General features: G+C 70.3%; 51 protein-coding genes (2 of these 51 cut by a window edge). 25 read left to right on the plus strand and 26 right to left on the minus strand.

From position 1 onward, the window contains the following. The 13 genes from AC07YS_RS02175 to AC07YS_RS02235 form a co-directional block, all read right to left on the minus strand. Positions 1 to 1,723, minus strand: the 5' portion of a protein-coding gene (locus AC07YS_RS02175) for an autotransporter domain-containing protein (protein WP_495267024.1). It extends 2,117 nt beyond the left edge of the window; 1,723 of the gene's 3,840 nt are visible here — the first part of the coding sequence; its start codon is at positions 1,721 to 1,723; its stop codon lies off the left edge, out of view. 203 nt (positions 1,724 to 1,926) lie between these two features. Beyond that, complete coding sequence (locus tag AC07YS_RS02180; RefSeq protein WP_095746851.1) at positions 1,927 to 2,820, minus strand: SDR family oxidoreductase; 894 nt, start codon at positions 2,818 to 2,820, stop codon at positions 1,927 to 1,929. Between the two features lie 41 nt (positions 2,821 to 2,861). Continuing rightward, complete coding sequence (locus tag AC07YS_RS02185; protein ID WP_495267105.1) at positions 2,862 to 3,653, minus strand: enoyl-CoA hydratase/isomerase family protein; 792 nt, start codon at positions 3,651 to 3,653, stop codon at positions 2,862 to 2,864. 5 nt (positions 3,654 to 3,658) lie between these two features. Beyond that, positions 3,659 to 4,810, minus strand: a complete 1,152-nt coding sequence (locus AC07YS_RS02190; RefSeq protein WP_095947975.1) for an acyl-CoA dehydrogenase family protein — start codon at positions 4,808 to 4,810, stop codon at positions 3,659 to 3,661. Positions 4,811 to 4,848: 38 nt separating this feature from the next. Next, entirely contained in the window at positions 4,849 to 6,408 is a 1,560-nt protein-coding gene (locus AC07YS_RS02195) for a long-chain-fatty-acid--CoA ligase (RefSeq protein ID WP_495267023.1), read from the minus strand. A 28-nt stretch (positions 6,409 to 6,436) separates the two neighbouring features. Then, on the minus strand, positions 6,437 to 8,014 hold the full coding sequence (locus AC07YS_RS02200; RefSeq protein WP_495267022.1) for an acyl-CoA synthetase: 1,578 nt from the start codon (positions 8,012 to 8,014) through the stop codon (positions 6,437 to 6,439). Between the two features lie 73 nt (positions 8,015 to 8,087). After that, positions 8,088 to 9,191 carry a CaiB/BaiF CoA transferase family protein gene (locus AC07YS_RS02205; protein ID WP_062478197.1) on the minus strand — a complete coding sequence of 368 codons (1,104 nt, stop codon included), beginning with the start codon at positions 9,189 to 9,191 and terminating at the stop codon, positions 8,088 to 8,090. A 106-nt stretch (positions 9,192 to 9,297) separates the two neighbouring features. Beyond that, positions 9,298 to 10,128, minus strand: a complete 831-nt coding sequence (locus AC07YS_RS02210) for an enoyl-CoA hydratase/isomerase family protein (RefSeq protein WP_492686467.1) — start codon at positions 10,126 to 10,128, stop codon at positions 9,298 to 9,300. 17 nt (positions 10,129 to 10,145) lie between these two features. Next, the gene (locus AC07YS_RS02215; RefSeq protein ID WP_354344716.1) at positions 10,146 to 10,925 is read right to left on the minus strand and encodes an enoyl-CoA hydratase-related protein; all 780 of its coding nucleotides are present in this window, start codon (positions 10,923 to 10,925) and stop codon (positions 10,146 to 10,148) included. Beyond that, on the minus strand, positions 10,922 to 12,436 hold the full coding sequence (locus AC07YS_RS02220) for an acetyl-CoA acetyltransferase (RefSeq protein ID WP_495267021.1): 1,515 nt from the start codon (positions 12,434 to 12,436) through the stop codon (positions 10,922 to 10,924). The genes AC07YS_RS02215 and AC07YS_RS02220 overlap by 4 nt, the downstream gene beginning before the upstream one ends. A 4-nt stretch (positions 12,437 to 12,440) precedes the next feature. Then, positions 12,441 to 13,592, minus strand: a complete 1,152-nt coding sequence (locus AC07YS_RS02225) for an acyl-CoA dehydrogenase family protein (RefSeq protein ID WP_495267020.1) — start codon at positions 13,590 to 13,592, stop codon at positions 12,441 to 12,443. Between the two features lie 12 nt (positions 13,593 to 13,604). After that, complete coding sequence (locus AC07YS_RS02230; protein WP_307696413.1) at positions 13,605 to 14,807, minus strand: acyl-CoA dehydrogenase family protein; 1,203 nt, start codon at positions 14,805 to 14,807, stop codon at positions 13,605 to 13,607. A gap of 141 nt (positions 14,808 to 14,948) precedes the next feature. Beyond that, positions 14,949 to 15,818, minus strand: coding sequence for a UDP-2,3-diacylglucosamine diphosphatase (locus AC07YS_RS02235; RefSeq protein ID WP_062482079.1), 870 nt, complete (start codon positions 15,816 to 15,818; stop codon positions 14,949 to 14,951). A 94-nt stretch (positions 15,819 to 15,912) separates the two neighbouring features. Between AC07YS_RS02235 and AC07YS_RS02240 the strand changes: the two genes are divergently transcribed. Continuing rightward, on the plus strand, positions 15,913 to 17,661 hold the full coding sequence (locus AC07YS_RS02240) for a lysoplasmalogenase family protein (RefSeq protein WP_495267019.1): 1,749 nt from the start codon (positions 15,913 to 15,915) through the stop codon (positions 17,659 to 17,661). A gap of 40 nt (positions 17,662 to 17,701) precedes the next feature. Here the strand turns inward: AC07YS_RS02240 and dmeF are convergent, their stop codons facing one another. Further along, positions 17,702 to 18,658: a CDF family Co(II)/Ni(II) efflux transporter DmeF gene (dmeF, locus tag AC07YS_RS02245; protein WP_495267018.1), complete on the minus strand. Its 957-nt coding sequence runs from the start codon at positions 18,656 to 18,658 to the stop codon at positions 17,702 to 17,704. A 10-nt stretch (positions 18,659 to 18,668) separates the two neighbouring features. After that, the gene (gene ruvB / locus AC07YS_RS02250) at positions 18,669 to 19,733 is read right to left on the minus strand and encodes a Holliday junction branch migration DNA helicase RuvB (RefSeq protein ID WP_062482092.1); all 1,065 of its coding nucleotides are present in this window, start codon (positions 19,731 to 19,733) and stop codon (positions 18,669 to 18,671) included. Positions 19,734 to 19,820: 87 nt separating this feature from the next. Between ruvB and AC07YS_RS02255 the strand changes: the two genes are divergently transcribed. From AC07YS_RS02255 to AC07YS_RS02285, 7 genes are all read left to right on the plus strand, one after another. Continuing rightward, positions 19,821 to 20,435 carry a CDP-alcohol phosphatidyltransferase family protein gene (locus AC07YS_RS02255; RefSeq protein WP_095947964.1) on the plus strand — a complete coding sequence of 205 codons (615 nt, stop codon included), beginning with the start codon at positions 19,821 to 19,823 and terminating at the stop codon, positions 20,433 to 20,435. Positions 20,436 to 20,473: 38 nt separating this feature from the next. Continuing rightward, a complete protein-coding gene (locus tag AC07YS_RS02260; protein WP_495267017.1) occupies positions 20,474 to 22,240 on the plus strand; it encodes a bifunctional alpha/beta hydrolase/class I SAM-dependent methyltransferase in 1,767 nt (588 codons plus the stop codon). Next, on the plus strand, positions 22,237 to 23,577 hold the full coding sequence (locus AC07YS_RS02265; protein ID WP_495267016.1) for a phosphatase PAP2/dual specificity phosphatase family protein: 1,341 nt from the start codon (positions 22,237 to 22,239) through the stop codon (positions 23,575 to 23,577). Before AC07YS_RS02260 ends, AC07YS_RS02265 begins: the two co-directional genes overlap by 4 nt. After that, entirely contained in the window at positions 23,570 to 24,010 is a 441-nt protein-coding gene (locus AC07YS_RS02270) for a hypothetical protein (protein ID WP_062482724.1), read from the plus strand. Before AC07YS_RS02265 ends, AC07YS_RS02270 begins: the two co-directional genes overlap by 8 nt. A gap of 62 nt (positions 24,011 to 24,072) precedes the next feature. After that, complete coding sequence (locus tag AC07YS_RS02275) at positions 24,073 to 24,738, plus strand: lysophospholipid acyltransferase family protein (RefSeq protein WP_139704435.1); 666 nt, start codon at positions 24,073 to 24,075, stop codon at positions 24,736 to 24,738. Positions 24,739 to 24,743: 5 nt separating this feature from the next. Then, positions 24,744 to 25,691 carry a phosphatidate cytidylyltransferase gene (locus AC07YS_RS02280; protein WP_172438312.1) on the plus strand — a complete coding sequence of 316 codons (948 nt, stop codon included), beginning with the start codon at positions 24,744 to 24,746 and terminating at the stop codon, positions 25,689 to 25,691. Then, the gene (locus AC07YS_RS02285) at positions 25,679 to 26,302 is read left to right on the plus strand and encodes a YdeI/OmpD-associated family protein (protein ID WP_495267015.1); all 624 of its coding nucleotides are present in this window, start codon (positions 25,679 to 25,681) and stop codon (positions 26,300 to 26,302) included. Before AC07YS_RS02280 ends, AC07YS_RS02285 begins: the two co-directional genes overlap by 13 nt. 25 nt (positions 26,303 to 26,327) lie before the next feature. Here the strand turns inward: AC07YS_RS02285 and AC07YS_RS02290 are convergent, their stop codons facing one another. Then, entirely contained in the window at positions 26,328 to 26,951 is a 624-nt protein-coding gene (locus tag AC07YS_RS02290) for a Crp/Fnr family transcriptional regulator (protein WP_223301435.1), read from the minus strand. 262 nt (positions 26,952 to 27,213) lie between these two features. On the opposite strand from AC07YS_RS02290, the gene AC07YS_RS02295 reads away from it, so the two are divergent. The 10 genes from AC07YS_RS02295 (at position 27,214) to AC07YS_RS02340 (ending at position 41,122) form a co-directional block, all read left to right on the plus strand. Continuing rightward, entirely contained in the window at positions 27,214 to 28,275 is a 1,062-nt protein-coding gene (locus AC07YS_RS02295; protein WP_495267014.1) for a porin, read from the plus strand. 23 nt (positions 28,276 to 28,298) lie between these two features. Continuing rightward, positions 28,299 to 30,410, plus strand: a complete 2,112-nt coding sequence (locus AC07YS_RS02300) for an acetate--CoA ligase family protein (RefSeq protein WP_495267013.1) — start codon at positions 28,299 to 28,301, stop codon at positions 30,408 to 30,410. Between the two features lie 29 nt (positions 30,411 to 30,439). Continuing rightward, positions 30,440 to 31,438, plus strand: a complete 999-nt coding sequence (locus tag AC07YS_RS02305; RefSeq protein ID WP_495267012.1) for a Bug family tripartite tricarboxylate transporter substrate binding protein — start codon at positions 30,440 to 30,442, stop codon at positions 31,436 to 31,438. Between the two features lie 44 nt (positions 31,439 to 31,482). Next, entirely contained in the window at positions 31,483 to 32,871 is a 1,389-nt protein-coding gene (locus tag AC07YS_RS02310) for a DUF1254 domain-containing protein (protein WP_495267011.1), read from the plus strand. A 5-nt stretch (positions 32,872 to 32,876) separates the two neighbouring features. Continuing rightward, positions 32,877 to 34,211 (plus strand): DUF1254 domain-containing protein, encoded by a 1,335-nt coding sequence (locus tag AC07YS_RS02315; protein WP_495267010.1) that lies wholly within the window; start codon positions 32,877 to 32,879, stop codon positions 34,209 to 34,211. Next, entirely contained in the window at positions 34,208 to 35,482 is a 1,275-nt protein-coding gene (locus tag AC07YS_RS02320; protein ID WP_495267009.1) for an alkyl sulfatase dimerization domain-containing protein, read from the plus strand. Before AC07YS_RS02315 ends, AC07YS_RS02320 begins: the two co-directional genes overlap by 4 nt. Before the next feature lie 25 nt (positions 35,483 to 35,507). Further along, positions 35,508 to 36,506 (plus strand): Bug family tripartite tricarboxylate transporter substrate binding protein, encoded by a 999-nt coding sequence (locus tag AC07YS_RS02325; RefSeq protein WP_495267008.1) that lies wholly within the window; start codon positions 35,508 to 35,510, stop codon positions 36,504 to 36,506. Positions 36,507 to 36,632: 126 nt separating this feature from the next. Further along, positions 36,633 to 37,595: a helix-turn-helix domain-containing protein gene (locus AC07YS_RS02330; protein WP_495267007.1), complete on the plus strand. Its 963-nt coding sequence runs from the start codon at positions 36,633 to 36,635 to the stop codon at positions 37,593 to 37,595. 69 nt (positions 37,596 to 37,664) lie between these two features. Next, entirely contained in the window at positions 37,665 to 39,971 is a 2,307-nt protein-coding gene (gene tynA, locus AC07YS_RS02335) for a primary-amine oxidase (RefSeq protein WP_495267006.1), read from the plus strand. Then, positions 39,968 to 41,122 carry a serine hydrolase domain-containing protein gene (locus AC07YS_RS02340; protein ID WP_495267005.1) on the plus strand — a complete coding sequence of 385 codons (1,155 nt, stop codon included), beginning with the start codon at positions 39,968 to 39,970 and terminating at the stop codon, positions 41,120 to 41,122. Before tynA ends, AC07YS_RS02340 begins: the two co-directional genes overlap by 4 nt. Positions 41,123 to 41,156: 34 nt before the next feature. On the opposite strand, the gene AC07YS_RS02345 is transcribed toward AC07YS_RS02340, so the two are convergent. From AC07YS_RS02345 to ruvA, 4 genes are all read right to left on the minus strand, one after another. After that, positions 41,157 to 42,563, minus strand: coding sequence for an aldehyde dehydrogenase family protein (locus AC07YS_RS02345; protein WP_495267004.1), 1,407 nt, complete (start codon positions 42,561 to 42,563; stop codon positions 41,157 to 41,159). A 120-nt stretch (positions 42,564 to 42,683) separates the two neighbouring features. Further along, positions 42,684 to 43,676: a helix-turn-helix domain-containing protein gene (locus AC07YS_RS02350; RefSeq protein WP_495267003.1), complete on the minus strand. Its 993-nt coding sequence runs from the start codon at positions 43,674 to 43,676 to the stop codon at positions 42,684 to 42,686. Positions 43,677 to 43,711: 35 nt separating this feature from the next. After that, on the minus strand, positions 43,712 to 44,608 hold the full coding sequence (locus AC07YS_RS02355; protein ID WP_495267002.1) for a hypothetical protein: 897 nt from the start codon (positions 44,606 to 44,608) through the stop codon (positions 43,712 to 43,714). Further along, a complete protein-coding gene (gene ruvA, locus AC07YS_RS02360; RefSeq protein WP_056577514.1) occupies positions 44,605 to 45,177 on the minus strand; it encodes a Holliday junction branch migration protein RuvA in 573 nt (190 codons plus the stop codon). The genes AC07YS_RS02355 and ruvA overlap by 4 nt, the downstream gene beginning before the upstream one ends. A gap of 20 nt (positions 45,178 to 45,197) precedes the next feature. Between ruvA and AC07YS_RS02365 the strand changes: the two genes are divergently transcribed. Genes AC07YS_RS02365 through AC07YS_RS02375 form a run of 3 tightly spaced genes read left to right on the plus strand, consistent with a single transcriptional unit; the run spans position 45,198 to position 47,256 of the window. Then, on the plus strand, positions 45,198 to 46,148 hold the full coding sequence (locus AC07YS_RS02365; protein WP_495267001.1) for a PhoH family protein: 951 nt from the start codon (positions 45,198 to 45,200) through the stop codon (positions 46,146 to 46,148). A gap of 1 nt (position 46,149) precedes the next feature. Further along, positions 46,150 to 46,617: an rRNA maturation RNase YbeY gene (gene ybeY / locus AC07YS_RS02370; protein ID WP_062479245.1), complete on the plus strand. Its 468-nt coding sequence runs from the start codon at positions 46,150 to 46,152 to the stop codon at positions 46,615 to 46,617. A 15-nt stretch (positions 46,618 to 46,632) separates the two neighbouring features. Further along, positions 46,633 to 47,256, plus strand: coding sequence for a class I SAM-dependent methyltransferase (locus AC07YS_RS02375; RefSeq protein WP_495267000.1), 624 nt, complete (start codon positions 46,633 to 46,635; stop codon positions 47,254 to 47,256). On the opposite strand, the gene dtd is transcribed toward AC07YS_RS02375, so the two are convergent. Both dtd and AC07YS_RS02385 read right to left on the minus strand, forming a co-directional pair. Further along, complete coding sequence (dtd, locus tag AC07YS_RS02380; protein WP_495266999.1) at positions 47,228 to 47,671, minus strand: D-aminoacyl-tRNA deacylase; 444 nt, start codon at positions 47,669 to 47,671, stop codon at positions 47,228 to 47,230. The genes AC07YS_RS02375 and dtd overlap by 29 nt on opposite strands. Continuing rightward, a complete protein-coding gene (locus AC07YS_RS02385) occupies positions 47,668 to 48,582 on the minus strand; it encodes a cation diffusion facilitator family transporter (RefSeq protein ID WP_095746881.1) in 915 nt (304 codons plus the stop codon). Before AC07YS_RS02385 ends, dtd begins: the two co-directional genes overlap by 4 nt. A gap of 151 nt (positions 48,583 to 48,733) precedes the next feature. On the opposite strand from AC07YS_RS02385, the gene AC07YS_RS02390 reads away from it, so the two are divergent. Together AC07YS_RS02390 and AC07YS_RS02395 are read left to right on the plus strand one after the other, a co-directional pair. Beyond that, positions 48,734 to 49,222, plus strand: a complete 489-nt coding sequence (locus AC07YS_RS02390) for a FecR family protein (protein WP_495266998.1) — start codon at positions 48,734 to 48,736, stop codon at positions 49,220 to 49,222. A gap of 4 nt (positions 49,223 to 49,226) precedes the next feature. After that, positions 49,227 to 49,844, plus strand: a complete 618-nt coding sequence (locus AC07YS_RS02395; protein ID WP_062479230.1) for an OmpA family protein — start codon at positions 49,227 to 49,229, stop codon at positions 49,842 to 49,844. 52 nt (positions 49,845 to 49,896) lie between these two features. Here AC07YS_RS02395 and tyrS read toward each other — a convergent pair whose 3' ends face one another. Beyond that, positions 49,897 to 51,129, minus strand: a complete 1,233-nt coding sequence (gene tyrS / locus AC07YS_RS02400) for a tyrosine--tRNA ligase (RefSeq protein WP_495266997.1) — start codon at positions 51,127 to 51,129, stop codon at positions 49,897 to 49,899. A gap of 161 nt (positions 51,130 to 51,290) precedes the next feature. On the opposite strand from tyrS, the gene AC07YS_RS02405 reads away from it, so the two are divergent. Both AC07YS_RS02405 and AC07YS_RS02410 read left to right on the plus strand, forming a co-directional pair. Continuing rightward, the gene (locus AC07YS_RS02405; RefSeq protein WP_062479224.1) at positions 51,291 to 52,637 is read left to right on the plus strand and encodes a M23 family metallopeptidase; all 1,347 of its coding nucleotides are present in this window, start codon (positions 51,291 to 51,293) and stop codon (positions 52,635 to 52,637) included. Between the two features lie 17 nt (positions 52,638 to 52,654). Beyond that, positions 52,655 to 53,803 carry an anhydro-N-acetylmuramic acid kinase gene (locus tag AC07YS_RS02410; RefSeq protein ID WP_495266996.1) on the plus strand — a complete coding sequence of 383 codons (1,149 nt, stop codon included), beginning with the start codon at positions 52,655 to 52,657 and terminating at the stop codon, positions 53,801 to 53,803. Positions 53,804 to 53,809: 6 nt separating this feature from the next. Here AC07YS_RS02410 and mdtD read toward each other — a convergent pair whose 3' ends face one another. The 3 genes from mdtD to rpsI form a co-directional block, all read right to left on the minus strand. After that, positions 53,810 to 55,252, minus strand: a complete 1,443-nt coding sequence (gene mdtD / locus AC07YS_RS02415; protein ID WP_495266995.1) for a multidrug transporter subunit MdtD — start codon at positions 55,250 to 55,252, stop codon at positions 53,810 to 53,812. A gap of 90 nt (positions 55,253 to 55,342) precedes the next feature. Then, a complete protein-coding gene (erpA, locus tag AC07YS_RS02420; RefSeq protein ID WP_056577477.1) occupies positions 55,343 to 55,708 on the minus strand; it encodes an iron-sulfur cluster insertion protein ErpA in 366 nt (121 codons plus the stop codon). A 197-nt stretch (positions 55,709 to 55,905) separates the two neighbouring features. After that, a protein-coding gene (gene rpsI / locus AC07YS_RS02425; protein WP_062479216.1) for a 30S ribosomal protein S9 crosses the window boundary here: on the minus strand, positions 55,906 to 56,195 show its 3' portion. Its footprint extends 103 nt past the window's final position; only the last 290 of its 393 coding nucleotides appear in the window; its start codon lies beyond the right edge, outside the window; the stop codon is at positions 55,906 to 55,908.

Genomic DNA, 56,195 nt, shown 5'->3' on the forward strand with positions numbered 1-56,195 from the left:
TGGTGCCCGTGAGCACCAGCCGCCCGGCGCCGGCCTTCACGAGGCTGCCGCGGTAGTCCTCGTCGGTCTTGCTGCGCAGGTGGGTCAGGCGCTCCCAGTCGACGTTGATCGCCATCGCCCGGTCCTCGACCGCCGTCATGATGTCGTCTACGGGAACCACCAGGTACGCCGATATCTCGGCCCATTGGGGATCTCCCGGGCCGGCAAGCCGGCGAAAGATTTCAAACCGCCCGGCGGTGCCCTTCGCCAGGGGATTTGCCTTTGCGGCGGCCAGCGCCTGGGCGTAGTCACCACCCGACAGCATGGCCGTGCGCAGGGCCTGGAGCAACGCGACGGCCTCCTCGCCCTCGGGCCTGAAGGTATCCAGGGCCACCGGTCCCTTCATGAGCGCGCCCAGGCGTGCGATCTCGGCGGCCTCTTCCTGCTTGCGCTGGACCAGCCCCGTTTCCGAGATGTCGTGGCGCCACGTATCGGCCATCCCGCCAGGCATGTCGATGACCGTGCGCTTGAGCAGCTGGCCCGGCCCCTTCATGGCGTTCTCGAGGTTGACGAGGCCCCAGCCGATCACCTCGTCGGGCGCCGTCTGGCGCGTGCCGTCGAGCTTCGTGGCCGTGGTGAGCAGCACCTGCAGCGCCTGCTCGTTGGTCATGTACGGAAAGCGCTCCATGATGACGCCCAGGGCCCCCGTGGCATGCGGCGCCGCCATCGAGGTTCCGGTGTAGGTCCCGTAGGCCCCGTCGAACACCGTGCTCGTGATGCCGGACCCGGGGGTGGCCACGCACCAGTACTTGGCGATGCCGCACTTGTTGAGGGAGCCGTTCTGCTGGTAGCCCTTCTTGTCCCACCTTTCCATGGCGCCCGTCACCGTCAGCCAGTGCCCCTCCACGTCGGGCCTGAAATACGGCAGCGCCCCGCGCGCCGCCGGGTTGGCCTGCCCCTGGTTGTCGGCGGCGAACACCTGGATGACCCCTTCCTTGCCATCGGCCTGGGGCTTCGTGGCGTCGATCGCGGCGTCGACCCAGGACGGCCCGCGCAGGTACTGCAGGTAGTCGGCGGTGACCGCATTCTGTGTGCTGAAATTCCGATTGCTCGGATTGCCCCAGCTGTTGTTGATGACCCGCACGCCCGCGTCGCGCATGCCCTGGTAGAGGTTGCGGAAGTTCTCGGTCGTGGCGAGGGGGTAGCTGTCCGGACTCAACCCGGCACTCGAACTCAGCGCGTCGGGCGCATTGGTGTTGCCCACGACCACGTGGGCATTGAACGCTACGCCGTGCATGTTGTTCTTGACGTCCTGCCCGTCCCGGCTGGCGCCCACGGTGCCGGACACGTGGGTGCCGTGGAAACCGTAGCCCACGTCTTTGCCGTTGAGCACGGACCCATCCGCCGCGAACTCGCTGTACGCCCCGTTGGACGTCGCCGTCACCAGCGCCGTGAAGCGCGTGAGCGGCAATTCGCGCGTGTGGCGCACGTCGAAGCCCGAGTCGATCACGCCCAGCTTCACGCCCTTGCCGGTGAAGCCCGCCGCGTAGGCGTACTCGGTCTTCATCGCCCCGAGCCCCCAGTCGGCCAGGAACTCCTTCGTGCGCCAGCTGGCCGGGTCGCCGATCATGCCGGGGTCTCCCGGATAGGCCTGTGCGCCGGCCGCGGTGGCCAGCATCGAACCCCACACGCACACGGCGGCGCGGGCCACGGCCCTGCGCTTGAACTTCGGTGATCTCGTCATGACGGAACGAACCCTCTCTGTCTTGGAATGGAATGAAAAGACCGTCGCCCTGCCGGTGAAGCCACGTCGTGAAGACGTCGCGCACGGGCCGGTTAACGGTCGTTAAATTCTGGAAAGAGGGGTCGTTCTTTGTGATCTCGTCGGGGCTTGTTCCGATACTTTGAAATCCTGACGCTGGAGTTTTTCCCTAGGTTCCGGCGCTTTCAGGCCGCCAGCCGCTGCCGCTTGTCCTGCGCGTCGCGCCCCGCAATGTGCTCGCGCGCGCGCTTCCAGTCCTCGTCCTGCCATTGCGACATGCGCGAGAAATTCCCGCCCGTGGCCTGGAACTGCGCGCCGTCGATGGCGATGGTCTGGCCGTTGACGTACTCCGAGCCCGGGCCGAGCAGGTAGGCTGCGAGGTTGGCCAGCTCGGGCATGCGGCCGTTGCGCTCCATGGGGTTGCGCTCGGCCTTGTGCTCGCCGCCGCCGGGGTTCAGCCGCGCGCTCATGCCTTCGGTGGGGAACAGGCCCGGCGCGATGGCGTTGAAGCGGATGCCGCGCCCGGCCCACTCGACGGCGAGCGACTGCGTCATGGCGTGCAGCCCGGCCTTCGACATGGCCGAGGGCACGGTGAAGGGCGAGCCGTTCCACACCCAGGTGGTGAGGATCGACAGCACCGACGCGGCCTTGCCTTCGGCCAGCCAGCGCTTGCCGCATTCGAGCGTCATGCAGAAGCTGCCGCGAAAGACGATGCTCGAAATGGCGTCGAAGGCGCGCGGCGACAGGTCTTCGGTGCGGCTCACGAAATTGCCCGCGGCGTTGTTGACGAGGCCGTCGAGCGCGCCGCCGTCGGCCCAGATTTCATCGAGCATCTCGGTGATCTGCGTGTCGTGGCGGATGTCGCAGGTCTTGGGCGTCACGCGCCCGCCGTGCAGGTGCATCAGCTCGGCCGCCGTTTCTTCGAGCACGGGCGCGCGGCGCCCGCAGATGTAGACGTGGGCACCGAGCAGCAGCAGCGCCTCGCTCATCACGCGGCCCAGGCCGCTGCCGCCACCGGTCACGAGGTAGCGACGGCCGGCCAGCAGGCCGGGCTTGAACATCAGGTCGTCGAGGGTCATGAAAATCCTTGTGTGCGGTCCGTTGAAATTCGGAATGAAGCTCAGCGCCCCGTGTAGACGGGCGCGCGCTTCTCGAGGAAAGCGTTCATGCCTTCGCGGAAATCGCGGGTCTGGGTGCACAGCACCTGGTTGCGGTCTTCCATGGCAATCACCGCTTCCATGCTGCCGGCGTCCACGGCGATGCCGAGCGCCTCCTTGGTCAGGCGCAGCGCCACGGGCGTCGCATGGAGCATGTCGTCGGCCAGCGCCTGCGCCTCGGCCTGCAACGCGGGCAGCGCATCGACGCGGCTCACGAGGCCCAGCGCGTAGGCGCGCTGCGCGTCCATGAAGCGGCCGGTGAGCATGTACTCGGCCGCCACCGAGCTGCCGACCATGCGTGGCAAAAAGTAGCTCACGCCCACGTCGCAGGCCGACAGGCCGATGCGGATGAAGGCGGCGTTCATGCGCGCGTCGGGCGTGGCCAGGCGCACGTCGGAGGCCAGCGCGAGCGCAAAGCCGCCGCCGCTGGCCGCGCCCTGCACCACGCTGACGATGGGCTGCGGGCAGCGCCGCATGGCCAGCATGATGTCGCGGATGCCCTTCTGCTGTTCGAGCATGTCGGCCACGCCGAGGTCTTCGCCGCCCACCTGTTCCTTCAGGTCGAGCCCGGCGCAGAAGGCGCGGCCCGCGCCCTGCAGCACGACCACGCGCTCGGGGCTGCGTGCGCTCAGGCCTTCGAAGTACTCGCGCAGCGCGCGCACCAGCACCGGGTCGAGCGCGTTGAGGCGCTCGGGGCGGTTCAGCGTGAGCCAGGCGACCTCGCCGCGCCGCTCGACCTGCAGCACCTCGTTCATGGCCGTCACAGCGCGCGCGAGATCACTTCTTTCATGATCTCGTTGGTGCCGCCGTAGATGCGCTGCACGCGCCCGTCGGCGTACATGCGCGCGACCATGTACTCGGTCATGAAGCCGTAGCCGCCGAACAGCTGCAGGCATTCGTCGACCACGCGGCCCTGCGTCTCGGAGGCCCAGAGCTTGGCCATGGAGGCGGTGGCGGTGTCGAGTCGGCCGGCCACGAGGTCTTCCACGCAGCGGTCGATGAAGGCGCGGCCCACCTTGATCTGCGTGGCGATCTCGGCCAGCTTGAACTTGGTGTTCTGGAACTCGGCGATCGGCTTGCCGAAGGCCTTGCGGTCGCGCACGTAGTCGAGCGTGGCCTGGTAGGCGCCTTCCATGGTGGCCAGCGCGTTCACGCCGATGATGGTGCGCTCGTACGGCAGGTCGCTCATGAGCTGGAAGAAGCCCTGCCCTTCCTGGCCGCCGAGCAGCGCGTCGGCCGGCACGTGCACGTCGTCGAAGAAGAGCTCGGAGGTGTCCTGCGCCTTCATGCCGATCTTGTCGAGCACGCGGCCCACGCGGTAGCCCTCGCAGCCCTCGGTCTCGACGATGAGGATGGAGGTGCCCTTGGCGCCCTGCGTCGGGTCGGTCTTGGCCACGACCAGCACCACGCCCGCGAGAAAGCCGTTGGTGATGAAGGTCTTGGAGCCGCGGATGCGGTAGCTGCCGTCGGGCTGCTTCTCGGCGCGCGTGCGCACGCCCTGCAGGTCGGAGCCGGCGCCGGGCTCGGTCATGGCGATGGCGCCGACCAGCTCGCCGCGCGCCATGCGCGGCAGGTAGCGTTGCTTCTGTTCCTCGGTGCCGTGGTTCAGGAAGTAGTGCGCCACGATGGTGTGCACCGAGCTGGCCATGCCGCTGAGCGCGCGGCGCGCCTTCTCTTCGTAGAACACGGCCTCGTGGCGGAAGTCGCCGCCCGCGCCGCCGTAGGCCTCGGGAATGTCGGAGCACAGCAGGCCGAGCGCGCCGGCCTTGCGCCACACCTCGTGGCCGACGTGGCCGCGCTTGCGCGCCTCTTCGTCGTGGGGCACGACTTCGGTCTCGACGAAACGCACGACGTTGTCGCGGTACAGCTCCAGTTCTTCGTCGCTCCACGAGCGGCGGAAATCGATGGGCATGGGGTGTCCTTCAGTGTCTTGGAATGAGGGGAATGGGGTCAGCCGACGCGGCGTTCCTTACCGGCCCAGAAAGGCTCGCGCAGCTGGAACTTCTGCAGCTTGCCGGCCGCCGACAGCGGCAGCGCATCGCGGAACTCCACGCTGCGCGGGCACTTGTAGTTGGCGATCTGGTCGCGGCAATGCGCGATGACGTCTTCGGCCGTGAGCGGCATGCCCTCGCGCAGCACGATCACGGCATGCACGCGCTCGCCCCACTTGTCGTCGGGCACGCCGATGACGGCGGACATCAGCACCTGCGGCATCTGGGCGATGGCGTTCTCGACCTCGGCCGAGTACACGTTCTCGCCGCCGCTCACGATCATGTCCTTCATGCGGTCGACCACGAACAGCAGGCCGTGCTCGTCCATGTAGCCGCCGTCGCCGGTGTGCATCCAGCCGCCGCGCAGCGCGGCCTCGGTTTCTGCCGGCTTGTTCCAGTAGCCCTTCATGACCATCGGGCCGCGCGCGACGATCTCGCCGACCTGGCCGGGGGGCAGCTCGTTGTCCTCGCCGTCGACGATGCGGATCTCGGCCACGGGCACCGGCGTGCCGGCCGCGCGCAGCAGGCGGTTGCGGTCGGGGCTCGGCAGGTGGAAGTGCGGCATCAGCACGGCCACGGTGGGCGACAGCTCGGTCATGCCGTAAGCCTGCGAGAAACTGGTGGCGGGCAGCGCCGCCATGGCCTGCTCGAGCAGCGCGACGTCGATGGGCGCGGCGCCGTACAGCAGCATCTGCAGGCTCGACAGGTCGAACTCGGCAAAGCGCGGGTGCTCGATCACGCGCTTGATCATGGTGGGCACCAGGAACATCTCGGTGGCGCGCGCGGCCTGGATGGCCTGCAGGATCGCCACCTCGTCGAACATCGGCACCACGTGCTGCGGCACCAGCCGCAGGATGCTCTGCAGCGACAGCCCGCAGCCGGCCACGTGGAACATGGGCACGGCGATGACCACGGCGGCGTTGCGCGTCTCGCGCGGCACCGCGGCCACCGAGCTCAGCGCGTTGATGTAGAGGCTGCCGTGCGTGAGCATCACGCCCTTGGGCCGGCCGGTGGTGCCGCCGGTGTACATGATGGCGGCCAGCTCGTCGGCGCTGTGCGGCGCGTCGTCGATGGGCTGCGCCTCGGCCAGCAACGCCTCGTAGCCGACCATGCCCTCGGGCACGGGACCGTCGCCGCAGTACGCCACGGTGCGCAGCGAGTTCGAAAGCTTGCGCAGCTCGCCGGCCATGGGCGCGAACAGGTCGTCGACCAGCAGGATGCGCGTGTCGCAGTCGTCCAGCGAGTAGGCGACCTCCTTCGGGTTCCAGCGGATGTTCACCGGGTTGATGACGCCGCCGCCCCACCAGGTGCCGAAGAAGAACTCGACGAAACGGTGCGAGTTGAGGCTCATCATGCCGACGCGGTCGCCGCGCGCCATGCCGAGCTGCTGCAGCACGGCGCCCAGGCGCGCCACGCGGTCGGTGAGGGTCGCGAAGTCCAGGCGGTGGTTGCCGCAGACCACGGCGGTCTCGCGGGCCTTCTCGCGGCGGCCCTTGTGCAGGGGCTGGGTGAGGAACATGGTGTCGTCTCCTTGGTGGTTTTTTTCGTCAGGCAACCCGGCGTGCGTGGCCGGCCCAGTGCGGCTCGCGCAGGCGGTACTTCATGACCTTGCCGGCGCCCGAGATCGGCAGCGCCTCGACGAACGCCACGCTGCGCGGGCACTTGTAGCCGGCGATCAATTCACGGCAATGGGCGATGAGCGCATCGGCATCGGCATCGCTGCCGGGCTTGCGCACCACCACCGCATGCACGGCCTCGCCCCAGCGCTCGTCGGGCACGCCGATGACGGCGGCGGCGGCCACGGCGGGGTGGCGCGCGAGCGCACCCTCGACCTCGGCGCAGTAGATGTTCTCGCCGCCGCTCACGATCATGTCCTTGTAGCGGTCGACGATGAAGACGAAGCCGTCGTCGTCCATGCGGGCGGCGTCGCCGGTGTGCATCCAGCCATCGCGCAGCGCGGCGGCCGTCTGTTCGGGCAGGTTCCAGTAGCCCTGCATCACGCACGGGCTGCGCACGGTGAGTTCACCGACGGTGCCGCGCGGCACCTCGCGGCCGTCGCTGTCGCACACGCGCAGGTCGATGCCCGAGAGCGCCTGCCCGGCCGAGGCCAGCTTGCCGAGCTTGCGGCCTTCGGGCGAGTGGTAGTGGCGCGTGAGGTAGCTCACGCCGGCCGACAGCTCGGTCATGCCGTAGCCCTGCGCGAACTCGGCCTGCGGAAAGGTCGCGAAGGCGCGCTCCAGCAGCGCCTCGGTGATGGGCGAGGCACCGTAGCCGACGAAGCGCACGCTCGACAGATCGGCCTGCGCGGTGCGCGGGTCGTCCACCAGCATCTGCAGCATGGCGGGCACGGCCATGAGGTTGGTGGCGCGGTCGCGCTCGATGGCGGCGAGCATGCCGTCCACCGAGAAGCCCGGCAGGATGATCTGCGCGCAGCCCATGAGCACGCCGCGCAGCAGGAACGACAGCCCCGCCAGGTGAAAGAGCGGCGCCACCTGCAAGAGCCGCGCGCTGTCGTCGAAGAAGGCGCCGAGCATCGACACCTGCGCGTTGATCACCAGCGCCGCGTGGCTGAGCATCACGCCCTTGGGCCGGCCGGTGGTGCCGCCTGTGTAGAACACGCCGGCCAGGTCGTCGCCGCCACGCAGCGCGTCGGGCACGGGCTCGCTCTCGCGGACCAGCGCCTCGTAATCGGTCATGCCCGTGGGCGCCTGGCGCTCGCCCATGTAGACCCAGGTGGTGACGGCGCGCGCGGCGGCGCGCAGCGCGTCCGCCGTCGCCAGGAACTGGTCGTCCACGAACAGGATGTGCGTCGCGCAGTCGTCGAGCGAGTGCGCCATCTCCGCCACGCTCCAGCGTGTGTTGACCGGGTTGACCACGCCGCCGGCCCACCACACGGCCAGGTAGTACTCCAGCGTGCGGTCGGCGTTGAGCGCGAGCACGCCCACGCGGTCGCCGGGCTGCACGCCCAGGCGGCGCAGCCCGCTCGCCAGGCGCGCGACGCGCTCGCCGAGTTCGCCGTACGTGCGCGTGCGGCCCTGGAACACGGTGGCGACGGCGCGCGGGCTGCACTGCATGGCGCGGTGCAGGGCCTGCGTGAGGTACAGCGGCGGTGGCGTGGTGGGCATGGACAAGGCTCCTGTCGGTGCGGTGCGGAAATGCCATGCATGCGCGAACGCGCATGCCCGGAAAACGAGGACGTCAGCGGGCTTCGGCCACGGGCGCTGCCGCGCCCCAGCGCTTGAGCAGCGCGGGCCCGTCGTCGGGCGACACGGCCGGCGGCACGACCGGCGCGGTGCGGCTGAAGCGCGGCGCGGGCGCGGGCTGCACCACGCCGCCCACGGTGGCGAAGGTGCCGCGCGCCACGTTGTGCGGGTGCTGCGGCGCTTCGTCCCAATCGAGCACGGGCGCGAAGCAGGCGTCGCTGCCTTCGAGCAGCACGCACCATTCGTCGCGCGTGCGGGTGCGGAACACGTCGGCCAGGCGCAGCTTGAGCAGCGGCCAGCGGTCGGCGTCCATCTGGGCGTCGAAGGCGGGGTCGTCGACCAGGCCGCAGCGTTCGCGCAGCAATGCGTAGAACTGCGGCTCGATGGAACCGATGGCCACGTACTTGCCGTCGGCGCAGGCGTAGGTGTCGTAGAAGTGGGCGCCGCCGTCGAGCAGGTTCTCGCCGCGCTGGTTGCTCCACTGGCCGGCCGACTTGAAGCCGTACATCATGGCCGACAGCAGGGCGGCGCCGTCGGTCATGGCGGCGTCGACCACCTGGCCCTGGCCCGAGGCCTTGACCTCGTGCAGCGCGGCCAGCAGGCCGAAGGCCAGCAGCATGGCGCCGCCGCCGAAGTCGCCCACGTAGTTCAGCGGCGGCACGGGCGCCTCGCCCGAACGGCCGATGGCGTGCAGCGCGCCGCTGATGGCGATGTAGTTGATGTCGTGGCCGGCCGCGTGCGCCAGCGGGCCGTGCTGGCCCCAGCCGGTCATGCGGCCGTAGACCAGGCGCGGGTTGCGCGCAAGGCATTCGGCCGGGCCCAGGCCCAGGCGTTCCATCACGCCGGGGCGGAAGCCCTCGATGAGGATGTCGGCGCGCGCGATGGCGTCGAGCACCGGCGCGGCGGCGTCGGGGGCGCGCAGGTCGACCTCCCAGGTGCTGCGCCCGCGCGCCAGGATGTCGTGGGGGTCGCGCCGCGTGCCGGGGCGCGCGATGCGCAGCACCTCCGCGCCCATGTCGGCGAACAGCATCGCGCAAAAGGGGCCGGGGCCGATGCCGGCCATCTCGACGACCCGAAGTCCTTTCAGGGGTCCTGCCATGTGTGTCTCCTCTGGCGCGCACCCGGCGGCCTGTTGTGTGAAGGCATCTTGGCGCGCGGGCGCCGGCGTCGCATCGTCGGAAGCGACGAAAGCGCGGAAAGACGTTTCAACGCCCCGTGAAGACGGGTGCGCGCTTGGCCGCGAAGGCGGCGGCGGCCTCGCGGAAATCCTCGGTTTTCAGCGCCAGCACCTGGGCGCGGTTCTCGACCTCGAGCGCGGCGTCCAGGCTCGGTGCCTCGAGGTTGGCCCACATGAGCTGCTTGGTGTGGCGCGTGGCGTAGGGGCTGTTGCGCAGCACGTCGGCGGCCAGGGCGAGCGCGCGCGGCAGCAGGGCCTCGTCGTCGACCAGCGCGGCGACCAGGCCGATGCGCTCGGCCTCGTCGGCAGGCACGGGGCGACCCGTGAGCATGAGCTCGAAGGCGCGCGAGGCGCCCACCAGGCGCGGCAGGTGGTAGCTGATGCCGCACTCGCCGGCCGTGAGGCCGATGCGCACCGCGCCCACATGGAACGACGCCGAGCGCGCGGCCACGCGGATGTCGGCGCCCAGCGTGAGCGCAAAGCCCGCGCCCACGGCCACGCCGTTGACGGCGGCGATCACCACCTTGTCGAGCGCGCGCAGCCGCCGCACCATGCCGGCGAACAGTTCCTGTCCCGCCATCAGGTCGGCCACCGAGGGCTCGCCGTCGAGCGGCTGGTCGTCGCGGCGCGTGAGCGGCGTCGTGAGATCCCAGCCGGCGCAGAAGCCGCGCCCGGCGCCTGTGAGCACCAGCACGCGCACGCTGCCGTCCTGCGCCAGTGCGTCGAGCGCGGCACACAGGCGCCGCACGGTGGGCTGGCTCAGTGCGTTGAGGCGCGCGGGGCGGTTCAGCGTGAGCAGCGCGATGCCTGCGCGGCTGCGGTCGATGAGGATGTCGTCGTCTGCTTCGCTGTCGGGCATGGCGGTCTCTTCTTTGTTCAGCGGCCGCTCCAGCGCGGCGCGCGTTTCTCGATGAAGGCACGCGGGCCTTCCTTGAAGTCTTCGCTCGCGGCCACGCGCTCGAAGGCGTCGCGCGTGAGGGCGCGCAGCGCGGCTTCGTCGAGCCCGCTGTTCGCCTCGCGCGCCACGCGCAGGCTCTGGCGCACCGCCACCGGGCCGTTGCGCGCGATCTCGGCGGCCAGCGCCAGCGCGGCTTCGCGCAGCCCCTCGACGTCAGACACGAGGCGGTTGACCAGGCCGAAGCCGTGCGCGCGCTCAGCATCGAGCTGGCCCGCCGTGAGGATCAGCTCGAGCGCGATGTTCGGCGGAATGGCGCGCGGCAGCCGGTACAGCCCACCCGCCGCGGCGATCAGCCCGCGCAGCACCTCGGGCAGGCCGAAGGCGGCCTGCCGCACGGCCACGACGAGGTCGCAGGCCAGCACGAGCTCGGTGCCGCCGGCCAGCGCCTTGCCGTTGACGGCGGCGATCCACGGCTTGCTGCGCTCGCGGTACACGAAGCCCGCGAAGCCGCCGCGCTCGGTGCGCAGCGCGCTGCCGCGCCCGGCCGACACTTCCTTCAGGTCGGCGCCCGCGCAGAAGGCTTCGCGGCCGGCGCCGGTGAGCACCACGGCGCGGATGTCGTCGTCGGCCTCGGTGGCATCGACGGCGGCTTCGAGCCCCGACGCCACATCGCCGTTGACGGCGTTGCGCGCCTCGGGGCGGTCGATGGTGACGAGGGCGACGTGGCCCGGCAAACGTTCGACGGTGACTGCGCTCATGACACGCTCCAGTTCAAGAGATCGTCCGCACTGGCCGTCATCGTGCCGCTGCAACCGACAGGGCTGCGGTCGAGGTCGGTCAGCACCTTCAACGAAGCCGCATCCGTGGCCTCGACGCGCGCCATGAGCCGTTCGCCGGCCGGCGTGCGCGCGATCACGATGCCCTGCGAGGGCTGGCCGTCGCGGCCGTAGACCACGGTGAAGGTCTCCAGCGTGGCGGCGCCCGCGTACTGCAGCACCAGCGGCGGCACCGGGCCGCGCCGCGCATCGGCGGCGGCCTGCACGTCGTAGTCGGGCTTCGGAAGCCCTTGCGGCGGCGGGCTGGAGCCCAGCACCAGCGCGTGGTGCTTGGTGACGTACTCGCCCTGGCCGTAGAGCAGCGCGGCCTTGCCCTTCGGCGCGGCGCGCAGCGCGCGCACCAGGCCCGCGGCGGCGTGCGTCATGTAGTCGTTGAGCGGCGCGCCGAAGAAGCTCAGGCCGCCGGTGGAGGTCATGCGCGCCTCGGGCGCCAGGCCCAGCGTGCGGCGCGCCATCTTGGGCACGATGGGGAAGCAGCTGTACAGCTCCAGCATCTCGAAGGCCGAGGCATCGCCGCCGACCTGCGCGAGCACGGTTTCCATCACCAGGTCCTGCGCGTGCGAGCGGTGGTACTGGTCGCGCTGCAGGTAGTCGCGCGGCTCGCGTGCGGCGGCGCCGTCCCACACGTAGACCCAGCGGTCTTCGGGAATGCCGAGTTCGCGCGCATGGCCCACGCTGGTGAGCAGCACGGCCGCGCCCATGTTGACCAGCGGGTTGGCCACCATGTGCTTGGTGTAGGGCCAGGCGATGAGGCGGTTGGCCGCGTCGACGCGGGCGATGTCTTCGGGCGTGAAGGGCTTGCGCAGCCAGGCGTAGGGGTTGGCGGCGGCCACCTCGGAGTAGCGCGCCCACAGGCCCGACGACTCGTCCTGCGCCTGGCGCGGCGTCTGGCCCCAGTGGGCGAGCGCGGCGTTCTCGTAGAACGGGTAGATGGTGGTCGGCATGGCCGCGCCGAGCTGGATCGCCACGGGGTGGCAGATGTCGGTGCCGCGCACCAGCTTCACGCTGTCGTCGCGCGGGGTCCAGTCCAGCGCGATGCCGAGCTTGGCGGCGGCATCGACCGTGTAGCGCGCCTCGGCGCCGGTGATGGCGGCCACTTTGCTCTCGCCGCGCGCGATGCGCAGCGCGGCCTCGTGGATGTAGCGCACCGGCGATTCGCCACCGGTGACGCCGTAGACGCTGCGCGCCGGGCTGCAGCCCAGCCGTGCGTTGAGCAGCGCGGGCGCGTCGGTGTAGGGCCACGAGTACTCGCAGACGACGTCGAGCGAGTCGAGCCCGGCCAGCAGCGCGGCGGCGCCGCTGTCCTGTGCGGCGGCGCGCATGGCGCGCGCCATCAGCTCGATGGGTTCCAGGCCTTCGGCGGCCTCCTTGGTGCGGTGCGTGATCTCGCCGACGCCGACGATGACCGGCGTGCGGTCGTCCAGTGCTGTCATGGGGTTAGTGCTGTGAGAGGGGTTGTTGTTGCTGCAGCTGCGCCACGCGGCGCAGGTGCCACGCGGGCGGGCCGAACTGGCCTTCGATGAGGGTGGTGCGGCGCACGTAATGGCCCACGGCGAGTTCTTCGGTCATGCCCATGCCGCCGTGCAGCTGCACCGCGCCCTGCCCCACGGCGCGGCAGGCCTTGGCGACCGCGACCTTGGCGGAGGACACGGCGCGAGCGCGCGAGGCCGCGTCGGCGCCCGCGGCCAGTGCCTCGCCCACGCTGGCGGTGAGCGCGTCGGCCTGCTCGAGCGCCATGTGCATGTCGGCCAGCCGGTGCTGCAGCACCTGGAAGCTGGAGATCGGCACGCCGAACTGCTTGCGCTGGCGCACGTAGTCGAGCGTGTCGCGCATCAGCCGGCGCAGGATGCCGATGGACTCGGCGCAGACCGCGAGCGTGGCTTCGTCGAGCGCCTGTTCGATCTGCGGCAACGCTGCGCCTTCCTCGCCGAGCAACGCATCGGCGTTCAGGCGCACCGCGTCGAAGGCGATGTCGGCGGCGCGGCCACCGTCGCGTGTGCGGTAGGCGCGCAGCTGCACGCCGGGCGCGTCCTTGGGCACGACCAGCAACGACAAGCCCTTGTCGCTGCGCGCCGTGACGATGACATGGCTGGCCCATGGCGCGGCCTGCACCACGGCCTTGCGGCCGTCGAGCCGCAGCCGCCCGTCGGCCTCGCGCACGAGCGTCGTGCGCACGTCGTCGCGTGCGTGGCGGCTGTGCGGCTCATCGTGCGCGAAGGCCAGCACGGCCTGCCCGGCGACGACGCGCGCGAGCAGCGCATCGGCCATCGCGCCCGGATGGCGCTGCAGCAGGCCGGCGCCGATCACCAGCGTCGAAAGATACGGCTCGGCCGCGAGCGCGCCCCCCAGCGTGGGCAGCAGCGCGAGGTGCGCGGCCAGGCCGAGACCCAGCCCGCCCTGCGATTCGGGCAGGGCCGCGCCCAGCAGGCCGAGGTCACTTGCCAGGCCTCGCCAGAACGGCGGCGGTGCGTCGTCGGCGGCGGCCAGCGCATGAAGTCGCTGCTCGAAGCCGTGCTGGTCGTCGAGGTAGCGCGCGAGGCTGTCGCGCAGCATCGCGAGGGTGTCGTCTTGTTCGGTGAGGGTGGTCATGAAAAACGGGCCTCAGCGTGATTGCAGCAACTGGGCCGCGATGATGTTGCGCTGCACTTCGTTGGAGCCCGCGTAGATCGACGCGGCGCGGTCGTTGAGGTAGGCGGACATCGAGAACACCGCCTCCTCGGGCACGGCCAGCGCGCCTTGCAGGCTGTCGTCCAGCGGCAGGTCGGCCGCCGCGTAGTGCGCGGCGATCTCCACGCCGAGTTCGGTCAGGCGCTGGCGCAGCTCGGAGCCCATCACCTTGCCCATCGAGGGCCGGATGCCGTGCGGCTCGCCACGCGCCTGGGCGCGCAGCGACTGCAGCTCGGTGGCTTCGACCGCATCGATGGCGCAGTCCATCTCGGCCAGGCGCAGTGCCATTTCGCGCGCCTCGTCGGCGGCGGTGTCGCCTGCGGCAGCGAAGGCGCTGTCGGCCGCGGCGCGCAGCCGGCGCAGGCGCGCGCGCAGCATCGGCGCCCAGGCCCCGCCGCGCTCGTGCTGCAGCAGGTACTTGGCTACCGTCCAGCCCTGGTTCTCCTCGCCGATGAGGCCGCTGGCGGGCACGCGCACGTCGTCGAAGAACACCTGGTTGAGCTCGTGGTCGCCCGAGATGCTGATGATCGGGCGGATCGTCAGGCCGGCCTGGGGGATGTCGAAGCACAGGAAGCTGATGCCCTGCTGCGCCTTGCCGCCCGAGGCCGTGCGCACGAGGCAGAACATGCGGTTGGCGTACTGCGCGTGGGTGGTCCAGATCTTGGTGCCGTTGATGACGTAGTCGTCGCCGTCGCGCACCGCCTTGCATTGCAGCGACGCCAGGTCGGAGCCCGACTGCGGCTCGGAGTAGCCCTGGCACCAGTAGTCCTCGCCCGAGCGGATGCCCGGCAGCCAGGCCTGCTTCTGCGCCTCGGTGCCGAAGGCGATGATCACCGGCGCGACCATGCCGGGCCCCATGGGCGCGCGCGGCGGCGCGTCGGCCGCGGCCAGCTCGCTCGCGAAGAGGTAGTGCTGCATCGGCGTCCAGCCGGTGCCGCCGTGTTCCACCGGCCAGTGCGGCACGCTCCAGCCCCGTTGGGCCAGCACGCGGTGCCAGCGGTTGCCGTCGGCGTAGTCGGTGAAGATGCCGGAGCAGCGACGCCCTGCGGCGCGCAGCTCAGGCGTCAGCTCGCGCGCAAGAAAGTCGCGAACCTCGTCGCGAAACGCGGTCTCCGCCGCGCTGAGGGTCCAGGCCATGGTGTTGTCTCACAGGGTTCACACCCGGCAAGTGTGCGGCGCGCGCGCCGGCGCGGCATCGTCGGATCGGACGAACGTGGGCGCCCCGCCGCGGCGGTGAGCGCTTTTTTCTTCAGTTGAAGCCCATGCCGGGCCGAACGTTCAGGCGGCGACCGCTTCGCGTGCCGGCACCGCTTGCGTCCCGACGGGCATGTGCTGCGCCCAGTCGATGATCTCGAGCGTGCCGTCGGCATGCTCGGCCAGCGCGGTGAGGCTTTCCACCCAGTCGCCGTCGTTGCAGTACAGGATGCCGTCGATGTCGCGCATCTCGGCGTGGTGGATGTGGCCGCACACCACGCCCTGCGCGCCGCGGTTGCGGGCCTCGCGGGCCACGGCGTTCTCGAAGTCGCCGACGTAGCTCACGGCGCGCTTGACCTTGCCCTTGAGGTACTTCGAGAGCGACCAGTACGGAAGCCCCATGCGCGCGCGCAGCGAGTTGAGGTGGCGGTTCAGCTTGAGCGTGAACTCGTAGAGCGAGTCGCCCACGTAGGCCAGCCACTTGGCGCACTGGATCACGCCGTCGAACAAATCGCCGTGGATGATCCACAGCTTGCGGCCGTCGGCCGTCTCATGAATCCACTCGTCGGCCACGTCGATGCCGCCGAAGTTGTGGTTCAGGTACTTGCGGGCGAACTCGTCGTGGTTGCCCGGAATGAAGATCACGCGCGTGCCCTTGCGCGCCTTGCGCAGCAGCTTCTGGATCACGTCGTTGTGCGCCTGCGGCCAGTACCAGTGGCGCTTGAGCTGCCAGCCGTCGATGATGTCGCCGACCAGGAACAGGGTCTCGCACTCGGTGTGCTTGAGAAAGTCGAGCAGCGCCCTGGCCTGGCAGCCGGGCGTGCCCAGGTGCAGGTCGGAGATCCAGAGGGTGCGATAGCGCAGCGCCGGACGCGCCGCATCGTCGTCCTCCGGCTCGGGAGGCTGGATCGCGGTGTCGCGCCAGGCGCGAAGGAAAGCGTCGTCGCGTTGCATGGTCCGGCAGGTTCGCAGCCGCGCGTGACCGCGCGATGGCGACTCCGTGACATCCCGGTGACGCGTGGCACCAGGGCAACGCCACAATCGGACGATGCGCTCTGGCCAGATCATCGTTCTCGTGTCCCCCGTGTTCTTTCTGCTGATCGCGATCGAGTTCGCGGTCGGCCGCGCGCGCGCCCGGCGCGGCACCGGGCAGGACACCTACCGCCTGGCCGACGCCGTGAACAGCATCGGGCTGGGCATGCTGAGCCAGATCAGCGCGGTGCTCACGGGGCTCTTGCGCGTCGGCATCTACACCGCCGTGTATTCGGCGGTGACGCTCTTTCCGCAGGAGGCGGCGCGCGAGTTCTGGACCACCTGGTACGGCTGGCTGCTGGCGCTGGTGTTCTACGACTTCTGCTACTACTGGCTGCACCGCATGGGCCACGAGTCGGCCGTGCTGTGGGCCGCGCACGTGGTGCACCACCAGAGCCAGCACTACAACCTGTCGACCGCGCTGCGCCAGACCTCGAGCGGCGCGCTGCTGGGCTGGGTCTTCTACCTGCCGATGGCCGTGGCCGGCGTGCCGCCGCTGGTGTTCGTCGTGGTGGCGCTCATCGACCTGCTCTACCAGTTCTGGGTGCATACAGAACAGGTCGGCAAGCTCGGCTGGTTCGACCGCTGGTTCTGCTCGCCCTCGAACCACCGCGTGCACCACGCGGTGAACGACACGTATCTGGACCGCAACTACGGCGGCGTGCTGGTCGTGTGGGACCGCCTCTTCGGCACCTTCCGCGAGGAGGACGAGCGCTGCGTGTACGGCACGCGCGGCGAGCTGAAAAGCTGGGACCCGCTGTGGGCCAACGCCGAGGTGTACTGGGCGCTCGCGAAGGACTCATGGCATGCGCGCCGCTGGTCCGACAAGCTGCGCGTGTGGTTCAAGCCGCCCGGCTGGCGCCCCGCCGACGTGGCGGCGCGCTACCCGAAGCCCGCTTTCGACATCGCGAAAGTCACGCGCTACGAGCCCGTGGTGAGCCGCGGCGTGCAATGGTTCGCGGGCCTGCAGTTCCTCGCGCTGCTGGCCGGCGTGACGGTGTTCCTCTGGTTCTCCGACGCCCTGCCGCTGCCGCAGGCCGCCGTCTGGCTGGCCGCGCTCACGGCCGGGCTGTGGGCCGTGGGCGCGGTGCTGCAGGGCCGGCTGTCGGTCACCGAGGTGTTGCTGGTCGAGGCCGCCGCGCTGGCCACGGCGAGCGCGGCCTTGGGCATCGGCTGGCTGCACCTCCTCTTCAAGCCGTTGGCGCTGGCCATCGCCATCGCCTTCGCGGCCCGCCGCGCGCAACGCCAGCCCGGCGGCATCGCGCGCTTCGATGCGCTGCTGCTGACCGGCCTGGTCTTCTCGCTCGCGGGCGACGTGTTGCTGATGGGGCCGGCGAACCTCTTCGTGCCCGGGCTGGTGTGCTTCCTGCTCGCGCACCTGGCGTACATCGCGCTGTTCCGCATCGGCGTCGGGCTGTTCCCGCGGCCGCGCGCGCTGGCGGCCACCTTGCTGATCGGCGCGGGCATGTACGCCTTCCTGTGGCAGGGCGGCCTGCCGGTGGCGCTGCGCATTCCGGTCGGGTTCTACGTGGTGGTGATCGCCTGCATGGCGGCGCAGGCCATCGGGCGTGCGGCGGTGCTGCGTTCCAGCGACCCGGCCGCGCTGTGGGTGGCGGTGGGCGCCTGCTTCTTCATGCTGAGCGACGCGCTGCTGGCGATCAACCGGTTCGTGTCGCCGCTGCCGCTGGCGTCGCTGTGGGTGCTGTCTACCTATTACGTGGCGCAGATGTTGATCGTGCGGCACGTCCGGCGGCCGACGGCCTGACTTTCTCCTTCCCACAGAGGGGAAGGAGCAGGCCCTCGACCTAGTCAGCGCAGCGCTGGATTTCCACCGTCGAGTGCCGGATCTCCTCGTGCATCGAAAAGCACGCCCGCACCTGGTCGGCCGTGAGCGTGGCCGAATGCGTCACCACCGTGAGCGCGCAGGCGTACGCATCGCGGCCGATGCGCCAGACGTGCAGGTCGGCCACGCAGGTTTCGGAATCGGCCAGCATCGTCTCGACGCCTTCGCGAATTTCTTCGGTGACGGGGTGGTCCATTTCGCGATCGAGCAGGACCTTGCCGGTTTCCTTCAGCAGGCCCTTGGCCCAGACGGCGACGAGCACGGCGCCGACGATGCCCATGGCCGGGTCGAGCCAGGACCAGCCGTAGAACCAGCCGCCCAGCAACGCCGCGATGGCGAGCACCGAGGTGGCGGCGTCGGCCACCACGTGCAGGTAGGCGGAGCGCAGGTTGAGGTCGTGGCCATGCGCGTGATCGTGACCGTGGTGGTCATGGCCGTGCCCGTGGTCATGGCCGTGATGGTCGTGCGAATGCCCCAAGAGCCGCGCGCAGACCAGGTTCACCACCAGCCCCAGCACCGCGATCGAGATGGCCTCGGGGTAGTGGATGGCCACGGGCGACCACAACCGCTCCAGCGAACCCACCACCATGAGCGCGGCGACGCCGAGCAGCAGCAGCGCGCTCGCGAAGCCGCCGAGCACCTCGATCTTCCAGGTGCCGAAGGCAAAGCGCGGGTCGCGGGCGTAGCGCCGCGCGGCGGCGTAGGCGAAGGCGCTCAGGCCGATGGCCAGCGCGTGCGAGCTCATGTGCCAGCCGTCGGCCAAAAGCGCCATGGAGTTGAACCACCAGCCGGCGCCGATCTCGACCACCATCATGGCGGCGGTGATCCACATCACGAGGCGGGTGCTGCGTTCGGCGGCGGCATTGCCCGCGCCGAAGTGGTGGTCGTGCTGCCAGGCGCTCAGGTCGTGGGTGTGCATGGGATTCTCTTCAGGCGCCGAACAGGTCCGGGCCGTCGGCGCGGCCCGAGGGCGGCACCACGCCCAGGTGGCGGTAGGCCGCGAGCGTGGCGATGCGCCCGCGCGGCGTGCGTTGCAGGTAGCCCTGCTGGATGAGGTAGGGCTCGATCACGTCCTCGATGGTGTCGCGCTCCTCGCCGATGCTGGCGGCCACGTTGTCCAGGCCGACCGGGCCGCCGTCGAAGCGGTGGATGACAGCCTCGAGCAGCTTGCGGTCCATGAGGTCGAAGCCCTGCGGGTCGACGTCGAGCATGGCCAGCGCCTTGTGCGCGATGTCCTCGGTGATGCGGCCGTTGCCCTTGACCTCGGCGTAGTCGCGCACCCGGCGCAGCAGGCGGTTGGCGATGCGGGGCGTGCCGCGCGAACGGCGCGCGATCTCGAAGCCGCCGGCGGCGTCGGTCTCGACCTTGAGCAGGCCCGCGCTGCGGCGCACGATGAGCGCCAGTTCTTCGGGCGTGTAGAACTCCAGCCGCGCCACGATGCCGAAGCGGTCGCGCAACGGGTTGGTCAGCATGCCGGCGCGGGTGGTGGCGCCCACCAGCGTGAAGGGCTGCAGGTCGAGCTTGATGCTGCGCGCCGCGGGGCCCTCGCCGATCATGATGTCGATCTGGTAGTCCTCCAGCGCGGGGTACAGGATTTCCTCGACGACCGGGCTCAGGCGGTGAATCTCGTCGATGAAGAGCACGTCGTTGGGCTCGAGGTTGGTCAGCAGCGCCGCCAGGTCCTTGGGCTTTTCGAGCACGGGGCCCGAGGTCTGGCGCAGGTTGACGCCCAGCTCGGCCGCGATGATGTGCGACAGCGTGGTCTTGCCCAGGCCCGGCGGGCCGAACAGCAGCACGTGGTCGAGCGCCTCTTTGCGCTTGCGCGCCGCGCCGATGAAGATCTCGAGCTGCTCGCGCACCTTGGCCTGGCCGACGTACTCGTCGAGCAGCTTGGGCCGCAGCGCCCGCTCGATCGCCTCCTCGTTGGGCGAGGCGGGGGCGGCGGACACCACGCGTTGCGGGGCGGGGGCGAAATCGTCGGTCTGGATGGTCATTGGAGGTGGGTCTTCGGCGATGAGTTTAGTCCTTGGCCACACTGGCAGAATGTTCGGCCATACAACAAGACGAGGGGAAGGTCAGGCGTGTCCATCTACGAACTGAAACCGCGTTTCCAGGCCTTGCTGCGACCGCTCGTGGTCCGGCTGCATGCGATGGGCGTGACGGCCAACCAGGTGACGCTGGCGGCCTGCGCGGTGTCGGTCGGGCTCGGGCTCTGGCTGTTCTTCGCCGCGCCCTCGCTGGCGGCCTTCGGCCTGATCCCCGCCTGGATGTTCCTGCGCATGGCCTTCAACGCCATCGACGGCATGCTGGCACGCGAGCACCACCAGCAAAGCCGGCTGGGCGCCTTCCTCAACGAACTCACCGACGTGGTCTCCGACGCCGCGCTCTACCTGCCCTTCGCGCTGGTGGCGCCGTTCGCGCCGTTCTGGGTCGGCACGGTCATCGTGCTGGCCGGACTGAGCGAATTCGCCGGCGCGCTGGGCCCCACGGTGGGCGCCTCGCGCCGCTACGACGGGCCGATGGGCAAGAGCGACCGGGCCTTCGTGTTCGGCGCGCTCGGGTTGTATGTCGCCCTCGGCGGGCCGCTGCCGGGCTGGACCGCCCTCCTGATGCCATTGCTGGCCGCGCTGGTGGCCTGGACGGTCGTCAACCGCATCCGCCGCGCCCTGGCCGAGGCCGAGGCGCCCGCCGCCTGAAACACCCCCATACAAATAAATAAAGAAGAGCCTTCTTCATGACCCTTTCCACACCCCGCGTCGCCGCCGAACACCACTTCCGCACGCACGACGGCGAATCGCTGTTCTACCGCCACTGGCCGGCCACGGGCGCCGCGCGGCGCGGCGCCGTGCTGCTGTTCCACCGCGGCCACGAGCACGGCGCGCGCATGGCGCACCTGGTGGACGAGCTGGACCTGCCCGACTTCGACTTCTTCGCCTGGGACGCGCGCGGCCACGGCCTGTCGCCGGGCCAGCGCGGCTACAGCCCCAGCTTCGGCACCTCGGTGCGCGACGTGCAGACCTTCGTGCAGCACATCGCCGCCGCCCACGGCGTGCCCGAGCACGACATCCACGTGGTGGCGCAGAGCGTGGGCGCGGTGCTGATCGCCACCTGGGCGCACGACTACGCACCCAAGGTGCGCGGCCTCACGCTGGCCTCGCCGGCCTTCAAGGTCAAGCTCTACGTGCCGTTCGCGCGGCCAGGGCTGGCGCTCATGCACAAGCTGCGCGGGCTGTTCTTCGTGAACAGCTACGTGAAGCCGAAGTTCCTCACGCACGACCCCGCGCGCATCGAGAGCTACAAGAACGACCCGCTGATCTCGCGCCCGATCGCCGTCAACATCCTGCTGGGCCTGTACGAGGCGGCCGACCGCGTGGTGGCCGACGCCAACGCGATCACGCTGCCGGTGCAGCTGCTCATCTCGGGCGCCGACTGGGTGGTGCACCACAAGCCGCAGCACCAGTTCTTCGAGCGGCTGGGCAGCGCCGTGAAGACGAAGACGGTGCTGCCGGGCTTCTTCCACGACACGCTGGGCGAGAAAGACCGGGCGCCCGCGGTGGCGTCGATCCGCGAATTCATCCTGCAGCGCTTCGACGAACCGGCCGTGCCGGTCGACCTGCGCGAGGCGCACCTGAACGGCAACACCGCCGACGAATCGCGCGCGCTGGCCGAACCGCTCTCGCCCCTGTCGCCGCGCGGCGCCTACTGGGCGATCACGCGCGGCGGGCTGCGCGTGGGCGGCACGCTGTCCAGCGGCATCGCGCTGGGCCACGCCACGGGCTTCGACTCGGGCAGCACGCTCGACTACGTCTACCGCAACCAGCCGCAGGGCAAGGGCGCGCTGGGCCGCTCGGTCGACCGCACCTACCTCGACTCCATCGGCTGGCGCGGCATCCGCCAGCGCAAGATTCATGTGGAAGAGCTGCTGCGCATCGCGATGGAGCGGCTGGTCGAGATGCACCGCGAGGTGCGCCTCATGGACATCGCGGCCGGCCACGGCCGTTACGTGCTCGACGCGGTGCTGGCCAGCCCGGTGAAGGCCAGCTCGATCCTGCTGCGCGACTACAGCGACATCAACGTGCGCGACGGCACGGCCCTGATCGCCGAGAAGGGCCTGGAAGACGTCGCCCAGTTCGTGCAGGCCGACGCCTTCGACCGCATCAGCCTCGCGAGCGTGACGCCGCGGCCCACGCTGGCCGTGGTGTCGGGCCTGTACGAGCTGTTCCCCGACAACGAGATGGTGCGCCGCTCGCTGGCGGGAGTGGGCGACGCGGTGGAAGACCGGGGCTACCTGGTCTACACCGGCCAGCCCTGGCACCCGCAGCTCGAAATGATCGCCCGCGCGCTCACCAGCCACCGCCAGGGCGAAGCCTGGGTGATGCGCCGGCGTACGCAGGCCGAGATGGACCAGCTGGTCGAAGAGGCGGGCTTCCGCAAGATCGACCAGCGGGTGGACGAGTGGGGCATCTTCACGGTGTCGCTGGCGGTGCGCGTCGCGCAATGACCGCCCGGCGCGCGCCCCGGCCGTGGAAACGCGCCGCCGCGTGGCTGGTGCTGCTGGGGCCGCTGTTTTACGCGACCTACGGCTTCGCCAACTGGTGGGCCACCACGCGTGCCAGCGTGCCCTCGATGGCCTTCGACTGGGAGCGGCAGGTGCCCTTCTGGGCCTGGACGATCTTTCCGTACTGGACCATCAACGTCTTCTACGCGCTGTCGCTGTTCCTGGCGCGTGACCGCCACACGCTCGACCGGCATGCGCTGCGGCTGGTGAGCGCCACGCTCATCGCCTGCACCTGCTTCATCCTCTGGCCGCTGCACTTCAGCTTCGGCCAGCCGCCGGTGGAGGGCGCGCCGGCCTTCCTGTTCAACGCGCTGCGCGGCTTCGACCAGCCGTACAACCAGGCGCCCTCGCTGCACATCGCGCTGGCCGTGATCCTGTGGGACTGGTACCGGCGCTTCATCCGGCCGCTGTGGGCGCGGCTCGTGCTGCATGTGTGGGCCTTCGCGATCTGCGCCTCGGTGCTCACGACCTGGCAGCACCACTTCATCGACATCCCGACCGGCGCGCTGCTGGGCATCTTCTGCGTGTGGCTGTGGCCGATGGCGCGCCGGGTGTCGATGCTGCGCGCGTGGCGCCTGGCGCGCGATCCGCAGCGGCTGAAGCTCGCGGGCTTCTACGCCGTGGGCGCAGCGCTGTGCCTGTTCGCGGCGCTGGCGACCGGCGGCGTGGCGCTGTGGCTGGCGTGGCCGGCGGCGGCGCTCGCGCTGGTGGCGCTCAACTACCTCGGCTTCGGCACGCGCGGCTTCCAGATGGACGGCCACGGCCGCATGGGCTGGGCGGCGCGCTGGCTGTTCGCACCCTACCGCCTGGCCGCGGCCTTCAATGTGTGGCTCTGGACGCGCAAGCTGCCGGCCTCGGTCGAGGTGGTGCCCGGCCTGCGCCTGGGCCGTCGCCCCACGCAGGCCGAATGGCTCGCCGCCGGCCAGCCCCGGCTCGTGAGCCTGTGCGCCGAGCTGCAACTGCCGGCCGGCGTGCCGCCCGCCCGTGCGCGCTGCGTGCCGCTGCTCGACCTCGTGGTGCCGCCGCCCGTGCGCCTGCGCCGCGCCGCGGCCGTCATCGAAGGCCAGCGCCGTGCCGCGGCGGCCGACGGCTCGGCCGTGTGGGTCTGCTGCGCGCTGGGCTTCTCGCGCAGCGCCGCCGCCGTGATCGCCTGGCTGGGCCGCGACCACGGCCTGGCGCAGGCCGAAGACGCCGTGCGCCGCGCCCGCCCGCAGATCGTGCTGCACGCCGCCTGGCGTACCGCACTCGAACCCCTTGGAACACCTGCCCGCCATGACTGACAACGAACGCGCCACCTGCACCACCCTGGCCGGCCTGCTGCGCGCGGCGGCCATGCTCGCCCTCTGGGGCTTCGCGCTCACCTGCATCGCCGCCCTGGTGCTGGCACTCACGCTGCGCGGGCTCTCGAACACCGCCATCCTGGCCTTTGCCGCGGTGATGGTGCTGGGCGTGCTCGAACGCTACTTCGCCTTCCGGCTGCGGCTGGACCAGGCGCTGTTCGAAGGCCTGGCCAACGGCCAGATCGCCTCGCTGGGCGCGATGGACAACGCCCTGTCGGTGCTCGGGCTGCGCGACCCGCCGCCGCAGCCCAACGCCCGCGCGCTCGCCGACCGCGTGCAGGGAACCCGCCAACTGATGCAGCGCCACGCCATCGTGATCGCCTGCCAGAACGCGCTCTTCCTGCTCGCCCTCATGACACAGGAACTCGCTTGAACAACGACAACGGCAACAACAAGAACGACAGCAGCAGCGACGACAGCGCACGGCCAAGCGCCATCGTGCGCCGCGGGCTCGCGGTGGTGGCGGGCCAGCTCATCATCGGCGCGGCCGGCCTCTTGACCGGCGTGCGCGCCATCTGGTCGGGCACCACGCCCAAGGCCGAGCAGACGCTGTACTTCGCCAACCACACGAGCCACGGCGACTTCGTGCTGCTGTGGGCCACGCTGCCCTCCGACCTGCGCGCGCTCACGCGGCCCGTGGCGGGCCAGGACTACTGGGAGGCCTCGAAGCTGCGCAACTTCATCGGCAAGGACGTGTTCAACGCGCTCATGATCCGCCGCGACGGCTCGGGCCAGGGCGGCAACCCGGTCGACCAGATGAAGGAGGCGCTGGAAGGCGGCGACTCGCTCATCATGTTCCCCGAGGGCACGCGCAACACGGGCGACGACATCCTGCTGCCGCTGAAAAGCGGCCTTTTCCACCTGGCACGCGCCTGCCCCACCGTGCGGCTGGTGCCGGTGTGGATCGAGAACCTCAAGCGCGTGCTGCCCAAGGGCACGCTGGTGCCGATCCCGCTGGCCTGCACGGTGCGCTTCGGCGCGCCGATCCAGCTCGAGGAAGGCGAAGACAAGACGGCGTTCCTCGCCCGCGCACGCACGGCCATGCTCGACCTGCGCCCCGAGTACGACCGCATCGAACAAAACGGAGGGACCGCCTCGTGATCGAAATGTCCCCCTTCGCCTGGACCACCTTCAAGCTCTTCGGCGGCGTCTTCGGCGTGCTCGTGCTGGCCTCGGCCATCGGCGCGCTGCTCAAGTGGCGCGTGGCGCACGGCCAGCCGCACTCGGTGATCGACAACCTGAACTCGCGCGTCAACGCGTGGTGGGTCATGGTGGCGGTGATCGGCCTGGCCTTTGCCTTCGGCAAGGGCGGCGTGATCGTGCTGTTCTACCTGATCTCGTTCTATGCGCTGCGCGAGTTCATCAGCCTGGCCTACACGCGGCGCGGCGACCACGGCGCCATTGCGCTGGCCTTCTTCGTGGCGCTGCCGGGCCAGTACTTCCTGATCTGGATCGACTGGTACGGGCTGTATTCGATCTACATCCCGGTCTACGCCTTCCTGCTGCTGCCCATCCTGGCGGCCGTGGGCGGCGACACGCAGCGCTTCCTGGAGCGCACCTCGAAGATCCAGTGGGGCCTGATGGTGTGCGTGTTCTGCATCAGCCACGTGCCGGCGCTGCTCACGCTGCAGATTCCGGGCTTCGAGGGCCGCAACCTGCTGCTGATCGCCTTCCTGGTCATCGTGGTGCAGGGCAGCGACGTGCTGCAGTACGTGTGGGGCAAGCTCTTCGGCAAGCGCAAGGTGGCGCCCGAACTCTCGCCCTCCAAGACCTGGGAAGGCCTGATCGGCGGCGTGGCCAGCGCCACCGCCATGGGCGCGGCGCTGTACTGGGCCACGCCCTTCAACCCGTGGCAGGCGGCGCTCATGGCCTTCATGATCTGCCTCTTGGGCTTCTTCGGCGGGCTGGTGATGTCAGCCATCAAGCGCGACCGCGGCGTGAAGGACTGGGGCTCCATGATCGAAGGCCACGGCGGCATGCTCGACCGGCTCGACTCGGTGATCTTCGCGGCGCCGATCTACTTCCACGCATTGCGCTACTGGTGGGTGCCGTGAGCCCGGCGGCGAAGAAGACCGTGGTCAAGGTGGACCGCATCGTCGACGACACGCCGCTGGAATGTGCCGACGCCGCCGCGCTGCTGCGTTGGTACAAGAAACACCACGCCACGCACGCCGGCGTCTGGCTGCGCATCGCGAAGAAGGCCAGCGGCATCGCCTCCGTCGACCACCCCGAGGCGCTGGAGATCGCGCTGTGCTTCGGCTGGATCGACGGCCAGCGCAAGAGCCAGGACGCGCAGTTCTTCCTGCAGCGCTTCACGCCGCGCACCGCGCGCAGCATCTGGTCGAAGATCAACCGCGACAAGGCATTGAAGCTCATCGACGAGGGCCGCATGCAGCCCGGCGGCCTGGCCGAGGTGGAGCGTGCCCGCGCCGATGGCCGCTGGGAGGCGGCCTACGACGCCCCGAGCGTGGCCACCGTGCCGCCCGACCTGCAGGCCGCGCTCGACGCCAACCGCAAGGCCAAGGCCTTCTTCGCCACGCTCGATGCGCGCAACCGCTTCGCCGTGCTGTTCCGCACGCAGGGCGCGAAGAAGCCCGAGACGCGCGTCCGGCGCATCGCGCAGTTCGTCGAGATGCTCGCCAAGGGCGAGAAGATCCACCCCTGAGCTTTCGCCTTGTGGTGCACGCCGCTCACTGCGGCCCGGTGCCGGTCGCGATGACCGCGAGCTGGTCGGGGTCCACGATGCGGATGCGCTTGTAGCTCATGTCGATCACGCCTTCCGCGACCAGCCGCCCCAGCTCCTTGTTGATGGTCTGGCGCGACAGCCCCAGCATCGCCGCGAGGTCGTTCTGCGACAGCCGCACCGGCAGGCTCGCGGCCGCCTCCACTTGCATGCCGTAGAAGTGGATCACGCTCATCAGCGTGGCGGCCACGCGCCCGCGCACCGAGTTCAGCATCTGGTTCTGCAGCAGCACCACGCTCAGCCGCTGGCGCTTCAGGCCCAGCCGGGCCACGCCGCGCCACAGCGCGGGCTCGGCGTCGAGCACCGCGATCACGGCGTCGCTGGGCAGGTGGACGATCACCGAGTCTTCGTGCGCGTGGTAGTCGTAGGGCAGCGGCACGTCCTCGAGCAGGCGCACCAGCGGCGCCACCTGGCCGGGGCCGAGCAGCGCGTTGACGTACTTGCGCCCCTGCGGGCTCATGCTGCTGATCTCCAGGCAGCCTGACACCACCGCCAGCAGTTCGCGCTTGTGGCGGTCGCGCGCCAGCACCTGCGTGCGGCGGCGGTAGCGCACCAGCCGCGCCGACTTCATGAGTTCGGCGCGGCGCGCGTCGGGCCATTGGGAGAACAGCTCGTTCCAGCGCAGCGCGCGGTCGAGCAGCTCGGCGCTGTCTTCGGCGTCGGGGGGGGTGGTTGCAGGTGGTCGGGTCAGCGGGTTCTCCCTGCCCTGGTGTTCACGAATCTGTCAAAGCGTTGACAGATTCGGGGGCCCTTCATTTCTATCGTAAGCCCCGGACATCGACAAGCACACAGGCGGCACCGCCTTGCGGCTCGCCACACCGGAGACAACCCAAATGAAGAAGACAGCCACCGCGGCCCTCGCGCTCGCGGCCTGCACCCTTGCGTCCGCGCAAAGCACCGTGAGCGTCTACGGCACGCTCGACCTGTACGTGGCGCACGCCAGGTCGGGCTCCGCCTCCTCCACGCGACTGGAGGACGGCGGCCAGACCGCCTCGCGCATCGGCTTTCGCGGCACCGAGGACCTGGGCGGCGGCCTGGGCGCGCACTTCACGCTGGAGAGCGGCTTTGCGCCCGACACCGGCAACGGCACGCTGCCGGGCCCCGCGATGTCGTTCAGCCGGCAGTCCTTCGTCGGCTTCTCGGCGCCGTGGGGGCAGATCGACGCGGGTCGCATGTACACGCCGATGTTCTACGCGCTGTTCAAGGCCGACCCCTACGGCCTGAACTCGGTGTTCTCGCCCATCAACCTGGTGGCGGCCACCGACGCGCAACCCGGCCTCACGCCCTTCGCGGCCCGCGCCAGCAACATGGTGCGCTACCGCACGCCGGCCAGCATGGAGTTCTTTGCCGACCTCGCCTACGCGCCCGGCGAATCGAGCGCGCCGAGCCACCAGAGCGGCAACGTCTACGGCGGCAACATCGGCTGGGCGCGCAAGCCCTACTACATCGCCTACGCCTTCCAGCGCGCGCGCTCGGGCTCGGCGGCGGCGCCCGTGGCCTCGCCCGCCACCACCACCTACCAGGCACTGACCGGCTCCTACGAGCTGCCCTCCATCGGCCTGCAGCTGTACGCCAGCTACGTGCGCAACGCCTCGAGCCTGCCGGGCGTGCCGACCGCGAAGCTCGTGAACCTGGGCGCCACCTACAACGTGACGCCGGCCTCGAACCTGATCTTCGGCGCCACGCAGCGCAAGGTGGCCGAGAGCGAACGCTCGCAGCTGGCCTGGACGCTGGGCTACGACTACTACCTGAGCAAGCGCACCGTGGTCTATGCGCGCTGGCTGCGCCTGCTGAACCGGCACGGCGCCTCGGCCTCGCTCGCGACCATCCCGGTGGTGGCCAACAGCGGCAACGACGTGCGCGTGCTCGCCACCGGCATCCGCCACAACTTCTGACTTCCGAACCCTCCGCCATGCCCATGGACTTCTTTTCTTCGCAAGCCGAATCCCTCTCGGCGCTGTTCGCGCCGCGCGCCATCGCGGTGGTCGGCGCCTCGTCCAACGCACAGAAGATCGGCGGCATTCCCGTCGACTACCAGCGCCGCTTCGGCTTCGAGGGCGCGCTGTACCCGGTCAACCCGAACGCCGACCGCATCCAGGACCTGCCGGCCTACCCCAGCCTGCGCGCCATCGGCCAACCGGTGGACCTGGCCATCCTCGCGGTGCCGTCGGCGCTGGTCGACGGCGCGCTCGACGACGCCATCGCGGCGGGCGTGAAGGGCGTGGTGCTGTTCTCCTCGGGCTTCGCCGAAGTGGGCGCCGAGGGCGCGGCGGCGCAGGCGCGGCTGGGCGACAAGGCGCGTGCCGCGGGCGTGCGGCTGGTCGGCCCCAACTGCCTGGGCTTCATGAACATCGCGCGCCACGTGTACGCCACCTTCTCGCCGGCGCCCGGCGTGGGCCGCGTGATGCCGGGGCGCATCGGGCTGGTGAGCCAGTCGGGCGCGTTCGGCGCCTATGCGTACGCGATGGCGCGGGCGCGCGGCGTCGGCCTGTCGCTGTGGGCCACCACCGGCAACGAGGCCGACGTGCAGGTCGCCGACTGCCTGGCCTGGCTCGCGCAGGACCCCGACACCGACGTGATCATGGCCTACATGGAAGGCTGCCGCGACGGCCCCCGCCTGCGCGCTGCGCTGGCCCTGGCGCAGGCCAACGGCAAGCCGGTGGTGATGGTCAAGGTCGGGCGCACCGCGCTGGGCGCGGAGGCCGCGGCCTCGCACACCGCCGCGCTGGCGGGCGACGACGCGGTGTACGACGCCGTGTTCCGCCAGTACGGCGTGCTGCGCGCGCGCAACCTCACGGAGTTCTTCGACCTGGCCCACAGCGCGGCCGTGGCGGGCCGCCCGCGCGACCGCTCGATCGGCCTGTTCACGCTCTCGGGCGGCGTCGGCGCGCTGATGGCCGACGAGGCCTCGGCCCAGGGCCTGGATGCCCGGCCGCTGAGCGAGGCCGCGCAGGACACGCTGCGCCGCTGGGTGCCCTTCGCGGCACCGCGCAACCCGGTGGACATCACGGGCCAGGTGACCAACGACATGACGCTGATCGATCGCACGGCGCGCGTGATGCTGGACGACCAGGGCTTTGCCTCGTGGATGGGCTTCCTGGCCGCCGCGGGCGCGTCGGACGCGTTCTGGCCGGTGCTGCGCGCGTTGGTGAGCTCGCTGCGCGAGGCCTATCCCGACACGCTGCTGGCGGTGAGCACACTGCTGACGCCACAGCGCCGCGCCGAACTCGAGGCCATGCGCTGCCTGGTGTTCGCCGACCCGTCGGATGGCATCCGCACGATCGCTGCGCTCGCGGGGCTGAAGCCTGCGACGGCGGCGGCTGCAACGCCCGCATCAACCAAGGCGCCGTTGACGCTCGCGCCTGGCACCCTGTCCGAGCCCGACGCGCTCGCGCTGCTGGCCGATGCCGGCGTGCCCGTGGTCGCGCACCGCGTGGTGCGCAGCGCCGACGAAGCCGCGGCCGCCGCCGAGGCGCTCGGCGAGGCGGTGGTGGTGAAGATCGTCAGCGCCGACATTCCGCACAAGTCGGACGTCGGCGGCGTGGCGCTCGGGCTGCGCGGCGCGGCGCAGGCGCGCGCGGCCTTCGAGCGCACGCGCGACCTCGCGCGCACCGTCCGGCCCGAGGCGCGGCTCGACGGCGCGCTGGTGGCGCGCATGCTGAGCGGCGGCGTCGAATGCATCGCGGGCGTGCACCGGGACCCGGTGTTCGGACCGGTGCTGATGTTCGGCCTGGGCGGCATCCACGTCGAGACGCTGCGCGACGTGTCGCTGCGCGCGCTGCCGATCGCGCGCGACGACGCACTGGCCATGGTGCGCGAGCTGCGCGCCTTCGCGATCCTGAACGGCGCGCGCGGCCGGCCGCCGGTCGACCTCGATTCGATCACCGACGCGCTGTGCGCGCTGGCCGACTTCGCGCAGCGCGCGGGTGACTCGCTCGACAGCGCCGAGATCAACCCGCTGATCGCGCGCCCGAAGGCCGAGGGCGGCTGCGTGGCGGTCGACGCGCTGGTCGTCGGCCGCGCGCCCTGAAGCACAACAACAACCACCGGAGACATCGCATGACGACGACATCGAAGAACGGACTCGGGCGCGCACTTGGCGCGGGCGCGGCACTGGTGCTCGCGGCCAGCGCGGCGGCAGCCACGGAGGCGCCCTTTCCCTCCAAGCCCGTGCGCATCATCGTGCAGTACCAAGCGGGCGGCTCGACCGACATCCTCGCGCGGCTCGTGGCCGAAGGGTTGTCGAAGCGGCTGGGCCAGCCGGTGGTGGTCGAGAACCGCAGCGGCGCGGGCGGCATCATCGGCACCGACTACGTCGCCAAGAGCCCGCCCGACGGCCACACGCTGCTGCTCACGGTGCCGGGGCCCGTCACCGCGAACCTGGTGCTCTACAGCAAGCTGCCCTACGACCCGCGCACCGACCTGCGCATGGTGTCGGACATCGCCACCACGCGCACCGTGCTGGCGGTGCACCCTTCGGTGCCGGCCACCGACTTCAAGAGCCTGATCGCCGCCGCCAAGGCCGCGCCCGGCAAGTACTCGATGGGCTCGTGGGGCCCGGGCACGCAGCCGCACCAGGTGCAGGTCTACATGGACAAGGCCTACGGCCTGCAGACGATGCACGTGCCCTACAAGGGCGAGAGCCCGATGGCGATCGACCTGATCGGCGGCGTGATCCAGATGACCGTGGGCTCGGTCACCACGCTGCAGCCGTACATCAAGGCCGGCAAGCTGCGCCCGCTGGCCGTGGCCGGTCCCCGGCGCGCCCGCGCGCTGCCCGACGTGCCCACCTTCGCCGAGCAGGGCTACGCCGACGAGGTCTACGCCATGACCGGCCCGACCTCGCTGATGGCGCCGGCCAGGACGCCCGACGCCATCGTCGAGCGCCTGGGCCGCGAGGTCAGCGCGGTGGTGCGCCAGCCCGAGGTGAGCCGGCGCATCGAAGAGCTCGGCGCCGAGCCCGTGGGCAACCTGCCGCCCGAGGCCGCCGCGGCCTACAAGGCCTTCCTGCCCGTGACGCTGAAGCTCACGCAGGCCACGGGCGTGAAGCTCGACTGAACCGCCTTCCCTTCTCCCTCTTTCCGAACCCCGAGGTCTTTCCCATGAACGCTCCCGCTCCCGTGCCCGACATCGCCGCCGCCCGCAAGGCGCTCGCCCGTTCCATCGGCCTGGCCGCCTTCGTCTACGGCTATCCGCTCACCGAGACCTACCGCACCTGCGCCATGCAGACCGCGCCGCGCGCCGAACGCCGCAGCGGCGCCTCGGCCGGCTCCGACGTGCGCGCGCCGCTGAACACGCTGCACCACGCGCCGCGCCCGTCCACCCACGAAGACCGCGACGTGGTCACGCCGGCCAACGACCTGCTCTACACCATGGCCTGGCTGCACCTGGCGCACGGGCCGATGCTGCTCACCGTGCCCGCGTCGGCGCGGCACCCGGGGCGCTACTTCGTGCTGCCGCTGTACGACGCCTACACCGAGAACTTCGAGAACCTGGGCCCGCGCAACTGCAACCCCGAGGGCGAGACCGTGGTGCTGGTGGGCCCCGGCGGCACCGTGCCGGAATCGCTCGCCGGCCACCGCGTGGTGCGCTGCCCGACCGACCTGGTCTGGCTCATCGGCCGCATCCTGGTGGGTGATGAAAGCGACTGGCCGGCCGCGCGCGCGCTGCAGTCGGAGATCCAGCTGAAGCCCGCGCCCGGCACCGTGCTGCAGGGCCGCCCGGCCGCCATCGAACAGTGGGCCGGTCCGCACGAAGACGCCATGGCCGCCGCCTTCGAGCACGGCGAGCCGGCCGCGCAAGTGGCGCCGCGCTTCTTCACCAACGTGTGCCACGCGCTGGCCGAGGCGCCGGGCCGCGTGGAAGACCGCGGCCTCGTGGCGTGGTTCGGCCAGGGCGGGCTGCTGGCGAACGCCGCGTTCTCGTGGGACGCACTCGAAGCACCGCTGCGCGAAGGCCTGATCGAAGGCTTCGCCGAAGGCGTGCAGCTGGTCGGCGCCGTGGGCCGCAACCGCCGGCCCAAGCCCTGGTCGATGACGCCGGCCACCGGCCGCTACGGTAACGAGTTCCTCGGCCGCGCGCGCACCGCCTACCTGGGCCTGGGCGCGCTGGCCACCAGCGAGGCGGTGTACGCCGCCGCGCACCACGACGCCACGCAGGAGCCGCTGGACGGCCAGCGCCGCTACACGATGCGCTTCGAGGCCGGCGACCTGCCGCCCGCGGACGCCTTCTGGTCGGTCACGCTGTACGACAGCGACCGCTTTCTCTACCCCAACGACATCCGCCGCCACGCCATCGGCGACCGCACGCCCGGGCTGAAGCGCAACGCCGACGGCAGCCTCGAGCTGGTGGTGGGCCACGCGCGCCCCGCCGACGCCGCCAACTGGCTGCCCGCGCCGGCCGGGCGCTTCTACCTGATCCTGCGCATGTACTACCCGCGCGAGGGCGTGCAGAGCTGGCGCATCCCGGCCCTGCAGGCACAAGAGGGCTGAGCACGATGCAGCCGCACACCGACTCCCTTCACGCCCTGGCCGAAGAGGCCGTGGTCTACGCCTACCCGCTGTACGAGATGAGCCGCATGCGCGCGGCCACCTCGCCGCAGCGCACCGACGCCGCCGGCGAGGCGCCCAAGCCGCTGCGCTGGTGCAACGTGTTCACACACGCGCGCCAGCTGCTGGGCGCGGGCAAGAGCCGCGTCGTCACGCCGAACAACGACACGCTCTACACCAACGCCTGGCTCGACCTGGGCGAGGGCCCGCTCGTGATCGACGTGCCCGACACCGCCGGGCGCTACTACGTGCTGGGCCTGCTCGACTTCTTCACCAACCCCTTCGCCCACCTGGGGCAGCGCCTCACGGGCACGGCGGCGCGCGCCTTCGTGCTCACGCCGCCGGGATGGCGCGGCACGCTGCCCGCGGTCTTCAACGCACCGGGCGCGCGCATCGAGGCGCCCACGCGCTGGTTGTGGATCATCGGGCGCCTGCTGGTCGACGGCCCGCAGGACGTGCCGGCCGTCAACGCGCTGCAGGACGGCTTTCTCGTGCGCACGCTGGCCGACTGGGAAGCCGGCCGCGCCTCGGCGCCGCGCGCCTTCGACCCGGGCTGCGATCCGAAGGCACCGCTCACCGCCGCGCACTTCGCCGCGCAAGTGAACGCGGCGTTGCGCGACAACGCACCGCCGGCTGGCGATGCCGCGCAGCTCGCGCGCTATGCGGCGCTCGGCATCGGGCCTGACGCACATGCGCTCGACGACGGCCAGCGCGCCGCGCTGCAGGCCGCGCTCGACACCGTGCTGCCGCGGCTGCGCGAGGCGCAGTCGGGCCGCACCACGGCCTCGGGCTGGGTGCAGATGCCGCTGGTCGAAGGTTCCTTCGGCGACGACCACCTGGCGCGCGCGCTGATCGCGCTCAAGTACATCGGCATGCTCGAAAGCCGCGAGGCCACCTACCCGATGGCCTGGCACGACGCCACGGGCAAGGCCCTCACCGGCCAGCGCCGCTACACGCTGCGCTTCGCGCCCGACGCACTGCCGCCGGTCGACGCCTTCTGGTCGCTCACGATGTACGACACGCGCGACTACATGCTGGTGGACAACCCCATCGACCGCTACGCCGTCGGCGACCGCACGCCGGGGCTGCGGCGCGATGCGGACGGCGGGCTCACGCTGCACATCCAGCATGCGCGCCCCGACAGCGAGGTCGCGCTCGCCAACTGGCTGCCGGCCCCCGAAGGCAGCTTCTACCTGTGCCTGCGCGCCTACGTGCCGCGCGCCGAACTGCTCGACGGCCGCTACCAGCTGCCGCCCCTCACCGTCACCAAGGATTCCGCATGAGCGCCACCGCTGAAAAACCCCAAGCCACAGAAGAAGAAAAACCCTTCCTCATCGTCGGCACCGGCACCGAGACCGTGGCGCCCGGCCTGCACATCCTGCGCGGACAGGGTCAATCGTTCGTGGCCGAGACCAACGTGGGCCTGGTCGTGATCGACGCCGGCCCGGGCGGCTCGGTGACGCAGGGCATGATCGACGCGCTGCGCCAGCTCAGCGACGCGCCGGTGCATGCGCTGTGCTTCAGCCACGGCCACATCGGCTACAACGCCGGCGTGCCGATGTGGCTGGCCCATGCCGCCGCGCGCGGCGATGCGCCGCCGCGCATCATTGCGCACCGCAACGTGCCGCGCCGCCTGGCGCGCTACCGCGAGACGCTGGCCCTGCAGCACCGCATGGCCGAGATCCAGTTCAACCGCCCCGCCGGCTTCTTCGACCACCGGCTGGTGACGCACCCGCCCACCGAGACCTTCGACGACGTGCTGCAGATCGGCAGCGGCGAGCGCCGCATCGAACTGCGCTGGGCGCCCTCGGAAACCGACGACGCGATCGCGCTGTGGAGCCCGGCGCAGCGCGTGCTGTACGGCGGCGCGGCGCTGATCGACTCCATTCCCAACATCGGCACGCCCTTTCGCACGATGCGCGACACGGTGCGCTGGGCCGACACGCTGGAGGCGCTGGCGGCGTTGAAGCCGCGCAAGGCGGTGCGCGAATTCGGCGCCACGCTCGAGGGCGAAGACCAGGTGCAGCACGTGCTCGTGCACACGGCCCGCGCGCTGCGCTGGGTGCGCGCCGAGGTGGTGCGGCTCATGAACGAAGGGCTCAACGAGCGCGACATCCTGGCGCGCATCCGCTTTCCCGACGAGCTGTTCGCGGTCGAGTGGATGAAGCCCACCTACGGCGACCCGGGCTACATCGTGCGCGACATCTACCGCTCGGAGAACGGCTGGTGGGACCGCAACCCGACCTCGCTGCACCCGGCCGCGCCCGAGGCCATCGGCCGCGCGGTGGCCGATGCCATCACCGACAAGCGCGGCGTGATCGACCAGGCACGCGCGCTGGCTGCTGGCAAGCAGTGGCAGCTCGCGCTGCACGTGATCGACCTGCTGGCCACCGCCGAGGGCGAGGCCACCGAGATCGCCGAGGCGCGCTCGCTCAAGGCCGAATGGCTGCGCGAGCGTGCACGCGAAGTGCCCAGTTACGTCTCGCGCAACCTGTATCGCGTGGGCGCGGACATGATCGAACAAGGCACGCAGGCGCGCTTCGGCATCCGCTGAAGCCTTTCCATCGGAGACACGGACCATGACAACGACAACACCATTCCGCTTCGGCCTGCGCACGCTGCTGGCCGCCTGCTCCCTGGCCGCACTGGCAACGGCCAGCCACGCACAACAAGCCGACAGCTACCCCGACAAGCCCGTGACGCTGGTGGTGCCCACCGCGGCGGCCGGCGGCACCGACACCATCGCGCGGCTGATCGGCGACGGCCTCGGCAAGATCCTGAAGCAGCCCTTCGTGGTCGACAACCGCCCGGGTGCCAACGGCATCCTCGGCAGCGAGGTGGTGGCGCGTTCCACGCCCGACGGCTACCGGCTGCTGTTCACCTACGCCGCGACGATGGTGGTGAACCCCAGCCTCTACAAGAAGCTGCCCTACGACCCGCTGAAGGACTTCATGCCCATCGCCCAGGTCGGGCGCGGCGGCAACCTGCTGCTGGTGCGCAAGGACCTGCCGGTGAAGACGATCCAGGAGTTCGTCGCCTACGCCAAGGCGCGGCCCGACAAGCTCAGCTACTGCTCGTGGGGCAACGGCTCGGGCGGCCACCTGGCGATGGAAAGCCTGAAGAAGCAGGCCGGCCTCGTGATGACGCACGTGCCCTACAAGGGCAGCGGCCCCTGCGTGCAGGACCTCGTGGGCGGCCAGGTCGATGCGGCCTTCGCCGACATCTCCTCGACCGTGGAGATCGTGCGCGCCGGGCGCATCCGGGCGCTGGCCAACAGCGGCCCCTCGCGCATCCCGATGCTGCCCGACGTGCCGACCATGACCGAGAGCGGCTACCCCTTCACCACCTACGCCTGGTACGGCCTGCTGGCGCCCGCCAAGACGCCGCCCGCCGTCGTGAAGAAGCTCAACGAGGCCGTGAACCAGGTGCTGCGCGACCCCGCGGTGGTGCGCCGCATGTACGAGCTGAACTTCAACGACCTGCCGCAGAACACGCCCGAGCAGTTCACCGCCACCATCCGCAGCGACCTGCGCGACTGGGGCGCGCTGGTGAAGGACATCGGCCTGACGCTCGAATGAACGCCTGAGCGGCCCTGACCAAGGGTAAGCAACATGGTCGGGCGGCGGCGCTTCCCACACACTGCGCCGTGACAGGCACGGTTTCTGCTCATCGGCTGCGCGATGGCAACTGCGCCAGCGCGCACCATGACCGAGCTTCTTCACTTCAGCCGACAACTCACCGCCGAAGCCCAGGCCCAAGCCTCGGGCGTGGGCACCTGGAAGCAGCACTACGAGCAGCTGTCGAACGGCCGCTTCGAGGGGCTGTCCGAAGACCTGCACCTGGATTTCGTGCAGGTGTTCCACGAACACGCCAACCAGACGGTGCTGCAGCACGGCCACGGCCGCCCGGGCGCCCTGTGCCTGGCCGTGATCGACGTGACGGCCCCGGGCAGCTGGTACTGCGGCCACGACCTCGACGGGCGGCGGCTCATCGCGCTGTCGCCGCAGCGCGAGTTCGAGCTGCTGGCCGGCGCCGGCATGGACCTGATGGCCGTGTGCGTCGACACCGAACCGCTGGCGAAGCTGGCCACCACCCTGTTCGGCCCCGACTTCGCGCTGCGCATGCCGGCGCCCGCGCCGGTGCAGCACCCCGGTTTCGACGAGACCGCCTTCACCCGCCTGCTGGGCGCCGCCCTGTCGCTGGCGCGCGACAACCTCGCGCAGCTGGAACAGCCGGCTGCGCGCCACATGCTGTCGCTGTCGCTGGCCGACGCGGTGCTGCAGTGCATGGGCTCCGAGGCCTTCGAGGCCCGGCTGCCCGCCAGTTCGGCGGCGCGCCGCCACATCGTGGCCAAGGCGCGCGAGTACATGCAGGCGCACGCCGACGAGCCCATCAGCGTGCCCGACCTGTGCGCGGCCACCGGCGTGTCGCGCCGCTCGCTGCAGTACGCCTTCGAGGACGTGCTGCACCTGAGCCCCGTCACCTACCTGCGCGTGATGCGCCTGAACCGCGTGCGCTGCGAGATGCAGGCCTGCCGCGAGGACACCATCGGCGACATCGCCGCGCGCTGGGGCTTCTGGCACCTGTCGCGCTTTGCCATCGACTACGCGCGCCTGTTCGGCGAGCTGCCGTCCGCCACGCGCGCGCGGTGGTTTGCCAAATCTTGATAACGCCCGCGCCGGCGGCGCTCTTACCTTCGCGGTTGTCCACCACCACACGCGAAGAAGGATGCAGCCATGCGCAGCAGCTACCACCGAACGCCCGGCCGCGGCGCCGCACGGCGTCTCCTGGGCACCGCCCTGGCCTCTGCCCTGGCGCTCGCCCTCGGCCCCCTGAGCACTGAGCCGGCCCGGGCCCACGGCGGCGCGGCCCACATGGTGCCACTGAAGAAGACGGTGGAAGACTTCGGCGGCACGCTGCGCTGGGACAGCTTTGCCAACGTGTTCACCGTGGCGCGCAACGGCACGCTGGTGCGCCTGAAGCCCGGCTCGAAGACGGCGCTGGTCAACGGCCAGCCGATGCAGCTGGACGTGCCCGTGGTCATGCGCAAGGGCGCGGCCTACGTGCCGCACGACTTCGTGAACCAGGTGTTCCAGTCCAGCCTGGACAAGACCTTCGTGGTCGAGCGCGTGCCCAACCCGCTGAACCCGCTGACCGAGGCCGAGATCCAGGCCACGCTCGAGGTGCTGAAGGCCTCGGGGCGCCACAAGGCCGGCCTGCGCTTCACCGAGATCAGCGTGAAGCGCCCGCCCAAGGACGAGGTCTGGAACTTCGCCCTCACCGGCCAACCCGTGCGCGCGCCGCGCCAGGCGGCCTTCGTGGCGCTCGACGGCAAGAAGGTCATCGAGGGCACGGTCGACCTCGCGGCGCGCACGCTCACCGCATGGAAACCCATCGAGGGCGCGCACGGCATGGTGCTGCTGGACGACTTCGCCACCGTGCAGAGCGCCATCGAGGCCAGCCCCGACTACGCCAAGGCGCTTGCCACGCGCGGCATCGCCGACGTGAAGAAGGTGGTGGCCACGCCGCTCACCGTGGGCTACTTCGACGGCAAGGATTCGCTGCGCCAGGAAGACCGCCTGCTGAAGGTGGTGAGCTACCTGGACGTGGGCGACGGCAACTACTGGGCCCACCCCATCGAGGGCCTGGTGGCGGTGGTCGACCTGGAACAGAAGAAGGTCATCAAGATCGAGGACGGCGGCCTGGTGCCCGTGCCGCTCAAGCCCACGCCCTACGACGGGCGCGACCGCGCGGCCACGCCCGCGCCCAAGCCGCTGGAGATCACCGAGCCCGAGGGCAAGAACTACACGATCACCGGCCACACGATGCACTGGCGCAACTGGGACTTCCACGTGCGGCTCGACTCGCGCGTGGGCCTGGTGCTGTCCACCGTCACCTACAACGACAAGGGCACGAAGCGCAAGGTGATGTACGAAGGCTCGCTGGGCGGCATGATCGTGCCCTACGGCGATCCCGACACCGGCTGGTACTTCAAGGCGTACCTCGACTCGGGCGAGTACGGCATGGGCACGCTCACCTCGCCCATCGAACCGAACAAGGACGCGCCGCAGAACGCCGTGCTGCTGGACGCCACGCTGGCCGACTACACCGGCGCACCCACCAAGGTGCCGCGCGCCATCGCCGTCTTCGAGCGCTATGCCGACCCCGAGTTCAAGCACCAGGAAATGGGCAAGCCCAACATCAGCACCGAGCGGCGCGAGCTGGTGGTGCGCTGGATCAGCACGGTGGGCAACTACGACTACCTGTTCGACTGGGTGTTCGCCGAGAACGGCACCATCGGCATCCACGCGGGCGCCACCGGTATCGAGGCGGTGAAGGGCGTGAAGTCGCGCACCATGCAGGACCCCACGGCCGCCGAGGACACGCGCTACGGCACGCTGCTGGACCACCACATCGTCGGCACCACGCACCAGCACATCTACAACTTCCGCCTCGACCTCGATGTGGACGGCGAGCAGAACACGCTCACCGAGGTCGACCCCGTGGTGCTGCCCAACACGCGCGGCGGCCCGCGCACCAGCACCATGCAGACGGTGCAGCGCACGGTGCGCACCGAGCAGCAGGCGGCGCAGAAGTTCGACCCGTCGACCATCCGCCTGCTGAGCAACCCGTCGCGCAACAACAAGGTCGGCAACCCGATCTCGTACCAGCTCATTCCGTACGCGGGCGGCACGCACCCCATCGCCAAGGGCGCCAACTTCGCGAAGGACGAGTGGATCAACCACCGCCTGAGCTTCATGGACCGCCAGCTCTGGGTGACGCGCTACGACCCGGAGGAGCTGTTCCCCGAAGGCAAGTACCCGAACCGCTCGAACAAGGACACGGGCCTGGGCCAGTTCACGGCCGACAACCAGGAGATCGTGAACACCGACAACGTGGTGTGGCTCACCACCGGCACCACGCACGTCGCGCGCGCCGAGGAGTGGCCGATCATGCCCACCGAATGGGTGCATGCGCTGCTCAAGCCCTGGAACTTCTTCGACGAGACGCCGACGCTGGGGCTGAACCGGCCCGCGAAATGACCGCGGCGAACGGCGAGGCCATCGGCCGCTACGAAGACCTGATGACGCTGGCGCCCGCGCTGCAGGCGCCGACCTACCGCCAGATGGACCGGCTCTACGCGACGCGCGCGATCCGGCGCGGCACGCACGTGCATCCGCTGCCCGAGGGCAGGCCCGTCGATGCGCAGCGCTTCGGCATCGACGCGTTCATGGCGCGCAACCACACGGCCGGCCTGCTGGTGATCAAGGACGGCCACGTCGTGCTCGAGCGCTACGCCATGGGCAACGACGCGGCGACGAAGTGGCTGTCGTTCTCGGTCGCGAAGTCACTGACCTCCACGCTGGTCGGCGCGGCCGTGCGGGACGGCCACATCGCCAGCCTCGACGACCCGGTGGTGCGCTACCTGCCCGCGTTGCGTGGCTCGGCCTACGACGAGGTCTCAGTGAAGCAGGTGCTGCAGATGAGCTCCGGCGTGGCCTGGAACGAGGACTACCTCGACGCCGACTCCGACCGGCGCCAGCTGATGCGCGTGCAGCTCACGCGCGAAAAAGGCGCGGTGCTGAAGTTCATGGCGCAACGCCCGCGCGTGGCACCGGCGGGCACGCGCTTCAACTACAGCACCGGCGAGACCTGCCTGGTCGGCGAGATCCTGGCCAGCGCGATCCGCCGGCCGATCAGCGACTACCTCTCGGAAAAAATCTGGGCGCCCTTCGGCATGGAGGCCGACGCCTACTGGCAGCTCGATGCGGTCGATGGCCAGGAGTTCACCGGCAGCGGCGTGAACGCCACGCTGCGCGACTTCGGGCGCTTCGGCCTGTTCGTGCTCGGCGGCGGTGTGGCCGGTGGCCAGCAGGTGCTGCCCGATGGCTGGGTGGCCGATGCCACGCGCGTCGATGCAACCAGCCACCTCGCGCCCGGCACGCTCGCGGGCTTCGAACCGATGGGGTACGGCTACCAGTGGTGGACCTTCCCGACCGGCGCGAAGGCGCTGCCCGAACTCGACGGCGGCCTGTTCGCCGCGCTGGGCATCTTCGGCCAGCAGGTCTACATCCATCCGAAGGAACGGCTCGTGGTCGCGATCCACAGCACGTGGCCGGCGCCGATCCATCCGCCGAGCCTGGTCGAGACCGATGCGCTGCTCGGCGCACTGACCGCCGCGCTGCGCACCTGAACAGAGCGTGGCGCACGCCACGCTCTGCAATGCATCAGGAGAAGATCACCTGCGCGTCGGTGTACTCCTTCAGCCCTTCTTCCGCGAACTCCACGCCGAGCCCCGAGCCCTTCACGCCGCCGAAGGGCGCGTTGGGCTGGATGGCGCCGTGCTTGTTGATCCACACCGAGCCGCACTCCAGGCGCGACGCGATGCGCTTGGCGTGCTCGATGTCCTTGGACCACACGGAACCGCCGAGGCCGTTCTCGCTGTCGTTGGCGGCGCGGATGGCCTCTTCGACGTCGGTGTAGCGAATGACGGGCAGCGCGGGCCCGAACTGTTCTTCGTCGACCAGCGCATCGCCGTTCTTCAGGCCCGCGACGATGGTCGCGGGGAAGAACAGGCCCTGGCCCGGTTCGCCGCCGGTGAGCACCTGGCCCTTCTTTTTCGCGTCGGCCACGAGCCGCGCGACCTTGTCGAACTGCATGCGGTTCTGCACCGGGCCGAGCACGTTCTTCTCGTCCATGCCGTCGCCCATCGGCACCTGCTTCGCGAAGGCCGCGAGGTGCTCGCACACCTCGTCGTGGATGCTGGCGTGCACGTACAGGCGCTTCATGGCCGCGCAGGTCTGGCCGTTGTTGAGGAACGCGCCCCAGAACAGGCCTTCGGCGATGGCCTTGGGGTCGGCGTCGGGCAGCACGATGCCGGCGTCGTTGCCGCCGAGCTCGAGCGTGAGCCGCTTCATGGTGCTGGCGGCCGACTGCATCACCTTCTTGCCGGTGGCGCAGGAACCGGTGAACACGATCTTGCGGATGACGGGGTCGCTCGCCATGTCGGCGCCGAGGTTGGAGGTGCGGTCGTCGCAGCTCACGCTGTTGACCACGCCTTCGGGCAGCACCTCGTTGAGCAGCTCGACAAAACGCAGCGTGGCCAGCGGCGTGTACGGCGAAGGCTTGATGACGACCGTGTTGCCCGTGCGCAGCGCCGGCAGCACGTGCCACACGGCGATCAGCACGGGGAAGTTCCACGGCGTGATCGAGCCCACCACGCCCACGGGCTTGCGGAAGATCTCGACGTGGCCCTGCGCGTTGTCCTGCAGCACGCGCGGCGGCAGCGACAGCGCCGCGGTGGCGCCGGCCCAGGCAGCGGCGCCGCCCAGCTCCCAGCGCGAGCCCAGGCCGTTGAGCGGCTTGCCCTGCTCCAGCGTGAGCAGGCGCGCCAGCTCTTCGGCGTGCGCGCCGATCTTCTCGGTGACGGCGCGGCAGGCGGCGGCCAGTTCGTCGTCGGACTTTCGCGACCAGCTCGTGAAGGCCTTCTGCGCAGCGGCCACAGCGGCGGCGAGGTCGTCGCGCGAACCGTTCGGCGCGGTGCCGATCACCTGGCCGTTGGCGGGGTTGCGCACTTCGAAGGAGGCCGTGCCTGGCACCGCGCGACCGTCGATCGTCATTCTTGTCTCTTGCATTGCTTTGTCCTGGTTGGGTTGACGCTGGCGCGCGCCGCCGCAGGGCGGGCGCGCCGGGTCACTGTAGGAAAAGCAGGGGCCGGCGTCTTGGAGCCAGGCGTCAGCGAATGGACTCAGGCGTCAGTGCGTCAGGGGTCCAAGTGCCAGGCGCCCCGGCGGCATGCCGTAGCGCTTGCGGAACTCGCGGTAGAAGAACGACAGGTCGTTGAAGCCGCAGTCGTAGGCGACTTGTGCGATGGCCGGCGCGGGGCCGCCCTGCCGGGCCGCTGCGTCGAGCGCGGCGCGCGCCGCCGCCAGCCGGGTGTCGAGGATGTGGCGGCTCGGCGAAACGCCCAGTGCCTCGAAGGCCCGCTGCAGCAGCCGCGGCGACACGCCCAGGTGGCGCGCCAGTTCGCCCGCGTGGAAGGCCGGGTCGTGGAACTGCAGTGCCACGTGGTCCATCGCGCGGCGCAGCACGCCCTCGCCGGCGTTGCGCGACAGCAGCGCGGGCGCCTGCCGCGCACGCTCGACCAGCACCGAGCCGAACACGCCGAGAAAGGCCTCAACCAGGTGCGCGTCGTCGGACTGCCCGCTGTCGAGCAGGCGCGCGAGGATGGCGCGCATCGCGAAGCCCAGCGCGTCGCCGCGCCGCACGCACACGCCGCCCTGCAGCGTGGGGCCGAAGCGCGCGAGCATGTCGGCGCGCGGCAGGTGCACCGACACCTGCTGCGAGCTGGCGCCGTCGTAGACGAACTCCGAGGGCCGCGCCGAATCGATCAGCACGATGTCGCCGGCCTGCACCGCGATCTGCTGCGCGCCCTGGCACATGAGCGCGCCGCCGTGGTCCTGGAACACGAGGAAGAAGTGCTCGCGGTCGTCGCGCCGGATGGCCTGCGCATCGCGATGCACGCGCTGCAGGTTCTGGCCGATGAGCGCCACGTCGACCCCGCCGGCACGCCGCACCTCGATGCCGCCCGAGACGGTCTGCTGGCGCGGCATGGGCACGGGCGTGAAATTGCCGCACACGGCCTGCAGGCGCGGGCCGACGAACTCGAACGGCATCTCGGCGCGCATCCGCGGCGTGAGGGGGCCGCCGCTCAGGTGCGCGGGCGAATCGAAGAAAGAAGCGCTCACAGAGGGTGTCTCCTTGCAGGGCGCCGGGTCAGCGCTCAGTCCTCGTCCATGACCCGCGAGCGGCCGAACCAGAAGCCAAGCACCAGGCCGACCGTGCCGGCACCGATGCCGCCCCACAGGCTCAGGAAAGTGTAGACGTTGTAGCGCCCCGGATGCTGCGCGAGCGCACTCGCCAGTGCGGGTTCGTTCAGGCCGCCGAGCCCGCGCGCGGCGGCGTAGTCGAAGCCGGCGGCGCCCAGGAAATGCGGTGCCACGAGGATCGGCAGCGCCGTGAAGAACGGAAACCAAGCGCCGCGCATCCGGCGCCAGCGCATGAAGATCGCCGCGACGAGCAGCACCGCGCCGACCGCGACGGTGCCGAGCGCGAAGGGCTGGCGCGCCAGCGGCAGCAGCCAGGGCCAGATCCACGGCAGCGGGTACAGCGGCCACTCGGCGCGCGGCGCCAGCCCACCCGGCCGCGCGACGACCGACCAGCCCAGCGTGTCGAGGCCGCTGAACACCAGCGCCGACACGCAGGCCACGGCCGCGACGAGCAGGCACACGCTGCGAAACGGCGAGGCGCTGCCCTGCAGGAAGCCGGGCGAGGGCTCGGGCGGCAACGCCGGCGACCGGGGCCAGCCCGACTGCCAGTGCCGCACGACGATCGACGTCGGCACCGGCGGCGGTGCCAGGTCACCGCGCACCAGCCAGTCGATGAACAGGACGCCGACCGCGAACGCCATGACCGCCGTGAGCCATGCGCAGACGCCCGGCATGTCGACGAAGCCGGCCGGCGTCAGCATCGGCAACTGGCCGTAGGCCACGCCCGCGAAGCCGTAGAGCCAGATGATCGGCACCGACAAGGCCATGGCCGTGTGCATCAGCACGGCGTCGGTCTCGGCCGACTCGTGGCGCAGCGCCTGCGCGCGCGACCACGCCTCGCGCCAACTCACTTCGCCAGGGCTTTCAGTGCCATCTTGATGCCGTCGCTCACGCTCGCGTCCTTCGGCAGCGCCTTCAGCGCGAGCGCGGCTTCCTTGTCGCTGTAGCCCAGCGCCACCAGCGCCTGCAGGATGTCGGCCTGCGCGTCGGACGCGGCATGCGCCGGCAGGCCGATGTCGGCGCCCAGCTTGCCCTTGAGCTCCAGCAGCAGCCGCTCGGCGGTCTTCTTGCCGATGCCCGGGATCTTCACGAGCCGGCCCAGCTCCTGCGTGGTGATGGCCTGCGCCAGCTCGCCCACGCTCATGCCCGAGAGCAGGCCCAGCGCGGTGCGCGGGCCCACGCCGGTGATCTTGATGAGCTGGCGGAAGGCCGCCCGCTCCTCGGCGGTGCCGAAGCCGTAGAGAATCTGCGCGTCTTCGCGCACGACGAAGTGCGTGAGCAGCGACACCTTCGCGCCGACGTTGGGCAGGTTGTAGAACGTGCTCATCGGCACGTCGACCTCGTAGCCGACGCCGTTGCAGTCCACCACCACCTGCGGGGGGTTGCGCTCTGCGAGCGTGCCGGTCAGTTTGCCTATCATGGGTGCCCTTTTTCCTTGAAATGTCCGGCGTGATTCTGCGACACACCTTTACCCCCCTGAACAATTCGCGCCTCGGCCACCTGTGCGGCCCGCTGGATGCGCACCTGCGCCGCATCGAGGACGCCCTGGGCGTGAAGATCGCGCACCGCCACGAGCAGTTCAAGGTCGACGGCCCCAAGGCCTCGGCGCAGCGCGCCATGGAGGTGCTGCAGGCGCTGTACGAGATCGCCCAGCGCGCCATCGACCCGGCCGTGGTGCAGCTCACGCTGGCCGGCGACGGCTCGATGAGCGACGAGGACGCGGCCATGCTCGTCACGCGCCGCGCCGACCTGCGCGCGCGCACGCCCACCCAGGCGCTGTACCTGGACAACATCGCCAAGCACGACATCACCTTCGGCATCGGCCCGGCCGGCACCGGCAAGACCTACCTGGCGGTGGCCTGCGCGGTCGATGCGCTGGAGCGCGCGGCGGTGCAGCGCATCGTGCTCACGCGCCCCGCCGTGGAAGCGGGCGAGCGCCTGGGCTTCCTGCCGGGCGACCTGACGCAGAAGGTCGACCCCTACCTGCGCCCGCTGTACGACGCGCTGTACGACCTCATGGGCTACGAGAAGGTGCAGAAGGCCTTCGAGCGCAACGTGCTCGAGATTGCGCCGCTGGCCTTCATGCGCGGACGCACGCTGAACAACGCCTTCGTGATCCTCGATGAAGCGCAGAACACCTCGGTGGAGCAGATGAAGATGTTCCTCACGCGCATCGGCTTCGGTGCCAAGGCGGTGGTGACGGGCGACGTGAGCCAGATCGACCTGCCCAAGCAGCAGCTCAGCGGACTGATCGACGCCGAGCGCGTGCTCAAGCGCGTGGCCGGCATCGCGACCACGCACTTCACGAGCGCCGACGTGGTGCGCCACCCGCTGGTGGCGAAGATCGTCGATGCCTACGACGGGCAGCGCAAGCGCTCGGGAGGCCACTGACATGGCGGCCTCCTTGCTTCCGGCCCTGTCGCTGTCGCTGCAGTTCGGGCGCTTCAAGGGTGTGGAGCGCCACCGCGCCGCACTGCCGCGCCACAGCGTGAACCGCTGGATTCGCCATGCGCTGGACATCGACGGCGAGATCACCGTGCGCATCGTCGATGCCGAAGAAGGCCAGCGCCTGAACCGCGAATTCCGCGGCAAGGACTACGCCACCAACGTGCTCACCTTCGACTATGCGCAAGGCCCGGTCGTGATGGCCGACCTGGTGCTGTGCGCGCCCGTGGTGGCGCGCGAGGCCAAGGAAAACCGCAAGACGCTCGCCGCGCACTACGCGCACCTGCTGGTGCACGGCACGCTGCACGCGCAGGGCTGGGACCACGAGACCAGCGAGGCCGACGCGGACGAGATGGAAGCGTACGAAATCGAGATCCTCGCGGGCCTGGGCATTCGCAGCCCGTACGGGCGCTGAGCGGAGGCCGCGGCGGTGTCGGACACCGATCCCTGGCTGCCGCGCTGGCTGCCGCTGCTGCGCGCATGCGCCGGCGACGGGCCGGTGTTCGAATTGGGCTGCGCAGCCGGTCGCGACACCGCCACGCTGGTCGAGGCCGGCTTGCGGGTGGTGGCGGTCGAGCTGTCGTCCGACGCACTGGCGCAGGCGCGGCAACGCGTGCCCGCAGGGGCCGAGTTCCACTGCGGCGATTTCCGCGACGCATGGCCGCTGGCGCAGGGCGCCACGGTCGGCGCGGTGCTCGCGAGCCTGTCGCTGCACTACTTCGCGTGGGACGAGACGCTGGCACTGGTGCGGCGCATCCACCGCGTGCTGCGGCCGGGTGGCGTGCTGCTGTGCCGCCTCAATTCGGTCAACGACCGGCATCACGGCGCGCGCGGCCCGTCGGCCAGCGGGCGGGACGAAGATGTCTTCTACACGGTGGACGGCATTCCCAAGCGCTTCTTCGACCGCGCCGCGGTCGAGCGGCTGTTTGCCGACGGCTGGCAGCTGCAGCACCTCGAGGAGGTGCGCGTGCTGCGCTACGACGAACCGAAGGTGGCGTGGGAAGCGGTGATCCGCCCCGCGCCGTTCACGCCGTCATCTGCAGCGGGATCGTGACCGGCCCGTCGTTCAGCAGGTGCACCTGCATGTCGGCGCCGAATTCGCCCGTCGCCACCACCGGGTGCGCGCCGCGCGCCTGCTCCACGAAGTACTCGTAGAGCCGGCGGCCCTCGTCGGGCGGCGCCGCGAGCGTGAAGCTGGGGCGGTTGCCGCCGCTCACGTCGGCGGCCAGCGTGAACTGGCTCACGACCAGCAGGCCGCCGCCGATGTCCTGCACGCTGCGGTTCATCTTGCCGGCCTCGTCCGAGAAGATGCGCAGCTTGAGGATCTTGGCGAGCAGGCGGTCGGCCACGCTGTCGGCGTCGCCGCGTTCGGCGCACAGCAGCACCAGCAGGCCGGCCTCGATGGCGCCGACGGTCTGGCCCGCGATGTCGACGCGGGCGTGGGCGACGCGCTGGAGCACGGCTTTCATGAATGGTGATCCTCGAGTCGGGTGGCGCGCGCTTCCATGGTGAGCGGCAGCAGTTGGATGGTCACGCGCAGGCCGGGCACGGCGTCCATGAGCGACTGCTCCAGCTCGTCGCGCAGGTTGGCGGCGCGCTGCAGGGTCCAGTCGCCGGGCACGTGCATGTGCAGGTCGGCAAAGCGGCGCTGGCCGGCGCCGCGCGTCACCATGTCGTCGAAGCGCAGGCGGTCGCCTTCGGCATGGTTGGCGGCGAAGGCGTCGAGGGTGGCGCGCACGGTGGCGAGCGTCTCGGCGTCGAGCGCCTCGTCCATCAGGCCCTGCGAGGAACGCCACACAAGCTTGAAGCCCTCGCGCACGATGTTGAGCGCCACGCCGATGGCGATCAGCGGGTCGAGCCAGAGCCAGCCGCTGAAATGCACGGCCACGATGCCGACCAGCACGCCGACCGAGGTCCACACATCGGTCATCAGGTGACGCCCGTCGGCCTCCAGCGCGATGGAGCGGTGCGCGCGCGCCGCGCGGAACAGCACGAACGCCAGCGCCGCGTTGAAGCCCGAGCTGATCACCGACAGCGCCAGGCCCCAGCCCAGCTGCTCCAGCGGCTGCGGCGACAGCAGCCGCAGCACCGACACCCACAGGATGGCGACGGCGGCGGCCACGATCAGCAGGCCCTCGAAGCCGGACGAGAAGTACTCGGCCTTGTGGTGGCCGTAGGGATGGTCCTCGTCGGCCGGGCGCTCGGCGATGGTCACCATGGCCAGCGCGAACATGGCGCTGGCGAGGTTGACGCAGGACTCCATGGCGTCCGAAATCAGGCCCATCGAGTTCGTCAGGTAGCCGGCCCATCCCTTCAGGAGGATGGTGATCAGGGCCACGGCGACAGAGACGCGAAGCAGCGTTTTAGGGGTCAACGTCATGCAGAAAGAACAAGATCAGGTAAAAAGGGCCTGTGCGGGCGGGCATTACGTCGCAGGAATCGGCTGAATTATCAGCCGCGTGACCATATGTAACGCCTTCGCCTTAATATTTGCGCTCATTGCGAAGCAATCAGTCACAGAGAGGCAAATGATGAAGAAATTTTTGACCGCCGCCCTCGGGCTCGCCATCGTCGGCGCAGCCACCCTGGCCCAGGCCCAGGCACCCGCTGCAGCGCCCGCAGCAACAGCCGCGCCCCAGCAGGCCGGGTTCGTGAAGACGGTGCGCGGCAACGTCCAGCTGCTCGACAGCGCCGGCGCCACGCGCACGGCCGCCCCCGGCGACGCGCTGGGCGCGGTCGATCGCATCGTGACCGGCCCGGATTCGTCGGCCGCCGTCGTGCTGCGCGACAACACCACGCTGATGGTCGGCCCGTCCTCGCGCATGGACCTGAAGGAATTCCACTTCGACGGCACCACCCGCGACGGCGGCATGCTCGTGTCGCTGCTGCGCGGCTCGATGCGCATGATCACCGGCCTCATCGGCAAGACCAACCCCGACGCCGTGCGCGTCGAAACCCAGACCGCCACCATCGGCATTCGGGGCACGGACTTCATCGTGCAGACCGACGGCCAACCCTGAAAAGATGCAGACACCGCCACGCCGCTCCCCCCTTCTTCCTGCGACCGCACTGGTCGCCCTTTTGTTGGCCGCCTGCTCGTCGCCGGGCACGCGCGTGGTGCTCCTGCCCCAGGCCGACGGCACGCCCTCCGCCGTGGTGGTGCGCGCCAAAGACGGCGAAGAAGTGCTCTCCAAGCCCTACCAGCGCGCCACGGCCGCAGTAGGCGCGAGCGGTGCGCCGGTGGTCGACCAGGCCGACGCGGCCAAGGTCCAGGCCGAGAACAAGCCCCTGTTCGACATGCGCCCGCCGCTTCCGCAGCGCTACACGGTGTTCTTCGAGGTGGGCACCACCACGCTGACGGCGGCGTCGCAGCAGATCATGACCGAGGCGCTGGCCGCCGCGCTGGCCCGCAGCGGCGGCGACATCGTGGTGACCGGCCACACCGACACCAAGGGCGCCGGCGAGCAGAACGACCAGTTGTCGCGCCGCCGCGCGCAGGAAGTGGTGCAGCTGTTCGTGGAGCGCCAGTTCCCGGCGAACCGCATCGAGGCCGTGGGCCGCGGCGAGCGCGACCTGGCCGTGCCGACCGCCGACGAGGTGGACGAGCCCCGCAACCGGCGCGTGACCATCGAGGTCCGCTGACCCCGCCGCCCTGCCCCCATTGAAAAAGGCCCCGAGGGGCCTTTTTTTGCGATCAGCTCAGGGTCACCCGCGCGAACTTGCGCTTGCCGACCTGCACCACGTAGCTGCCCGCGGGCAGCTTCAGGCCCTTGTCGGACACCACGACCGAATCGATGCGCACGCCGCCGCCGTCGATCAGGCGGTTGCCCTCGCCCGACGACGACGCCAGGTTGGCCTGCTTGAGCAGCTGGCCGATGCCCAACGGCGCGCCGCCGAGCGCCACCTCGGGAATCTCGTCGGGCACGCCGCCCTTGCTGCGGTTGATGAAGTCCTGCTCCGCCGCGTCGGCCGCCGCCGCGCTGTGGAAGCGCGCGGTGATTTCCTTGGCCAGCGCGACCTTGGCGTCCTTCGGGTTGCGGCCACCGGCGATCTCGGCCTTCAGCGCCTCGATCTGCGCCACCGACTGGAAGCTCAGCAGCGTGTACCAGCGCCACATCAGCGTGTCGGAGATCGACAGCACCTTGGCGAACATGCTGTTGGCGTCCTCGCTGATGCCGATGTAGTTGCCCTTGCTCTTGGACATCTTCTCGACGCCGTCGAGCCCTTCGAGCAGTGGCATAGTGAGTATGCACTGCGGCTCCTGGCCGTATTCCTGCTGAAGATGACGGCCAACGAGCAGGTTGAACTTCTGGTCCGTGCCACCCAGCTCGAGGTCGCTTTCGAGCGCTACCGAGTCGTAGCCCTGCATCAGCGGGTACAGGAACTCGTGCACCGAGATCGACTGGCCGGCCTTGAAGCGCTTGTTGAAGTCGTCGCGCTCCATCATGCGCGCCACCGTGTACTTGGCCGCCAGCTGGATCATGCCGCGCGCGCCCAGCGGGTCGCTCCACTCGGAGTTGTAGCGAATCTCGGTCTTGGACTCGTCCAGCACCAGCTTGGCCTGGGCGAAGTAGGTTTCGGCGTTGGCGCGGATCTGCTCGGCCGTGAGCGGCGGGCGGGTGCTGTTGCGGCCCGAGGGGTCGCCGATCAGGGAGGTGAAGTCGCCGATCAGGAAGATCACGCGGTGCCCCAGGTCCTGGAGCTGGCGCATCTTGTTGAGCACCACCGTGTGTCCGATATGAATATCCGGTGCGGTCGGGTCCAGGCCCAGCTTGATGCGCAGCGGCTTGCCGCTGGCTTCCGCCTTCTGGAGCTTCTTGACCCACTCGTCCTGCGGCAGCAGCTCGTCAGCGCCTCGGAGGGATATTTCGAGGGCTTGTCTTACACCATCGGAGAGGCTGGTGGATGTAACAGATTCGGCGTTCATGGGCTTTTTTGGCGGTTTTTCCGGTGGCCGAAGCTATACTCAGCCCGACTTTTCAAGCGCCGGATTCTAAGCGGCGCTTTTTTTCCGCACCGTCTCCTGCCGCCCTGAACGCACTGGGCCTTGCAGCACGGACCTGCAGAACCTGAGTTGGAATCCACAGTTTGATCAACGGCATTCTCGCCGCCGAGGAGCTTCTCGCTTCCCGCGTGGCCTACACATTCCGGACGTACCCCAAGCAGATCACCGCAGCGATCGCTGCGATGCTGCTCAGCGCCGGCACCCTCGCGGTCGCCTCGCTCGGTCCCGACGCGTCCGACCTCCCCATCCAGCAAGTGCTCGAAGCCACCGCGCCGGTGTCTTTCGCCGACCAGTCGGCGTCGCTCGAGAACTTCAGCTTCACGCTGTTCCGCACCGACGTCTCGCGCTCCAGCGACACGGCGGAGGCGCTGATGAAGCGCCTGGGCATCTCCGACCCCGCCGCCACCGCCTTCGTGCGCGGCAACGCCGAGGCGCGCATGGCGCTGTTCGCGCGCGTGGGCCGCACCGTGACGGCCGAAGCCACGCAGGAAAACCAGCTGCAGAAACTCAGCGCCCGCTGGATTCCCGACGCCGACGGCGGCTTCAAGCGTTTCGTCGTCGAGCGCACGCCCACCGGTTTTGTCGCCCGCACCGAGCGCGACATGCTGACGCCGGGCACGCGCCTGGCCAGCGGCACCATCCGCAGCTCGCTGTTCGCCGCCACCGACGACTCGCGCATTCCCGACGCCGTGGCGAGCCAGCTGGCCGACATCTTCGCGGGCGACGTCGACGTGCGTTCGCTGCGCAAGGGCGACCGCTTCGCCGTGGTCTACGAGACCTTCGAAGCCGACGGCCAGGCGCTGCGCAGCGGCCGCGTGCTCTCGGCCGAGTTCGAGAACAACGGCAAGGTCCACCAGGCCGTCTGGTTCCAGCCCCCGGGCGCGGGCCAGAAGGGCAGCTACTACCGCCCGAACGGCGACAGCCTGCGCAAGGCCTACCTGGCGTCGCCGGTCGAGTTCTCGCGCGTGTCCAGCGGTTTCGCGATGCGCATGCACCCGATTTTGAACAGCTGGCGCCAGCACAACGGCATCGACTACGCGGCGCCCACGGGCACCGCGGTGCGCACGGTCGGTGACGGCACGGTCGATTTCGCCGGCACGCAAAGCGGCTACGGCAACATCGTCATCATCAACCACCGCAACAACCAGCAGACGGCCTACGCCCACCTGAGCCGCATCAACGTGAAGGCCGGCGAGAGCGTGAGCCAGGGCCAGACCATCGGCGCCGTCGGCTCGACCGGCTGGGCCACCGGCCCGCACCTGCACTTCGAATACCGCGTCGGCGGGGCCTACCAGGACCCGACCACGATCGCGCAGGAAGGCGGCGCACCGATCACCGCCGCCCTGCGTCCGGCCTTCGAACGCATCGCCGTGGGCGCCCGCACCGAGCTGGCCGCCGCCTTCTCGGTGATCCAGGCCAGCGCCGACTGAGCCTCGCTCCCCCAGGCATGGCCGCCGCACCGCAGCAGCCGCAGCAACGCTTCATCGGCCTGATGTCGGGCACCTCGCTCGACGGGGTCGACGGCGTCATCGCCGATTTCTCCGACGACGGCCACCTCGCGGTGATCGGCCACGCCAGCGCCGATTTTCCCGCCCCGCTGCGCGCCGAGCTGCTGGCGCTCAACACCCCCGGCGACAACGAACTGCACCGCGCGGCCCTGGCCGGCAACGGCTTGGCGCAGGTGTATGCCGACGTGGTCGCGCAGCTGCTGGCCGATACCGACACCGCCCCGACAAACGTCACCGCCATCGGCGCCCACGGCCAGACCGTGCGCCACCGGCCGCTCGAATTCGACGGCACGGGCTACACGCTGCAGGTCAACAACCCCTCGCTGCTGGCCGAGCTGAGCGGCATCGACGTGGTCGCCGACTTCCGCAGCCGCGACCTCGCGGCCGGCGGACAGGGCGCCCCGCTGGTACCGGCCTTCCACCAAGCCCTGTTCGCCCGGCCCGACGCGCCCGTCGCCGTGCTGAACCTCGGCGGCATCTCCAACCTGAGCCTGCTGCCCGCCACAAACGCGCCGGCGGGCGCCGCGCCCCTGCTGGGCTTCGATTGCGGCCCCGCCAACGCGCTGATGGACCACTGGTGCCAGCGCCACCTCGGCCAACCCTTCGACCAGGGCGGCCAGTGGGCAGCCAGCGGGCGCGTGCTGCCCGAACTGCTGGCCCGGCTGCAGGCCGAACCGTATTTCGCCAAGGCGCCGCCGAAGAGCACAGGGCGCGATTTATTCCATCCGGACTGGCTGACCGGCCACCTGGGCGCGGCCACCTGGGCGCCTGTCGACGTGCAGGCCACGCTGGCCGAGCTGACCGCCAGCACCTGCGCGGCAGCCCTGAGAAGCTATCAAAAAGAGAGCGCCTTGCTGATCGTCTGCGGCGGCGGCGCGCTCAACGACCACCTCATGGGCCGCCTGCGCGCCCTGCTGCCCGGCGTGCAGGTGCAGGCGTCGTCGGAACACGGCCTGCCGCCCCAGCAGGTCGAGGCGGCCGCCTTCGCGTGGCTGGCCCGGCGCACCGTCCGGCGCGAGCCCGGCAACCTCGCGAGCGTGACCGGCGCGCGCGGGGCGCGGGTGCTCGGCGCGATCTACCCGGCCTGACTTGCGTCAGCCCTGGCCGGAGACTTCCGGCTGCGCAGGCTGCGCCGCCCGCACTTCTGCCGGCAGATGCCAGAAGATCAGCGCCGAAGCCACCGTGATGAGCCCCATCGTCGCGAACGTGGCCTGGAACGCATCGAGCGTCTGCATCGGCGTTGCCGTGCCGAACACGCCGTTGTAGCCCGCCAGCACGGCGCCGGCTGCGGCCACGCCCAGGCTCATCGCGAGCATCTGCACCATCGACAGCAGGCTGTTGCCGCTGCTGGCCATGCCGCCGTCGAGGTCCTTCAGGGTGATGGTGTTCATGGCCGTGAACTGCAGCGAGTTGACCGCGCCGAACACCAGCAGCTGCAGCAGGTGCAGCGCCACCGGCTGCCCCGGCGCCGTGAGGCCGAAGCTGGCCATGGTGCAACCGACCAGCACCGTGTTGGCCACCAGCACGCGGCGGTAGCCGTGGCGCGTGATCAGCGGCGTGGCAAAGCGCTTCATGGCCATGCCGGCCAGCGCGACCGGCAGCATCATCAGCCCCGCGCGCACCGGCGAATAGCCCATCGACACCTGCAGCAGCAGTGGCACCAGGAACGGCATGCAGCTGCTGCCCAGGCGCGAGAACAGGTTGCCCAGCAGGCCGATGCTCAGCGTCGGGATGCCGAACAGCGCGGGCGAGAACAGCGGCTCCGGCGTGCGTGCCGCGCGCAGCCAGTAGGCGACCACGGCGGCGAAGCCGAAGATCAGCACCGCCATCACGCCGCCCTGGCGCAGCCCGAGCCCCGACACGCCGTCGACCGCCAGCGAGATCGCCACCATGCCGAAGGCCAGCAGCGCGTAGCCCACGCCGTCGAAGCGCTTCTGGAGCGCGCCGCGCAGGTCCGGCATGTAGCGCAGCGTGGCGATGCAGCCCGCCAGCCCCACCGGCACGTTGATCAGGAAGATCCAGTGCCAGGAGGCGTACTGCACCAGCCAGCCGCCCAGCGTGGGCCCCAGCAGCGGCCCGATGAGCCCCGGAATGGCCACGAAGCTCATCGCCTGCAGGAACTCGCCGCGGGGCACCGTGCGCAGCAGCGCCAGGCGCCCCACGGGCAGCAGCAGCGCCCCGCCCAGGCCCTGCACCACCCGCGCCGCCACGAGCTGCCCCAGCCCCTGCGAGAGCGCGCACAGCACCGAGCCGGCCGCGAACAGCACGATGGCGCAGAAGAAGACGCGCCGCGTGCCGAAGCGGTCGGCGATCCAGCCCGAGGCCGGGATCAGCATCGCCATCGTGAGCGCGTAGGCCACCACCACCGACTGCATGCGCAGCGGGCTCTCGCCCAGGCTGGCGGCCATCGCGGGCAGCGCCGTGTTGATGATGGTGGCGTCCAGCGTCTGCATGAAAAAGCCCACGGCCACGAGCCACAGCAGGCTCTTGCGGGCGGGATCGACGGGATCGACGGGGACGGCGGTGTCGGGGCTCATCGGGAAGGCGCGGACTCGGACAAACGACAGGCAGCAAAAAGCCGCCCGGAGGCGGCTTTTTCGAGGGGGCTGGTCAGCAGCATCCAGGCATCAGGCCGAGAAGCTGGAACCGCAGCCGCAGGTGCTGGTGGCGTTCGGGTTCTTGATGACGAACTGGGCGCCCTGCAGGTCTTCCTTGTAGTCGATCTCGGCGCCGAGCAGGTACTGGTAGCTCATGGCATCGATCAGCAGCGACACACCGTTCTTGGTCATGGTGGTGTCGTCTTCGTTGGTGATCTCGTCGAAGGTGAAACCGTACTGGAAGCCCGAGCACCCGCCGCCCTGCACGAACACGCGCAGCTTCAGGTCGGGATTGCCCTCTTCGGCGATCAGGTCGGCGACCTTGGCGGCCGCGCTGTCGGTGAAGACGATCGGCTCGGGCATCTGGGTCTGGATGTTTTCGGCAACAGCGCTCATGGGGTGAAACTCCTTGGGGGGCCGCTTGGGCGGCCAATGGGATGGATGCTACTGCAATGCCGCAATTTCGGCAGGCCGTATGCGGCGAGCACCCATCGCAAGTGGGGTCGGGCGCCGCATCCACCAGGGGCACCCGGGGGACGCGGCCACGAAAAAGCCGCCCGAGGGCGGCTTCTTGTCTCGCAACGAGCAGGGGATCAGCGCTTGCTGAACTGCTTGCGGCGACGGGCGGAGTGCAGACCGACCTTCTTACGCTCGACTTCACGTGCGTCGCGCGTCACGAAGCCGGCTTGGCTCAGGACGGGCTTCAGCGAAGCGTCGTAGTCGATCAGGGCACGGGTGATGCCGTGGCGCGTGGCGCCGGCTTGACCCGATTCGCCGCCGCCGTTCACGTTGACCATCACGTCGAAAGCTTCGAGGTTGTTGGTCAGCGCCAGGGGCTGCTTGGCGATCATGATCGAGGTTTCACGGCCGAAGAACGCTTGGA

This window comes from Variovorax sp. GW458-11-26-14-LB1 (assembly GCF_059423965.1).

Excerpts from the sequence above, each read along its gene's own strand:
- ruvA (WP_056577514.1), bottom strand. The coding sequence starts at position 45,177 with ATGATAGGCAAACTGACCGGCACGCTCGCAGAGCGCAACCCCCCGCAG.
- ybeY (WP_062479245.1), top strand. The coding sequence starts at position 46,150 with ATGGCGGCCTCCTTGCTTCCGGCCCTGTCGCTGTCGCTGCAGTTCGGG.
- AC07YS_RS02295 (WP_495267014.1), top strand. The coding sequence starts at position 27,214 with ATGAAGAAGACAGCCACCGCGGCCCTCGCGCTCGCGGCCTGCACCCTT.
- AC07YS_RS02320 (WP_495267009.1), top strand. The coding sequence starts at position 34,208 with ATGAGCGCCACCGCTGAAAAACCCCAAGCCACAGAAGAAGAAAAACCC.
- AC07YS_RS02215 (WP_354344716.1), bottom strand. The coding sequence starts at position 10,925 with ATGAGCGCAGTCACCGTCGAACGTTTGCCGGGCCACGTCGCCCTCGTC.
- AC07YS_RS02265 (WP_495267016.1), top strand. The coding sequence starts at position 22,237 with ATGACCGCCCGGCGCGCGCCCCGGCCGTGGAAACGCGCCGCCGCGTGG.
- AC07YS_RS02385 (WP_095746881.1), bottom strand. The coding sequence starts at position 48,582 with ATGACGTTGACCCCTAAAACGCTGCTTCGCGTCTCTGTCGCCGTGGCC.
- AC07YS_RS02235 (WP_062482079.1), bottom strand. The coding sequence starts at position 15,818 with ATGCAACGCGACGACGCTTTCCTTCGCGCCTGGCGCGACACCGCGATC.
- AC07YS_RS02270 (WP_062482724.1), top strand. The coding sequence starts at position 23,570 with ATGACTGACAACGAACGCGCCACCTGCACCACCCTGGCCGGCCTGCTG.
- AC07YS_RS02240 (WP_495267019.1), top strand. The coding sequence starts at position 15,913 with ATGCGCTCTGGCCAGATCATCGTTCTCGTGTCCCCCGTGTTCTTTCTG.
- AC07YS_RS02345 (WP_495267004.1), bottom strand. The coding sequence starts at position 42,563 with ATGCAAGAGACAAGAATGACGATCGACGGTCGCGCGGTGCCAGGCACG.
- AC07YS_RS02190 (WP_095947975.1), bottom strand. The coding sequence starts at position 4,810 with ATGCCCATCGATTTCCGCCGCTCGTGGAGCGACGAAGAACTGGAGCTG.
- AC07YS_RS02315 (WP_495267010.1), top strand. The coding sequence starts at position 32,877 with ATGCAGCCGCACACCGACTCCCTTCACGCCCTGGCCGAAGAGGCCGTG.
- AC07YS_RS02280 (WP_172438312.1), top strand. The coding sequence starts at position 24,744 with ATGTCCCCCTTCGCCTGGACCACCTTCAAGCTCTTCGGCGGCGTCTTC.
- tynA (WP_495267006.1), top strand. The coding sequence starts at position 37,665 with ATGCGCAGCAGCTACCACCGAACGCCCGGCCGCGGCGCCGCACGGCGT.
- AC07YS_RS02195 (WP_495267023.1), bottom strand. The coding sequence starts at position 6,408 with ATGTTCCTCACCCAGCCCCTGCACAAGGGCCGCCGCGAGAAGGCCCGC.
- AC07YS_RS02205 (WP_062478197.1), bottom strand. The coding sequence starts at position 9,191 with ATGGCAGGACCCCTGAAAGGACTTCGGGTCGTCGAGATGGCCGGCATC.
- tyrS (WP_495266997.1), bottom strand. The coding sequence starts at position 51,129 with ATGAACGCCGAATCTGTTACATCCACCAGCCTCTCCGATGGTGTAAGA.
- mdtD (WP_495266995.1), bottom strand. The coding sequence starts at position 55,252 with ATGAGCCCCGACACCGCCGTCCCCGTCGATCCCGTCGATCCCGCCCGC.
- AC07YS_RS02340 (WP_495267005.1), top strand. The coding sequence starts at position 39,968 with ATGACCGCGGCGAACGGCGAGGCCATCGGCCGCTACGAAGACCTGATG.
- AC07YS_RS02365 (WP_495267001.1), top strand. The coding sequence starts at position 45,198 with ATGTCCGGCGTGATTCTGCGACACACCTTTACCCCCCTGAACAATTCG.
- AC07YS_RS02395 (WP_062479230.1), top strand. The coding sequence starts at position 49,227 with ATGCAGACACCGCCACGCCGCTCCCCCCTTCTTCCTGCGACCGCACTG.
- erpA (WP_056577477.1), bottom strand. The coding sequence starts at position 55,708 with ATGAGCGCTGTTGCCGAAAACATCCAGACCCAGATGCCCGAGCCGATC.
- AC07YS_RS02390 (WP_495266998.1), top strand. The coding sequence starts at position 48,734 with ATGAAGAAATTTTTGACCGCCGCCCTCGGGCTCGCCATCGTCGGCGCA.
- AC07YS_RS02300 (WP_495267013.1), top strand. The coding sequence starts at position 28,299 with ATGGACTTCTTTTCTTCGCAAGCCGAATCCCTCTCGGCGCTGTTCGCG.
- AC07YS_RS02200 (WP_495267022.1), bottom strand. The coding sequence starts at position 8,014 with ATGCCCACCACGCCACCGCCGCTGTACCTCACGCAGGCCCTGCACCGC.
- AC07YS_RS02230 (WP_307696413.1), bottom strand. The coding sequence starts at position 14,807 with ATGGCCTGGACCCTCAGCGCGGCGGAGACCGCGTTTCGCGACGAGGTT.
- dmeF (WP_495267018.1), bottom strand. The coding sequence starts at position 18,658 with ATGCACACCCACGACCTGAGCGCCTGGCAGCACGACCACCACTTCGGC.
- AC07YS_RS02260 (WP_495267017.1), top strand. The coding sequence starts at position 20,474 with ATGACCCTTTCCACACCCCGCGTCGCCGCCGAACACCACTTCCGCACG.
- AC07YS_RS02185 (WP_495267105.1), bottom strand. The coding sequence starts at position 3,653 with ATGAACGAGGTGCTGCAGGTCGAGCGGCGCGGCGAGGTCGCCTGGCTC.
- AC07YS_RS02305 (WP_495267012.1), top strand. The coding sequence starts at position 30,440 with ATGACGACGACATCGAAGAACGGACTCGGGCGCGCACTTGGCGCGGGC.
- dtd (WP_495266999.1), bottom strand. The coding sequence starts at position 47,671 with ATGAAAGCCGTGCTCCAGCGCGTCGCCCACGCCCGCGTCGACATCGCG.
- AC07YS_RS02410 (WP_495266996.1), top strand. The coding sequence starts at position 52,655 with ATGGCCGCCGCACCGCAGCAGCCGCAGCAACGCTTCATCGGCCTGATG.
- AC07YS_RS02330 (WP_495267007.1), top strand. The coding sequence starts at position 36,633 with ATGACCGAGCTTCTTCACTTCAGCCGACAACTCACCGCCGAAGCCCAG.
- AC07YS_RS02220 (WP_495267021.1), bottom strand. The coding sequence starts at position 12,436 with ATGACAGCACTGGACGACCGCACGCCGGTCATCGTCGGCGTCGGCGAG.
- AC07YS_RS02180 (WP_095746851.1), bottom strand. The coding sequence starts at position 2,820 with ATGACCCTCGACGACCTGATGTTCAAGCCCGGCCTGCTGGCCGGCCGT.
- AC07YS_RS02325 (WP_495267008.1), top strand. The coding sequence starts at position 35,508 with ATGACAACGACAACACCATTCCGCTTCGGCCTGCGCACGCTGCTGGCC.
- ruvB (WP_062482092.1), bottom strand. The coding sequence starts at position 19,733 with ATGACCATCCAGACCGACGATTTCGCCCCCGCCCCGCAACGCGTGGTG.
- AC07YS_RS02310 (WP_495267011.1), top strand. The coding sequence starts at position 31,483 with ATGAACGCTCCCGCTCCCGTGCCCGACATCGCCGCCGCCCGCAAGGCG.
- AC07YS_RS02225 (WP_495267020.1), bottom strand. The coding sequence starts at position 13,592 with ATGACCACCCTCACCGAACAAGACGACACCCTCGCGATGCTGCGCGAC.
- AC07YS_RS02290 (WP_223301435.1), bottom strand. The coding sequence starts at position 26,951 with ATGAAGTCGGCGCGGCTGGTGCGCTACCGCCGCCGCACGCAGGTGCTG.
- AC07YS_RS02210 (WP_492686467.1), bottom strand. The coding sequence starts at position 10,128 with ATGCCCGACAGCGAAGCAGACGACGACATCCTCATCGACCGCAGCCGC.